49 protein-coding genes and 2 pseudogenes (1 of these 51 cut by a window edge) are annotated in these 56488 nt (G+C 61.6%); 21 read left to right on the forward strand and 30 right to left on the reverse strand.

Annotated elements, in window-relative coordinates:
• The coding region (locus I5S59_RS17530; RefSeq protein WP_197877733.1) for a retention module-containing protein at window positions 1-3373 on the reverse strand (3373 nt) is incomplete at its 3' end.
• Between the two features lie 506 nt (window positions 3374-3879).
• Between I5S59_RS17530 and I5S59_RS17535 the strand changes: the two genes are divergently transcribed.
• Genes I5S59_RS17535 through I5S59_RS17545 form a run of 3 tightly spaced genes read left to right on the forward strand, consistent with a single transcriptional unit; the run spans window position 3880 to window position 8807 of the window.
• On the forward strand, window positions 3880-5253 hold the full coding sequence (locus I5S59_RS17535) for a TolC family outer membrane protein (protein ID WP_197877734.1): 1374 nt from the start codon (window positions 3880-3882) through the stop codon (window positions 5251-5253).
• Window positions 5254-5292: 39 nt separating this feature from the next.
• Window positions 5293-7440, forward strand: a complete 2148-nt coding sequence (locus I5S59_RS17540) for a type I secretion system permease/ATPase (RefSeq protein WP_232239827.1) — start codon at window positions 5293-5295, stop codon at window positions 7438-7440.
• Window positions 7441-7451: 11 nt separating this feature from the next.
• Window positions 7452-8807, forward strand: a complete 1356-nt coding sequence (locus tag I5S59_RS17545; protein ID WP_197877736.1) for an HlyD family type I secretion periplasmic adaptor subunit — start codon at window positions 7452-7454, stop codon at window positions 8805-8807.
• A 9-nt stretch (window positions 8808-8816) separates the two neighbouring features.
• On the opposite strand, the gene I5S59_RS17550 is transcribed toward I5S59_RS17545, so the two are convergent.
• The 4 genes and pseudogenes from I5S59_RS17550 to I5S59_RS17560 all read right to left on the reverse strand — a co-directional run bounded on the left by I5S59_RS17550 (window position 8817) and on the right by I5S59_RS17560 (window position 12091).
• On the reverse strand, window positions 8817-9416 hold the full coding sequence (locus I5S59_RS17550) for a tRNA-uridine aminocarboxypropyltransferase (protein WP_197877737.1): 600 nt from the start codon (window positions 9414-9416) through the stop codon (window positions 8817-8819).
• 79 nt (window positions 9417-9495) lie between these two features.
• Window positions 9496-10470, reverse strand: a pseudogene (locus tag I5S59_RS26760) (methyl-accepting chemotaxis protein); the annotation flags it as partial.
• Between the two features lie 309 nt (window positions 10471-10779).
• A pseudogene (locus I5S59_RS26765) lies at window positions 10780-11100 on the reverse strand (PAS domain-containing protein); the annotation flags it as partial.
• 97 nt (window positions 11101-11197) lie between these two features.
• Complete coding sequence (locus tag I5S59_RS17560) at window positions 11198-12091, reverse strand: LysR family transcriptional regulator (protein ID WP_197877739.1); 894 nt, start codon at window positions 12089-12091, stop codon at window positions 11198-11200.
• Window positions 12092-12314: 223 nt separating this feature from the next.
• Here I5S59_RS17560 and speB point away from each other — a divergent pair, with 223 nt between their 5' ends.
• Both speB and I5S59_RS17570 read left to right on the forward strand, forming a co-directional pair.
• Complete coding sequence (gene speB, locus I5S59_RS17565) at window positions 12315-13265, forward strand: agmatinase (RefSeq protein ID WP_045193392.1); 951 nt, start codon at window positions 12315-12317, stop codon at window positions 13263-13265.
• A 142-nt stretch (window positions 13266-13407) separates the two neighbouring features.
• The gene (locus tag I5S59_RS17570) at window positions 13408-14787 is read left to right on the forward strand and encodes a sodium:solute symporter (RefSeq protein ID WP_197877740.1); all 1380 of its coding nucleotides are present in this window, start codon (window positions 13408-13410) and stop codon (window positions 14785-14787) included.
• A 55-nt stretch (window positions 14788-14842) separates the two neighbouring features.
• Here the strand turns inward: I5S59_RS17570 and I5S59_RS26530 are convergent, their stop codons facing one another.
• Both I5S59_RS26530 and ptrR read right to left on the reverse strand, forming a co-directional pair.
• Complete coding sequence (locus I5S59_RS26530; RefSeq protein WP_256205393.1) at window positions 14843-14968, reverse strand: PA1414 family protein; 126 nt, start codon at window positions 14966-14968, stop codon at window positions 14843-14845.
• A gap of 123 nt (window positions 14969-15091) precedes the next feature.
• Complete coding sequence (gene ptrR / locus I5S59_RS17575; protein ID WP_197877741.1) at window positions 15092-15985, reverse strand: putrescine utilization regulator PtrR; 894 nt, start codon at window positions 15983-15985, stop codon at window positions 15092-15094.
• Window positions 15986-16090: 105 nt separating this feature from the next.
• Between ptrR and I5S59_RS17580 the strand changes: the two genes are divergently transcribed.
• Window positions 16091-17272: a YbfB/YjiJ family MFS transporter gene (locus I5S59_RS17580; RefSeq protein ID WP_197877742.1), complete on the forward strand. Its 1182-nt coding sequence runs from the start codon at window positions 16091-16093 to the stop codon at window positions 17270-17272.
• Here I5S59_RS17580 and I5S59_RS17585 read toward each other — a convergent pair.
• Window positions 17223-18149, reverse strand: coding sequence for a DMT family transporter (locus tag I5S59_RS17585; RefSeq protein WP_197877743.1), 927 nt, complete (start codon window positions 18147-18149; stop codon window positions 17223-17225). The genes I5S59_RS17580 and I5S59_RS17585 overlap by 50 nt on opposite strands.
• A gap of 170 nt (window positions 18150-18319) precedes the next feature.
• Between I5S59_RS17585 and I5S59_RS17590 the strand changes: the two genes are divergently transcribed.
• On the forward strand, window positions 18320-18589 hold the full coding sequence (locus tag I5S59_RS17590; RefSeq protein ID WP_128322159.1) for a hypothetical protein: 270 nt from the start codon (window positions 18320-18322) through the stop codon (window positions 18587-18589).
• A 65-nt stretch (window positions 18590-18654) separates the two neighbouring features.
• Here the strand turns inward: I5S59_RS17590 and I5S59_RS17595 are convergent, their stop codons facing one another.
• Complete coding sequence (locus I5S59_RS17595; protein ID WP_197877744.1) at window positions 18655-19983, reverse strand: DEAD/DEAH box helicase; 1329 nt, start codon at window positions 19981-19983, stop codon at window positions 18655-18657.
• Between the two features lie 144 nt (window positions 19984-20127).
• On the opposite strand from I5S59_RS17595, the gene I5S59_RS17600 reads away from it, so the two are divergent.
• Entirely contained in the window at window positions 20128-21429 is a 1302-nt protein-coding gene (locus I5S59_RS17600; protein WP_197877745.1) for a mechanosensitive ion channel family protein, read from the forward strand.
• Here the strand turns inward: I5S59_RS17600 and I5S59_RS17605 are convergent.
• The 3 genes from I5S59_RS17605 to I5S59_RS17615 form a co-directional block, all read right to left on the reverse strand.
• A complete protein-coding gene (locus I5S59_RS17605) occupies window positions 21370-22248 on the reverse strand; it encodes a carboxylate/amino acid/amine transporter (protein WP_128322247.1) in 879 nt (292 codons plus the stop codon). The genes I5S59_RS17600 and I5S59_RS17605 overlap by 60 nt on opposite strands.
• 192 nt (window positions 22249-22440) lie before the next feature.
• Window positions 22441-23040 (reverse strand): FMN-dependent NADH-azoreductase, encoded by a 600-nt coding sequence (locus I5S59_RS17610; protein ID WP_197877746.1) that lies wholly within the window; start codon window positions 23038-23040, stop codon window positions 22441-22443.
• A 149-nt stretch (window positions 23041-23189) separates the two neighbouring features.
• Entirely contained in the window at window positions 23190-23504 is a 315-nt protein-coding gene (locus I5S59_RS17615) for a 3-phosphoglycerate kinase (RefSeq protein ID WP_197877747.1), read from the reverse strand.
• Between the two features lie 49 nt (window positions 23505-23553).
• Between I5S59_RS17615 and I5S59_RS17620 the strand changes: the two genes are divergently transcribed.
• The 4 genes from I5S59_RS17620 to I5S59_RS17635 all read left to right on the forward strand — a co-directional run bounded on the left by I5S59_RS17620 (window position 23554) and on the right by I5S59_RS17635 (window position 27753).
• Window positions 23554-24477 (forward strand): LysR family transcriptional regulator, encoded by a 924-nt coding sequence (locus I5S59_RS17620; RefSeq protein WP_197877748.1) that lies wholly within the window; start codon window positions 23554-23556, stop codon window positions 24475-24477.
• 14 nt (window positions 24478-24491) lie between these two features.
• Entirely contained in the window at window positions 24492-25304 is an 813-nt protein-coding gene (locus I5S59_RS17625) for an alpha/beta fold hydrolase (protein ID WP_197877749.1), read from the forward strand.
• Window positions 25298-25855, forward strand: a complete 558-nt coding sequence (locus tag I5S59_RS17630; RefSeq protein ID WP_197877750.1) for a peptidylprolyl isomerase — start codon at window positions 25298-25300, stop codon at window positions 25853-25855. The genes I5S59_RS17625 and I5S59_RS17630 overlap by 7 nt, the downstream gene beginning before the upstream one ends.
• A 65-nt stretch (window positions 25856-25920) precedes the next feature.
• Window positions 25921-27753 carry an ABC transporter ATP-binding protein gene (locus tag I5S59_RS17635; RefSeq protein ID WP_197877751.1) on the forward strand — a complete coding sequence of 611 codons (1833 nt, stop codon included), beginning with the start codon at window positions 25921-25923 and terminating at the stop codon, window positions 27751-27753.
• 4 nt (window positions 27754-27757) lie between these two features.
• Here the strand turns inward: I5S59_RS17635 and I5S59_RS17640 are convergent, their stop codons facing one another.
• The 6 genes from I5S59_RS17640 to hrpA all read right to left on the reverse strand — a co-directional run bounded on the left by I5S59_RS17640 (window position 27758) and on the right by hrpA (window position 36630).
• Window positions 27758-28882, reverse strand: coding sequence for a GNAT family N-acetyltransferase (locus I5S59_RS17640; RefSeq protein ID WP_197877752.1), 1125 nt, complete (start codon window positions 28880-28882; stop codon window positions 27758-27760).
• An 84-nt stretch (window positions 28883-28966) separates the two neighbouring features.
• Window positions 28967-30280, reverse strand: a complete 1314-nt coding sequence (locus tag I5S59_RS17645; RefSeq protein ID WP_197877753.1) for an OprO/OprP family phosphate-selective porin — start codon at window positions 30278-30280, stop codon at window positions 28967-28969.
• Window positions 30281-30478: 198 nt separating this feature from the next.
• Entirely contained in the window at window positions 30479-30718 is a 240-nt protein-coding gene (locus I5S59_RS17650) for an anti-sigma factor family protein (RefSeq protein ID WP_197877754.1), read from the reverse strand.
• Window positions 30712-31323 (reverse strand): RNA polymerase sigma factor, encoded by a 612-nt coding sequence (locus I5S59_RS17655; RefSeq protein WP_197877755.1) that lies wholly within the window; start codon window positions 31321-31323, stop codon window positions 30712-30714. The genes I5S59_RS17650 and I5S59_RS17655 overlap by 7 nt, the downstream gene beginning before the upstream one ends.
• A 75-nt stretch (window positions 31324-31398) precedes the next feature.
• The gene (locus I5S59_RS17660; protein WP_197877756.1) at window positions 31399-32520 is read right to left on the reverse strand and encodes a beta-ketoacyl-ACP synthase III; all 1122 of its coding nucleotides are present in this window, start codon (window positions 32518-32520) and stop codon (window positions 31399-31401) included.
• Window positions 32521-32724: 204 nt separating this feature from the next.
• Window positions 32725-36630, reverse strand: coding sequence for an ATP-dependent RNA helicase HrpA (hrpA, locus tag I5S59_RS17665; protein ID WP_197877757.1), 3906 nt, complete (start codon window positions 36628-36630; stop codon window positions 32725-32727).
• 445 nt (window positions 36631-37075) lie between these two features.
• Here hrpA and I5S59_RS17670 point away from each other — a divergent pair, with 445 nt between their 5' ends.
• The gene (locus I5S59_RS17670) at window positions 37076-38440 is read left to right on the forward strand and encodes a glutamine synthetase family protein (protein WP_197877758.1); all 1365 of its coding nucleotides are present in this window, start codon (window positions 37076-37078) and stop codon (window positions 38438-38440) included.
• A 30-nt stretch (window positions 38441-38470) separates the two neighbouring features.
• On the forward strand, window positions 38471-39778 hold the full coding sequence (locus I5S59_RS17675) for an NAD(P)/FAD-dependent oxidoreductase (RefSeq protein WP_197877759.1): 1308 nt from the start codon (window positions 38471-38473) through the stop codon (window positions 39776-39778).
• Window positions 39779-39844: 66 nt separating this feature from the next.
• On the opposite strand, the gene fadD1 is transcribed toward I5S59_RS17675, so the two are convergent.
• Together fadD1 and fadD2 are read right to left on the reverse strand one after the other, a co-directional pair.
• Window positions 39845-41542 (reverse strand): long-chain-fatty-acid--CoA ligase FadD1, encoded by a 1698-nt coding sequence (gene fadD1, locus I5S59_RS17680; RefSeq protein ID WP_197877760.1) that lies wholly within the window; start codon window positions 41540-41542, stop codon window positions 39845-39847.
• A 300-nt stretch (window positions 41543-41842) separates the two neighbouring features.
• Window positions 41843-43531, reverse strand: a complete 1689-nt coding sequence (gene fadD2, locus I5S59_RS17685; protein WP_197877761.1) for a long-chain-fatty-acid--CoA ligase FadD2 — start codon at window positions 43529-43531, stop codon at window positions 41843-41845.
• Between the two features lie 209 nt (window positions 43532-43740).
• Here fadD2 and I5S59_RS17690 point away from each other — a divergent pair, with 209 nt between their 5' ends.
• Both I5S59_RS17690 and I5S59_RS17695 read left to right on the forward strand, forming a co-directional pair.
• A complete protein-coding gene (locus tag I5S59_RS17690; protein ID WP_197877762.1) occupies window positions 43741-44685 on the forward strand; it encodes an alpha/beta hydrolase in 945 nt (314 codons plus the stop codon).
• Window positions 44686-44719: 34 nt separating this feature from the next.
• Entirely contained in the window at window positions 44720-45190 is a 471-nt protein-coding gene (locus tag I5S59_RS17695) for a MaoC family dehydratase (RefSeq protein WP_128322268.1), read from the forward strand.
• A gap of 3 nt (window positions 45191-45193) precedes the next feature.
• Here the strand turns inward: I5S59_RS17695 and I5S59_RS17700 are convergent, their stop codons facing one another.
• From I5S59_RS17700 to I5S59_RS17720, 5 genes are all read right to left on the reverse strand, one after another.
• Window positions 45194-46429, reverse strand: a complete 1236-nt coding sequence (locus I5S59_RS17700; RefSeq protein WP_197877763.1) for an RNA polymerase sigma factor — start codon at window positions 46427-46429, stop codon at window positions 45194-45196.
• Entirely contained in the window at window positions 46429-46914 is a 486-nt protein-coding gene (locus tag I5S59_RS17705; RefSeq protein WP_197877764.1) for an SRPBCC family protein, read from the reverse strand. The genes I5S59_RS17700 and I5S59_RS17705 overlap by 1 nt, the downstream gene beginning before the upstream one ends.
• A gap of 19 nt (window positions 46915-46933) precedes the next feature.
• Window positions 46934-47278 carry a YciI family protein gene (locus I5S59_RS17710; protein WP_197877765.1) on the reverse strand — a complete coding sequence of 115 codons (345 nt, stop codon included), beginning with the start codon at window positions 47276-47278 and terminating at the stop codon, window positions 46934-46936.
• 87 nt (window positions 47279-47365) lie between these two features.
• Window positions 47366-47800: a YybH family protein gene (locus I5S59_RS17715; protein WP_197877766.1), complete on the reverse strand. Its 435-nt coding sequence runs from the start codon at window positions 47798-47800 to the stop codon at window positions 47366-47368.
• 107 nt (window positions 47801-47907) lie between these two features.
• A complete protein-coding gene (locus I5S59_RS17720; protein WP_197877767.1) occupies window positions 47908-48396 on the reverse strand; it encodes a GyrI-like domain-containing protein in 489 nt (162 codons plus the stop codon).
• Between the two features lie 114 nt (window positions 48397-48510).
• Between I5S59_RS17720 and I5S59_RS17725 the strand changes: the two genes are divergently transcribed.
• Window positions 48511-49299, forward strand: coding sequence for a helix-turn-helix domain-containing protein (locus I5S59_RS17725; RefSeq protein ID WP_197877768.1), 789 nt, complete (start codon window positions 48511-48513; stop codon window positions 49297-49299).
• 220 nt (window positions 49300-49519) lie between these two features.
• Here the strand turns inward: I5S59_RS17725 and I5S59_RS17730 are convergent, their stop codons facing one another.
• On the reverse strand, window positions 49520-50176 hold the full coding sequence (locus I5S59_RS17730) for a LysE family translocator (RefSeq protein WP_197877769.1): 657 nt from the start codon (window positions 50174-50176) through the stop codon (window positions 49520-49522).
• A gap of 129 nt (window positions 50177-50305) precedes the next feature.
• Window positions 50306-51262 carry a threonine dehydratase gene (locus tag I5S59_RS17735; protein WP_197877770.1) on the reverse strand — a complete coding sequence of 319 codons (957 nt, stop codon included), beginning with the start codon at window positions 51260-51262 and terminating at the stop codon, window positions 50306-50308.
• A gap of 87 nt (window positions 51263-51349) precedes the next feature.
• Between I5S59_RS17735 and I5S59_RS17740 the strand changes: the two genes are divergently transcribed.
• The 3 genes from I5S59_RS17740 (at window position 51350) to ada (ending at window position 54442) form a co-directional block, all read left to right on the forward strand.
• Window positions 51350-52696: a PLP-dependent aminotransferase family protein gene (locus I5S59_RS17740; protein WP_197877771.1), complete on the forward strand. Its 1347-nt coding sequence runs from the start codon at window positions 51350-51352 to the stop codon at window positions 52694-52696.
• Window positions 52693-53316, forward strand: a complete 624-nt coding sequence (locus I5S59_RS17745) for a DNA-3-methyladenine glycosylase family protein (protein WP_197877772.1) — start codon at window positions 52693-52695, stop codon at window positions 53314-53316. Before I5S59_RS17740 ends, I5S59_RS17745 begins: the two co-directional genes overlap by 4 nt.
• A gap of 76 nt (window positions 53317-53392) precedes the next feature.
• A complete protein-coding gene (ada, locus tag I5S59_RS17750) occupies window positions 53393-54442 on the forward strand; it encodes a bifunctional DNA-binding transcriptional regulator/O6-methylguanine-DNA methyltransferase Ada (protein WP_197877773.1) in 1050 nt (349 codons plus the stop codon).
• 11 nt (window positions 54443-54453) lie between these two features.
• Here ada and I5S59_RS17755 read toward each other — a convergent pair whose 3' ends face one another.
• A complete protein-coding gene (locus I5S59_RS17755) occupies window positions 54454-54711 on the reverse strand; it encodes a DUF2790 domain-containing protein (protein WP_128322280.1) in 258 nt (85 codons plus the stop codon).
• Between the two features lie 287 nt (window positions 54712-54998).
• Here I5S59_RS17755 and I5S59_RS17760 point away from each other — a divergent pair, with 287 nt between their 5' ends.
• Window positions 54999-55451 carry a GNAT family N-acetyltransferase gene (locus tag I5S59_RS17760; RefSeq protein ID WP_197877774.1) on the forward strand — a complete coding sequence of 151 codons (453 nt, stop codon included), beginning with the start codon at window positions 54999-55001 and terminating at the stop codon, window positions 55449-55451.
• Here the strand turns inward: I5S59_RS17760 and def are convergent.
• Together def and I5S59_RS17770 are read right to left on the reverse strand one after the other, a co-directional pair.
• Window positions 55403-55942, reverse strand: coding sequence for a peptide deformylase (gene def, locus I5S59_RS17765; RefSeq protein WP_197877775.1), 540 nt, complete (start codon window positions 55940-55942; stop codon window positions 55403-55405). The genes I5S59_RS17760 and def overlap by 49 nt on opposite strands.
• Window positions 55932-56488 carry the 3' portion of a YihY/virulence factor BrkB family protein gene (locus I5S59_RS17770; protein ID WP_197877776.1) on the reverse strand. It continues 430 nt past the right edge of the window, so 557 of the gene's 987 nt are visible here — the last part of the coding sequence; the start codon falls outside the window, past its right edge; its stop codon occupies window positions 55932-55934. Before I5S59_RS17770 ends, def begins: the two co-directional genes overlap by 11 nt.

The following is a 56488-nucleotide window of genomic DNA, read 5'->3' on the forward strand; positions in this document are numbered from 1 at the left end:
GCGTGTAGGTGTAGGTGCCGTCGGCGGCCAGCACCAGGGTGCCGTAGGTGCCGGTGAAGGTGCCTGCGGTGATCGGGCCGCTGGCGATACGGTCAGCGCCCTGGATGTCGTTGGTCAGCACGTTGCCGGTCAGGATCAGGTGCGCTTCGGTCGCGGTTATCGGGTTGATGTCGTTAACCGCTGTCGGCACATCATCGACAATGTTGATGTCCGCCGATGCCTTGGCCGTACTGCCGTCCTTGTCGACGGCTACCACTTCCAGGCTCTCAACCAAGGTGTTGGTGCCGTTGGCGTTCGGGTGGGTTTCGGTGTTCAGCAAGGTGTAGCTGGCCGTCACCACACCAGTGACCGGGTCGAAACTGTGGATGGTCAGCAGGTTGCCAAATGGCGTTGTCCAGGGGGTCGAGAAGTCGCTGACCACACCATTGCTGACGATGCTCATGCCACCGATGGTCAACGACTGCAGGCCATCCGGCGCTACCACGGTGAATGTGCCGCCCGAGGTCAACGCCCCCTCGTTGGGGCTGCTGCCGTCGCTGAGGTTCTTCTCGTAGAACGTCAGCTCACCGCCGCAAATGTCCAGGCCGCGAATCACCACCGGATCGTTGATATTGCTGACGTTGAATTTCAAGGTGGCGGTACTGGTGTCGCCATCGGCATCGTTGAGGGTATAGGTGAACACTTCGACGCCGTTACCGCCGCCGTGCAGGTTGATGAAGTCCGGATCGCTGGTGTTCAGCGTGTAGGTGTAGGTGCCATCGGCAGCCAGTACCAGGGTGCCGTAGGTGCCGGTGAAGGTGCCTGCGGTGATCGGGCCGCTGGCGATACGGTCAGCGCCCTGGATGTCGTTGGTCAGTACGTTGCCGGTCAGCACCAGGTGCGCTTCGGTGGCGGTAATCGGGTTGACGTCGTTAACCGCCGTCGGCACGTCGTCAACGATGTTGACGTCCAGTGAGGCTGAGGCCGTGCTGCCATCGGTGTCCACCGCAACGACTTCAAGGCTTTCAACCAGGGTGTTGGTGCCATTGGCGTTCGGGTGGGTTTCGGTATGCACCAGGGTGTAGCTGCCAGTCACCACGCCGGTGATCGGATCGTAACTGTGAATCGTCAGGGTATTGCCCATCGGCGTCGTTGCGGTGAGCGGGAAGCCACTCGCGACCCCGTTGCTGACAATACTCAGGCCACCAATGGTCAACGATTGCAGGCCATCCGGGGCCACCACGGTGAAGGTCCCGCCCGAGGTCAGTGCCCCTTGGTTCGGGCTGCTGCCGTCGCTGAGGTTCTTCTCGTAGAACGTCAGCTCACCACCACAAAGGTCCAGGCCGTGGATCACCACCGGATCGTTGATATTGGTGACGTTGAATTTCAAGGTAGCGGTACTGGTATCGCCATCGGCATCGTTGAGGGTGTAAGTGAAAACCTCGATGCCGTTACCACCACCGTGCAGGTTGATGAAGTCCGGATCGCTGGTGTTCAGCGTGTAGGTGTAGGTGCCATCGGCAGCCAGTACCAGGGTGCCGTAGGTGCCGGTGAAGGTACCGGCGGTGATCGGGCCGCTGGCGATACGGTCGGCGCCTTGCACATCGTTGGTCAGCACGTTGCCGGTCAGGGTCAACTGCGCTTCGGTGGCGGTGACCGGGTTGGTGTCGTTAACGGCGGTCGGCAGGTCGTCGACGATGTTGACGTCAATGCTGCCGCTGGCCGTGCTGCCGTCGGTGTCTGTCGCCACCACCGTGAACTGCTCACCCAGGCTGTTGGCGCCTGCGCCGCTGGCATGCGCCTCGTTGTCCACCAGGGTGTAGGTGTAACTCACCACGCCGGTGCTGGCGTTGTAGCCAGTGATGGTCAGGGTGTTGCCGGCCGGGGTGACAACCGACTGCGGGAAGCCCACGGCGCTGCCGCCGCTGACCACGGTGATGCCACCCACGGTCAGGGTCTGCAGGCCATCCGGTGCAGTAACGGTGAAGCTGCCGCCCTGGGTCAGCGCCGAGGCATTCGGGTTGCTGCCGTCGCCGAGGTTTTTCTCGAAGACGGTCAGCGCCCCTCCCTCAACATTCAGGTTGCCGAGGGTTACCGGGTCGTTCAGGTTGTTGACGTTCAGTGTCAGGGTCGCGGTACTGGTATCACCATCAGCATCGTTGAGGGTGTACGTGAAGGTTTCGACGCCACTGCCGCCACCGTGCAGGTTGATGAAATCCGGATCGCTGGTGTTCAGCGTGTAGGTGTAAGTGCCGTCGGCAGCCAGTACCAGGGTGCCGTAGGTGCCGGTGAAGGTGCCGGCGGTGATTGGACCCGTCGGAATACGGTCGGCGCCCTGGATGTCGTTGGTCAGCACATTGCCGGTCAGGGTCAGCTGATTCTCGCTGGCCGTCAGCGGGTTGCTGTCTGCAATCGCCTGGGGCACATCATCGATGACCGTGATGTCCAGTGACCCACTGGCCACATCACCGTCGCTATCACTGACCAGTACGGGGATGCTTTCACTCAACCCGTTGGCACCGCCACCAGCAGGGTGCGTGTCAGCCCCCGTCAGGGTATAGCTGTAGCTGACCACGCCCGTGCTGACATCGTATCCGGTAATGGTCAGCGTATTACCCAGACCGGTGGTGATGGACTGGCCGACACCGGTCACTACCCCCGCCGTCACGATGTTGATACCACCGACGTTGAGGTGGAACACACCATCCGGCGCTACCACGGTAAAGCTGCCGGATTGCGTCAGTGCCGCCGGATCACTGGCTGAGCCTGCCGCCAGATTGGCTTCGTTGAGCGACAGTTCGCCGCCATCCACGGTCAAGCCCGTAAGGCTTACCGGATTGTTCTCCTGCGGCGGCACCAGTGCCACCGGCGGCGCAACGTTGTTATTGAACTCGCCGACATCTATCGAGCGCAGTTCGGCAAAACCGTTGAAACCGGCTGTAGGGAAGCCAATGACCGGATCAACCCGGCCAGCCACTTCGCTAAGCATGACGAATGAATGGCCCCCGCCAACGCCACCTGCAGCACTACTGCCGCCAGGGCCTGCCGCTGTCGGGTCAGCCGCCTGGCTGGGGTCGACACCGGAGGCAATCGCTTGCTGGAGTTTTTCGACGTCGGTCAGTTGCGCTTCACTGGGGGTCAGCGCTTCTGGTGCATCGACATGTGGCGCATGATTGGCGAGCAACTGCGGCGACAGCGCCATGCTGCTGTCACGCCCCAGGGTCAATTCGCCACCGTTTTGCAGGTGAACTGCAACAGCGCCTGCAGCGCCTGTCTGCAGCTGCTCGCCCGCAAACAGCCGGTCACCTTCAACCAGCACCCGACGGGTGCCATCCTCGGCCACCGCGAACACCTGCCCGACGACTTTGCTGACGATACCGATTAATTTGGCCATGAGCGCTGCTCTCCACTGCGGAACGGTTTCGCAGGAAAGCGCGTTGAATCTCGCGTGGTCGCCCGTGATGACTGCTGCGGGCTGACACCTGGATGGCCTAGGTAAATTTCAACGAAATCATAACCTTGGTGAGGCCGATACCCAGTGAACGCGAAGAAGCTAGCTGGCTATTTGGCATGTGCCAAAAAAATGTCGCCAGTTACCACTCCTTCTCCATCCCCTCCGCTACATCCATGCCCTTTGCTGCAACGACTTGTTGAACTTACTCCCAGGCCCGAAAAATGCACCCTAGCGCAGAATCGACGGACCGCCTGATATGAACAATGTCTTGGATTCCTTAGACCGCATAAGTTTTTTTTCGCATAACCGTTATGAAAAAATCTTCTTAGCTCTCCTTATAAATGTTCTTAGCTCTGTTGTTACAAGCCTGAAACGGTTTAGAGGCATAAAACCGTCAAAAATATGGCGACAGCGACACCTAATTAGAAATCAGGGAGAAGTACCCCATGCGCGTTTTGACCCCCATCACCAGTGCAATTCTTTTGGCCATGGCATGTGCCAATGCTCAGGCGATGTCGATTACGGAGGCTGTACAAAGCGCCGTGGACCAACATCCTGAAATCAACGCCAGCCGTAACAGCCGACTCTCGGCAGACGAAGACGTGAACGTTGCCAAGGGCGGTTGGTACCCTCGCGTCGACCTGGTTGCCGGTTACGGCCGGCAGAAATCGGACAACACCAACACCCGCACTTTCGACCCCGATGGCACCCGTAACCACAACAAGGAAACACTGAACTACACCCAGTCGGACTTGCGCCTGCGGCAGATGCTGTTTGATGGTTTCAATACACCTAACGAAGTCGGTCGCACCGAGGCTGTAGTGAACTCGCGCGCATACTTCACTCAGGCAACGGCCCAGACCGTCGCCCTGCGTGCAATCGAGGTTTATCTCGAGGTGCTCAAGCGTCGCGAATTGGTCACCCTGGCGAAAAACAACCTCCAGGCCCACCTGCGCGTCAACGACCAGATCGGCCTGCGTAGCGAACGCGGCGTAGGCAGTACCGCTGACCTTGACCAATCCACCGCCCGCCGCGCGCTGGCAGAGAACAACCTGTACACCGCCGAAGTCGACCTGGCCGATGCCGAAGCCAATTTCTACAGCGTCATCGGCCGCGTACCGGATGAGCTGGAAACCCCGAGCACGATCAAAGGCGAGATGCCGGCCAGCCTGCTCGATGCCCGCCAGGACATGCTCGAACATAACCCCTACCTGAAGTCGGCCCAGGCCGATGTGCAGGCGGCAGAACAGCAGTATGAAGTCGCCAAGTCGCCGTTCTATCCACGCCTGGATGCGGTGCTGGCCACCGGTGCCAACAACAACACAGCAGGCCAGGTCGGTCACGACAACAACGATTGGCAGGCCGGAGTAGAACTGAGCTACAACCTGTTCCGCGGCGGCAGCGACAAAGCCCGCTTGCAGTCGGACGCGCACAAAATCAACCAGGCCATGGATATCCGCAACAACGCCCTGCGTACCCTCAACGAGGACCTCGCATTGTCGTGGAACGCCATGACCAACGCCCGCAAGCAAACGCCTACTGCCCGCGAGTACGCAGACACCACCACCCGTGTGCGCGCGGCTTACCAGGATCAGTTCGGCCTGGGTCAACGTACCCTGCTCGACCTGCTCGACAGCGAAAACGAGCTGTACAACGCCAACCGCCGCTACACCGAAGTGCGGTACGTCGAAGAGTTCTCCATGTACCGGGTGCTGGCGAACATGGGCGAGCTGCTGAACAAACAGCGCATCTCGCTGCCGCCTGAAGCCATCGCGCAAAGTGAAGTGAGGACCGACGCACGCTTGCCCGATATGCGTTAACCCCCCGTCTCGCTGCAGGAGTAGGCCATTGTGACCAGCATGCAACCTGCGAGCTCGGCGGCGGATCCGCGCCTGAGTTTCGATGACCCGTTACTCGATGGCTTGCTGATTCTGTGCAAGCTGCACGGTTGCACCGTCAGCCGTGCCGGCCTGAGCGCCGGACTGCCGCTGGCCCTGCAGCGCCTGAGCCCGGACTTGCTCGCCAGGGCCGCAGCCCGGGCCGGCTTGCAGGCGCGGGTGTTGCGCAGGGACCTGGGCGCGATATCCGCCCTCAACCTGCCGGTGCTGTTGCTGCTCAAGGAAGGCCGCTGCGCCGTGTTGCGCCGCTGGGGCGAAGACGGCCGCGCGCTGATTCTGCCCAGCGAAGCCGAAGGTGGCGAGCAATGGGTCAGCCGCGAAGAACTGGCCGAGGCGTACAGCGGCGAAGCCCTGTTCGCCCGCCCCCGGCATGAACTGGAAGACTTGCGCACGCCGTTGATGCCACGGGTCAATGCCTGGTTTCGCGACACCCTGAAATTGTCCCGATGGCTCTACAGCGATGCGGTGCTGGCCAGCCTGCTGATCAACCTGCTGGGCCTGATGGTGCCGCTGTTCGTCATGCAGACTTATGACCGCGTGGTGCCCAACCAGGCCATCTCGACCCTGTGGGTACTGGTGATCGGCCTGCTGATCGGCACCCTGTTCGAATTGATTTTGCGCGTTGTACGCGCCCACCTGCTGGATCAGGCAGGGAAAAAGACCGACCTGATTCTGTCTGCCACGTTGTTCGAGCGCATTACCGGCATGTCGATGAAAGCCCGGCCGGCGACCATCGGCGGCTTTGCGCAAAGCATCCATGACTTTCAAGGCCTGCGTGAATTCCTCACAGCGGTCACCCTTACCAGCGTCATTGACCTGCCGTTTGTAGTGTTGATGCTGCTGGTGATCGGGTTGCTCGGTGGCTGGCTGGTGGTGATCCCGCTGATCGCCTTCCCGCTCACCATCGTCTTTGCCCTGCTCATCCAGGTACGCCTGCGCGACACCGTGCAGAAAAGCCTGGCCCTGGGCGCTGTGCGCCAGGCCTTGCTGATCGAGACCCTCAGTGGCCTGGAAACCCTCAAGGCCTGCAGCGCCGAGAGCGAACGCCAGTACCAGTGGGAAAGTACCCACGGCGCGCTGACCCGCCTCGACGCCCATGCGCGTAACCTGTCGGCCCTGGCCACCAACGGCACCTTGTTCATCCAGCAGTTCTGCGGCATGGCCACCATCGTCGCCGGTGTCTACAGCATTATCGCCGGCAACCTCAGCGTCGGTGCCCTGGTCGCCAGCTACATGCTCGGCAGTCGCGTGCTTGCGCCGCTGGGGCAGATCGCCGGGCTGATCACCCGCTACCAGCAGGCGCAACTGACCATGCGCAGCACCGACGCCCTGATGGCCCTGCCCCAGGAACGCCAGGCCGGCCAGCAACCGCTGGAGCGCACCCAGTTGCAAGGCGGCCTGGAAGTCAGCCATGTCACGTTCCGCTATGCCGGGCAGAACGCCGCAGCGCTCAACAGCGTGAGCTTCAGCGTCAAGCCCGGCGAACGCATCGGCATCATTGGCCGCAGCGGCTCGGGCAAAAGTACCCTGGCACGTCTGCTGATGGGCTTTTATGCCCCGGATGAAGGACAGATCCTGCTCGACAACCTCGACCTGCGCCAACTCGACATTGCCGACCTGCGCCATCAGATCGGCTATGTCGCCCACGACCTGCCGTTGCTGGCCGGCAGCCTGCGCGACAACCTCACCCTCGGCGCACGTTACGTCAGCGATGCACGCATGCTCGAGGTCGCCGAACTGACCGGCGTCAGCGAGCTGGCGCGCCAGCACCCGCAAGGCTTCGACCGCCCGGTGGGCGAGCGCGGCCAGCTACTCTCCGGCGGCCAGCGGCAAACCGTGCTGCTGGCCCGGGCCATGCTGCTGGAGCCACCGATCATGGTTCTCGACGAACCCACCAGCCACATGGACAACGCCAGCGAAGACCAGCTGCGCCAACGCCTGCATGGCTGGGTGCAGGGCAAGACGCTGTTGCTGGTCACCCACCGCACCTCCATGCTCAGCCTGGTTGATCGCCTGCTGGTGCTGGACAACGGCAAGGTCGTGGCCGACGGGCCCAAGGACGCGGTTATCGATGCGCTACGCAAAGGCCGGGTTGGTTCAGCCATCTAAGGGGTCCATGTATGTCAGTCAGCCAAGGCTTGCGCAGCTACTTCCAGAGTTTCGGCAAAACCGCCGAACGCGACTACATGCCGGACCTGGCCGGTGCGACCCTGCAGGACTCGCCGCGCCTGTCGCGCATCACCGTATGGCTGGCGGCAGCGTTGCTGCTGGTGGCGTTGCTCTGGGCCTGGTTTGCCGTGCTCGATGAAGTGACCATGGGTGAAGGCAAGGCCATTCCCTCGAGCAAGGTGCAAGTGATCCAGAACCTTGAGGGCGGCATTGTCACCGAGATTTTTGTCCGCGAAGGGCAAATGGTGAACAAGGGCGACACGTTGCTGCGCCTGGACGACACCCGCTTCAAGTCCAACAAGGGCGAAAGCGAGGCCGATCGTTATGCCCTCACCGCGCAGGTGGAACGCCTGTCGGCCGAGGCTGAAGGCCGTCCCTTCGAGATGTCGGAAGAAGTCCGCAGCAAGGCACCGCAAGTGGCCGAAGACGAACTGTCCCTCTACCAGTCGCGCCAGCGGCGCCTGACCAGCGAAAAACAGACGCTGAATGAACAACTGCGGCAAAAAACCCAGGAGCTGGCCGAGTTTCGCTCCAAGGCCGAGCAGTACCGCTCAGCCCTTGCCCTGCTCCAACAAGAGCTGAACATGTCGACGCCACTGGTCGGCACCGGTGCGATTTCGCCGGTTGAAATCCTGCGCCTCAAGCGCAGTACGGTGGAGGCACGTGGCTCGCTGAATGCCACCACCCTGGCCATTCCCCGCGCCGAAGCGGCAGTGGCAGAGATCAAGAGCAAGATTGAAGAGTCCGACGCCGGCTTTCGCTCGGAAGCGGCCAAGGAGCTCAACGAGAAACGCACCGACCTGTCGAAGATCACCGCTTCCAGCATTGCCATCGATGACCGGGTGACCCGCACTACGGTGGTCTCGCCGGTGCACGGCATCATCAAGTTGCTCAAGGTCAACACCATCGGTGGCGTGGTGCAGCCCGGCAGCGACCTGGTAGAGATCGTGCCCCTGGAGGACAACCTGCTGATCGAAGCCAAGGTGCGTCCGCAGGACGTTGCCTTCCTGCACCCGGGGCAGGCGGCGATGGTCAAGTTCAGCGCCTACGACTACACCATCTACGGCGGCCTGAAAGCCAAGCTGGAACTGATCAGCGCCGACACAGTGACTGACGACAAAGGCAATGCCTTCTACCTGATCCAGGTGCGTACCGACAAAAACCACCTGGGCGGCGACAACAAGCCATTGCTGATCATCCCCGGCATGACGGCCACGGTGGATATCATCACCGGCCACAAGAGCGTGCTCGATTACCTGCTCAAGCCGGTGCTCAAGGCACGCACCGAAGCGATGCGGGAGCGCTAGGGCAACGAATCAGCGCACATGATTACGCGCATAGGTCTCCTGCCCCATGGCACTGATCTGCCCTTCGATCAGTGCATCGAAAGGCTTTAGCAACGCATTGAAGCAAGTGGGTGCCTCCAGCACATTCAACGCCTGCACCACCGCCTCCAGGGTCGACAGCGCGCCTTCGGCCGGCGCCTTGCGCAAGCGGTAGCGCGAAGCGTGGACCTCGGCCAGAGTAACCCTTGGCAACGCCGCCAGCGCCGGATTCAGGTGCAGCAGCTTGCTTGCCTTGCGCCAGGTGCCATCGGGTACCACCAACTGCCACGGATGCTCATCGCTCTCCTCGGCATAGGGCGTCAACGGCTCTGCGCCCTCACCCGGGAACAGCAAGGCGCTGCGATAGCCCGGCACCACCAGCAGGTCTTCCAGGTCTTCAAACACTTCGCCAACCCGCAACTGGGCGTTGCTCAAGCCGAGGGCGGCCAGTTTTGCGGTATTGAGGGCGTGGCGGACTTCAGAGGGATGCTGCAACAACAATACCCGGGTACGGCTGTTCAACAACGGGATCAGCGGGCATAGGCAATGAGCTTGAGGGCGCAGGCAGCGCTCGCACTGGATTCTGGACATCGGGTTCTCCTGAGCGTGCAAAGTGTGCCACACCCGCCCCGAAAAAAGCCCACTTCCCTGTGGGAGAAGACCAAAGGATTCAACGGTTGAAACGTTCAGCCAGGCTGTACAGGTAGTCGGCCATGCGCTCCAGGTCCTGGCTGATTTCAGCGCCCTGCTTGGCCTGCCCGGCGCTGTGATCGCACAGCTGGGCGATGCGGGTGATCTGCTGGTTGATGTCTTCGGCAACATGACTCTGCTGCTCGGAGGCCGTGGCCATCTGTTGACTCATGCCGGTGATGCGACTGACCGCCTGGGTGATTCCCACCAGTGCCGACTGTACGGCCTCGACCCGTTGCACGCTGTCCCGGGAAATCTGCTCGCCTTTGCTGGCCGTCGATACCGCCCGCTGTGCACCGTCACGTAACGAGGCAATGATCTGGTGAATCTCTTCGGTGGAGGTGCGCGTGCGTTGCGCCAGCGAGCGCACCTCGTCGGCGACCACCGCAAAGCCACGCCCCTGCTCGCCTGCCCGTGCCGCTTCGATCGCAGCATTGAGCGCCAGCAGGTTGGTCTGCTCGGCAATCGAGGTGATCACATCGACCACGCTGCCGATGGACTGAGTCTGCTCCGCCAGGGCATTGACCGCCTGACCTATGTCGTTGACCGCTTCACTCATGCTGCCCATCGCGCGCAGGCTTTGCTGGGCCAGATCACTGCCCTGCTGCGCCAGTTGATCAGCATCGGCCGCCGCCGTGGCGGTGCTTTGCACGTTATGGGTAACTTCCTGAATGGTCGCCGCCATCTGCGCAATCGCCGTGGCCGATTGATCGGTCTCACTGCGCTGGCGGTCGAGCATTTGTGCCTGCGCGCCGGAAAGGTCCGACGATTGCGCCGCGCGCGCCTTCACCCCGACGCCAGCATCCACCAGCCGGGTCAGCGCCGTCTGTAACCGTGCTTCCTCGCTGATGATGGCCAGGTCCAGCTGCCCTTGCAGGCCCTTGTTGGCACTGTAGGTCAGGGCGACCAGCGCACTGGTAAAGGCTTTCGGGTGTTCGGCCAGGGTGCGCTTGATCACCCGGTTCTGCCGCGACTCGATCAGGTACCAGGCACTGAGCAGGCTGGCCATGAGCACGCCAAGCGCCGCGTATTGCGGCAACCACAGGTAAGCGGTTGCCGACAGCAATCCCGCACCGAGCAACGGCCAGCCATGCTCAAGCACTTCGCCCAGGCGTGCCGCCCAGGGCACTGCTGCCCGGCCCTGGCGTAACCGCGCGTACAGCGCCGAGGCGCGGCGGATCTGCTCGCGGGTCGGCACCGAGCGCACCGACTCGTAACCGCTGATCTGGCCGTTTTCATAAATGGCCGTGACATAGGCGCTGACCCAGTAGCAGTCACCGTTCTTCGCCCGGTTCTTGACCACGCCCATCCAGGGTTTACCTTGCTTGATGGTCTCCCACATGTGCGCAAACACCACTGCGGGCATGTCCGGATGACGCACCAGGTTGTGCGGTTGGCCCAGCAGTTCGTCGTAGGTAAAGCCGCTGATCGCCACGAAGGCGTCGTTGCAGTAAGTGATGCGGCTGTTGAGGTCGGTGGTGGAAATCAGGCGCTGTTCGTTGGGAAAGGTTCTTTCGTGCTCAGTGACGGGCAAATTCATGCGCATCTGGGCGTTCCCTGCTTGGAAGATGAGGGGGAATTTCATCAAGGCAAATACAGGTTTAGCAGAGCATTTACGGGGAGGTGACCGGATTTTCAGGAATTTTCAGGGCGTTATGAAAATGTTTCAGGGCACGCCCCGTTCAGGCCGGCGTCAGTTGCGCCTTGAGCAAGTCGCGGAAGGTCTGGATCAAGGGTTCGCGGCTGCGTCCACGGCGAATGATCATCGAGAACGGCGCCTGGTAACCGAAGGTTGCCGGTGACAGCACCCGCAAGTCGCCCTTGTCGGCCCACGCCTGGGCGTAGTGTTCCGGCAGGTAGCCGATGTAGGCACCCGACAACACCAGGATCAGCTGTGCCTCCATACTCTCCACGGTTGCCGCACTGTGCTTGAAGCCATGCCGGGCCAGCTCCGCCTGGCTCCAGTAGCCGCGCCCGACCATGCGCTGCTGAGTGATGACCTGCTCGGGAATGCGCCGCTCGTTGTACAGCGGGTGACGGTTGCTGCAATACAGCCAGTGCTGCTCACGGTACAGCGGCTGATAGACCAGGCCGCTCATGCGCGTCGAGAACGCGCCGATGGCCAGATCCAGACGGTTGTCCTGGACGCCCAGTTGCAACTCATAGGGGCTGGAGACCGACAGGTGCAGGTGCACCGCCGGGTGTTCCTGGCTGTAGGCGCCAATGGCCTCGGCCAGTGGCAACGCCCGGTCGCCGACGGTCGAGTCGATCACACCCAGGTTCAACGTGCCGCGCAATTCCCCCTTGAGGGCGGCGGCGTACTGCTCGAATCCATCCATTTCCGCCAGCAGGCGCAGGGTCTCCTGGTGGAACAGCTCGCCTTTGCTGGTCAGGCTGAACCCGCCCCGGCCACGGTGGCACAGCACGATACCCAGGGCGGCCTCAAGCTGGCTCATGTAGGTACTGATCGCCGAGGTCGACAGGTTCAGTTCGCGCTGGGCGTTGGCAAAGCCCTGGTGGCGCACGACGCTGACGAAGATGCGCAGGAGTTTCAGGTCAGGCAGTGCAGAGGCCATGAAAGTGAGGGTCCGGAAGGCAGCAGATGGGAAAAGTCTAACCAGATTCCACGCATTAGTTTAGAAAAAACTGAACTAAGTATTTGCGTGTAGCGATTCCTCTCCACCACTACCTTTTGCAAACTCTGCCGCAATGCACCTGCTCGCCAGCGTTTCGGGAGTGATCCCCGCCCGGCCAGACAGGTTCAAACAACTAAAACAATCGAATCGATGAGGCCCGACCGTGGACAAGATTCTGCACCAACCACTGGGCGGCAACGAAATGCCGCGTTTCGGCGGCATCGCCACCATGCTTCGCCTGCCTCACCTGCAAAGCGCCGAAGGCCTTGATGCCGCATTCATCGGCATCCCTCTGGACATCGGTACCTCCCTGCGTTCCGGCACCCGTTTCGGCCCGCGCCAGATCCGCGCCGAATCGGTGATGATCCGCCCGTACAACATGGCCACCGGCGCTGCGCCCTTCGATTCGCTGTCGGTCGCCGATATCGGTGACGTGGCGATCAACACCTTCAACCTGCTTGATGCTGTGCGGATCATCGAAGAAGCCTACGACGAAATCCTTGAACACAACGTCATCCCGATGACCATGGGCGGTGACCACACCATCACCCTGCCGATCCTGCGTGCAATCCACAAAAAGCACGGCAAGGTAGGCCTGGTACACATCGACGCCCACGCCGACGTCAACGATCACATGTTCGGCGAGAAAATCGCCCACGGCACGACCTTCCGCCGCGCGGTGGAAGAAGGCCTGCTGGACTGCGACCGCGTGGTACAGATCGGTCTGCGCGCCCAGGGCTACACCGCCGAAGACTTCAACTGGAGCCGCAAGCAGGGCTTCCGTGTGGTCCAGGCCGAAGAGTGCTGGCACAAATCCCTGGAACCGCTGATGGCCGAAGTCCGCGAAAAAGTCGGCGGCGGCCCGGTGTACCTGAGCTTCGACATCGACGGCATCGACCCTGCCTGGGCGCCAGGCACCGGCACCCCGGAAATCGGTGGCCTGACCACCATCCAGGCGATGGAAATCATTCGTGGCTGCCAGGGTCTGGACCTGATCGGCTGCGACCTGGTGGAAGTCTCCCCACCTTACGACACCACCGGCAACACCTCGTTGCTGGGTGCCAACCTGCTTTACGAAATGCTCTGTGCCCTGCCCGGCGTCGTACGCCGCTGACAGGCAACACCAGGAGCTGCAACGGGCAGGAGCCATGACAGCCGGGTCGTACCAGCGACCCGCTTAGTAGACGAATGACCGGCGCCGGGCTTGCCTGGCGTCAGGATCGCTCTCACCATAAAAAAGATAATCGGAGACACCCATGGCCTTAGACTTGTTCGTTGTTCTGATCTATGCGGCCGGCATGCTCGCGCTGGGCTGGTACGGCATGCGCCGGGCGAAAACCCACGAAGATTACCTGGTAGCCGGACGCAACCTGGGCCCAAGCCTGTACATGGGCACCATGGCAGCCACGGTACTGGGCGGCGCTTCGACCGTTGGTACGGTAAAACTGGGCTACGTTCACGGTATCTCGGGCTTCTGGCTGTGCGCGGCCCTGGGCCTGGGCATCATCGCCCTGAACCTGTTCCTGGCCAAACCGCTGCTGCGCCTGAAGATCTTCACCGTGACGCAAGTGCTGGAACAGCGCTACAACCCCATGGCCCGTCAGGCCAGCGCCGTGATCATGCTCGCCTATGCGCTGATGATCGCCGTGACCTCGACCCTGGCGATGGGCACCGTCCTGCAAGTGCTGTTCGAAATCCCGTTCTGGGCTGCGATCCTGCTCGGCGGTGGTGTCGTCGTGGTGTATTCCACCGTCGGCGGCATGTGGTCCCTGACCCTGACCGATATCGTCCAGTTCGTGATCAAGACCGTCGGCCTGATGTTTGTCCTGTTGCCTATCTGCCTGTACCGCGTGGGCGGCTGGGACGAGTTGGTGGCCAAGCTGCCAGCGTCCAGCTTCAGCTTCACCACCATTGGCTGGGACACCATCATCACCTACTTCCTGATCTACTTCTTCGGCATCCTGATTGGTCAGGATATCTGGCAGCGGGTTTTCACCGCGCGGGACGAAAAAGTCGCTCAGCGTGCCGGTACTACTGCCGGTATCTACTGCGTGATCTACGGTCTGGTGTGTGCGGTGATCGGTATGGCAGCCCACGTGCTGCTGCCGGATCTGGGCAACGCCAACAACGCGTTTGCCGCCATCGTCAAATCCGCCCTGCCTGACGGCATCCGCGGTCTGGTGATTGCTGCTGCACTGGCAGCGATGATGTCGACGGCCAGTGCTGGCCTGCTGGCAGCATCCACCGTACTCACCGAAGACCTGCTGCCCAAGCTGCGTGGCGGCAAGCAGTCGAGCCTGGGCATCAACCGCCTGTTCACTCTGCTGACCGGTATTGCCGTACTGGGTATCGCCCTGGTGGTTGAGGATGTGATCAGCGCCCTGACCCTGGCCTACAACCTGTTGGTTGGCGGCATGCTGGTACCGCTGATCGGTGCGATCTACTGGAAGCGTGCGACCACTGCCGGTGCTATCACCAGCATGACCCTGGGCTTTATCACTGCCCTGGCGTTCATGATCAAGGATGGGATGGATGCCAATACGCCGATCTACTACAGCCTGGCGATCGCGCTGGTGAGCTTCGTGGTAGTGAGCTTGATGTCCCGCCGTCAGGCGGCTGCAACAAACCTGGCCTGATTCAAGCCTGTGGTGGCCGTCGCATCAACCTGATGCGGCGGCCCGGGCCGGGCGCCTAGCGACGTGGCTGGCGCTTGCGCTGCTCCTCATCGGTAGGGATTGGCACCGGCTGCAATGGCGGTGGAATCAAGCCCAGGGCCGCAGCCAGGTCGTGAAGCCAGTTGAACAGATTGTTTCTCATAACACCCCCTTACGGGTCAGCCTGCACGGCGATTCAATCCTGCGATGCTTCATACAGATCATAGCCCTATGTCCTGCGTTGCGCATGCTCTAGGACTACAAGTTGGGTCAAGTTTGATCTTAATCAAGCCCTGACCGCCACTTGCGCCGCCTCGGCAACTGTTTCCCCTTGTTGCAGATCGATCCAGGCACTCAGGTTCGCGCCGCGCATGCCTTTGCGCCACATCAGCCAGGTCGTCGCCAGATCGAACGGTGACTGTAAGCGGTGTGCCGCCACCCGCTCTCGTCCGGGCAAGCTGTCGAGCATCGATTGGGCCATCAGGGCCACCCCCGATCCGGCAATCACACAGGCCAGCATGCTTGGATAAGACTCGATCTCCATGACCCGCCCCATCGCGGCATGGTCCTGCGCATACCAGGCTTCCAGGCGCATGCGGTAGGCACACCCCTGACGAAAGGTGAACACCGCACGCCCCGCCACATCCCGGGCGCTGTGTACCGGGGGATGATCGGGCTCGGTAATCAGCACCAGCGTTTCATCGCACAGCGGCACCCCGTCCAGCCCGGCCAATGCCAGCGGACCATCCACCAGGGCGGCGTCCAGACGACCGCTGAGCAGGCCTTCAAGCAGTTCGCCACTGGGTGCCGGCAGTACCTGCAGGTTCACTGCCGGGTAGGTCTTGTGGTAGCGCGCCAGCAGCGCCGGCAGGTGGATCGCCGCCGTGCTGTACATGGTGCCCAGGGCAAAATCGCCCGCCGGTTGCCCGCCTTGCACGGCGGCCACGGCTTCATCGCGCAGCGCCAGCATGCGCCCGGCGTAATCGAGCAGAACCTTGCCCGCCGGTGACAATTGCAAGCGCTGGCGCTCACGGCGAAACAGTTCAACACCCAATTGCTCTTCAAGCTGGCGCAGGCGTGTGGACAGGTTCGAAGGCACCCGGTGCATGCGTTCAGCCGCCCGGGTTATCGACCCTGCCTCGGCGACCGCCTGAAAGATGCGTAATTGGCTGAGCTCCACGAGACATTCTCCAGAACAGAACAAGTTCCTCATAATTATTCAATTTTACTGAAAGTCAATCCTTCGTAGCCTGACGGTCATCGATCCCGCTTGAGGAACCTGAGCATGTCACCGTTCATTCGCCTGCTCGCCTGCGCTGTGGCACTGATGATGGCCATGGGCATCGGCCGCTTCGCCCTCACCCCGCAGCTGCCGCACCTGATCGGCGAAGGCCAGGTCAGCCTGACCGCCGCCGGCCTGATCGCCGCCGCCAACTACCTGGGTTACCTGCTCGGCGCGCTGGACGCCATGCTCGCCCGCCGCCCAGGCCAGGTCAGCGCCCGGCTGCACGGCGGCTTGTGGTTGTGTGTATTGCTTACCCTGGCCTCGGTCTGGGCCAGCGGCTTCTGGAGCCACCTGCTGCTGCGCTTCGGTACCGGCGTGGCCAGCGCCTGGGTGCTGGTCATGCTCACCAGCCTCAGTCAGCACGTGGCGGCGGCGAACAACCTGCCAAAGCCCGGTGCCCTGGTGTTTGCCGGGCCTGGCGTGGGCATCATGCTGACGGGACTGCTGGCGCTGTTCGCCAACCTTTATGGCCTGGGCTCCGCCTCACTGTGGCTGGTCTATGCCGGCACCGCGTTGCTTATGTTGCTGGCGGTGCTGCCCTTTCTACCGCGCCCGCACCCCGCAGCGCCTGCCACGGCCGCACTGCCCGCACAGCCGCCGACCCGGGGAATCGCCCGCCTGGGCCTGATTTATGCGCTGTACGGTATCGGTTACATCATCCCGGCCACGTTCATGTCGCAGATGGCCAGCGCACGCTTCCACGGGCACTGGCTGGCAGACCTGTTCTGGCCGGGGTTTGGCCTGGCCGCAGCACTGGGGTTGGTCGCGGCCAGCTATCGCCGCCCGCACTGGGGTACTACGGCGCGCTGGTTGATGGTGACGTTGTGGTTGCAAGCCGCCGGTGTGTTCGCCTGCCTGTTGGGCGACGGCCCGGGCCTGGTGCTGGGGGTGTTGCTGTGCGGTGCACCGTTCCTGGCGTGCATGCAGTTGGTGATGCAGCGCCTGCGCGAGCTGTCGCCCCACGCCTATCAGCGCAACGCGGGCTTGCTCACCGCGTGCTTTGCCGCTGGTCAGCTCAGCGGCCCGCTGCTGGCCGCGCTGAGCACCCACTTCGCCACCAGCTTGCAACCGGCGCTGGTCATTGCCGGTAGCGGTTTGCTGCTGGCCGGAGCGCTGCTCTGGCGGCCGCAGGTTAGCCCAGCAGGCTGCGCAAACGTCGGCGCACCCACTGCTCAGCGCTGACCAGGGTCACCCCGAGCAACACCATCACCGCGCCGAGGACGAAGTTCAGGCTCAGCGGCTCACCCAGCAGCAACACACCAAACGTCACCCCGAACAACGGGGTGATGAAGGAGAACACCGCCAGGTTAGACGCCAGGTATCGACGCAGCAGCCAGAACCACGTCAGGTAGCTGAAGAACGACACGATCAGCCCCTGGAACAGCAGGCTGCCGATAGACAAGGGGGTGAAGTGGACCTGGGTCAGCTGGCCACTGAGGGCGGCGATGCACAACAAGCCGACAAAGCCGACGGCCAGCTGATAGAACAATGTCAGGGTCGCCGGCGCCTCCGAGAGCCGGGACGTGCGCACCACCACCGTGGTTGCCCCCCAGGCCAGGCCCGCCAACACACCGAAGGCATCGCCCAGCAGCATCCGCCCGTCCATCTCGGACAGCGACACGCCACCGGCAAACGCGTAGGCAATACCAGCAAAGGCCAGGACGATGCCCAGCCATTGCAAGGGGCGCAGGCGTTCGCTTGGCAGCAGCCAGTGCAGGCCCAGGGCGGTGAATACCGGCGCGGTGTAGAGGAACACCGACATGTGCGCCGCCGAGGTCAGCTTCAAGCCTTCGGCGATGAACAGAAACTCCACGCCAAACAGCGCGCCGGCCAGCAAGCCGCCCCGCCAGGTATGCGCTACCTGATCCCAACCACCGCGAAAGCAGATCAACAGGCCGACCAGCACGGCCGCCATGCCCGAACGCAAGGCCTGCTGCATCACCGGGGCGATGTCTGGCGCGGCCATCTTGATCATCACCTGCTGAATGCCCCAGATCAGGCACAGCACCAGCATCACCTGCAGGGCAAAGGCATCGGTATTACGACGGGTGGCGCTCATTGCGGGCACCCGCTATCGGCTAACGGCATGGCAGAGTCTCGGCAGCTGTGGATCCAACGTTGATTATCAGTGGCTGCAGGCGTTGATTGCCAGCCTTGTGTTGCGCTTGGAGTGAACTTTGCGCACGGCTTGCGGCTCAACCGCAAGACCAAACCAAGGGAGTCCTGCCGATGAAAACCCTGTTGAACATTGCTGCTGCCGCCAGCCTGCTGCTGGCCCTGCCCAGCTGGGCATGCACACTTGAAGAAGCCACGGAAAAACGCGAGGAACTGGCCAAGGAGGTCACGCGACTGACGGAACAGAATCCGCAGAAGGCCAAGGAGATCAACGACGAGTTGAAAGGAATGAAGCTTGAAAGTGCCAGCAAGGACCTGCCGGACAAGTGTCAGCTGATCGACAAGCGGTTGCAGGAGCTGAAAACGGCGGAGAAGAAAGTCTGAAGCGTCGTGGAGCGAAACCCACGCCTACAACGGGTCGACCGTGTAGACGTGGGTTGGCCTAAGCCTTACTCGGCAGCAGGCGCTGGCTTTCGACGCTTGAGCGGCGCCCGGCCGTCGGCACTGGCCAGCGGAGCATTAGGCTTTGGCTTGGCGGTTGGCTTGCGCTTGGCCGCTACTTTCTTGTCGCCCTTCTTCGGGTCGGCGTTTTTCTTTTTAACCCCGGCGGCCTTGCCCGAAGCCTTGACCTTCTTCGGACCGCTGTAGGTGCCTTTGACTTCCTTGATGACGCGGCGCTCGAAGCTTTGCTTCAGGTAGCGCTCGATGCTCGACATCAGGTTCCAGTCGCCGTGGCAGATCAGCGAAACAGCCAGGCCTTCGTTACCGGCGCGGCCGGTACGACCGATACGGTGAACATACTCGTCGCCGCTGCGCGGCATGTCGAAGTTGATCACCAGGTCCAGGCCGTCGACGTCCAGGCCACGGGCCGCGACATCGGTCGCCACCAGCACCTTGGCGCCGCCCTGCTTCAGGCGCTCGATGGCCAGCTTGCGGTCTTTCTGGTCCTTGTCGCCGTGCAGGACGAAGGCTTTGAAGTCTTTGGCAACCAGGTGGCCGTAGATACGGTCGGCCATGACCCGGGTGTTGGTGAAGATGATCGCCTTCTGGTAGGTCTCGTTGGCCAGCAGCCACTGCACAATCTGCTCTTTGTGCTGATTGTGGTCCGCAGTGATGATCTGCTGACGGGTACCGTCGTTGAGCTGGCTGACGGTGTTGAGCATCAGGTGCTCAGGGTCTTTCAGCACCTTGGCGATCATGTCGCGCAAGCCGGCACCACCGGTGGTGGCGGAGAACAGCAGGGTCTGCTCGCGGTTCGGGCACTCGCCACACAGGCGCTCGACGTCTTCGGAGAAGCCCATGTCGAGCATGCGGTCGGCTTCGTCAAGGACGATGACCTGCACGTGCTCGAGCTTGAGGTTGCCGGCGTTGAGGTGCTCGAGCATGCGACCCGGGGTACCGACGAGGATGTCCGGCACCTTGCGCAGCATGGCCGCCTGTTCCTTGAAGTCTTCACCGCCGGTGATGATGCCCGACTTGATGAAGGTGAACTGAGCGAAACGCTCGATTTCCTTCAGGGTTTGCTGGGCCAGTTCACGGGTCGGCAGCAGTACCAGCGCACGGATCTCTACGCGCTTCTGCTTCAGGTCAACCAGGCGGTTGAGCACCGGCAGCATGAACGCGGCGGTTTTGCCGCTGCCGGTTTTTGCCGTCACCCGCAGGTCCCGCCCTTGCAACGCCAGCGGAATGGCCGCTGCCTGCACCGGCGTCGGCTCGACAAAGTTCAGCTCGGCCACGGCTTTGAGCAGGCGTTCGTGCAGGGCGAATTGGGAAAACACGGGTGTACCTCGGGCATGTGCAAAAAATTCAGTTGCATAGGGTAACGTTTTCCGGCGTCGGCGCCGAATTCTTTTGCCAACTTGTCGTCAATACACGCTCTAATACCCCTCCTTTTCACTTATCGGAAGATCTTCAGCACGGCAATGGATATTCAATCGATGTGGCAAAACTCCCTGGACCTCTGGGGCACGCTGGACGAACACCCCTTACTGCACGCCAGTCTTGGCCTGGCTGTGCTTCTACTGATCGCCCTGGTGCTGGGCCGCGTTGCACGTTTTCTGATCCTGCACGCCGCTCGTCTGCTCGGTCGCCAACCGGCCCTGCACTGGGTCAACGACCTGCGCGAAAACAAGGTCTTTCACCGCCTGGCGCAAAGCACCCCTTCGTTGTTTGTGCAGTTCGGCCTGAAACTGGTACCGGAACTGAACGCCGCCAGCCAGCATTTCCTCGGCAACGTGGCCCTGGCCTTCACCATCCTGTTCCTGACCCTGGCGATCTCCGCCCTGCTCGATGCCCTGCTGGACATCTACGCCCGCACCGAGCATGCGCGTACCCGTTCGATCAAAGGCTACGTCCAGCTGGCCAAGATGGTCCTGTTCGTGTTCGCCGCGATTGTCATCGTCGCCACCCTGATCGACCGCTCGCCGTTGCTGCTGCTGTCGGGCCTGGGTGCCATGTCGGCGGTCATTCTGCTGGTGTACAAAGATACCCTGCTGTCGTTCGTGGCCAGTGTGCAGCTGACCAGCAACGACATGCTGCGCGTGGGCGACTGGATCGAAATGCCGCAGGTCGGTGCCGATGGCGATGTGGTCGATATCACCTTGCATACGGTCAAGGTGCAGAACTTCGACAAGACCATCGTCTCCATCCCCACCTGGCGCCTCATGTCCGAGTCGTTCAAGAACTGGCGCGGCATGCAGCAGTCGGGCGGCCGACGCATCAAACGCAGCCTGTTCATTGATGCCGGTGGTGTGCGCTTTTTGACCAGCGAAGAAGAACAGCGCCTGAGCCAGGTGCGCCTACTGACCGACTACATGACGCGCAAGCGCAACGAGCTCGACGCCTGGAACGAAGCCCAGGGCAACGTTGCCGAGCTGTCCGCCAACCGTCGGCGCATGACCAACATCGGCACCTTCCGTGCCTATGCCCTGGCCTACCTGCAGAGCCACCCGCAGATCCAGCCGAACATGACCTGCATGGTCCGCCAGATGCAAACCACGGCGCAGGGCGTACCGCTGGAAATCTACTGCTTCACGCGCACCACGGCCTGGGCCGACTATGAGCGCATTCAGGGCGACATTTTCGACTACCTGCTGGCGGTCATGCCGGAGTTCGGCCTGGGCCTGTACCAGCAGCCCAGCGGCAACGACCTGCGGGCCGGCCTGCTACCGGCGAGCCTGCCCAAACTGCAGCGAACGCTGAGCGCCGAGACGACCGAGCCATAGCGAGGCCAGAATCACCGCCCCGCCGATGAACAACCTGCCCAGCGGTTCGTGCTGATTCCAGATCAGCAAGTTGAGCAGTAGCCCGACCGGCACGTGCAGGTTGTTCATCACCGCCAGGGTCGCGCCAGAGACCAGGCACGCGCCCTTGTTCCACCAGTACAGCCCCAGCGCCGTCGGGCACAACCCCAAAAACAGCAGCACCAGCCACTGTACTTCGGTGCTGGGCAGGTGCTGGCTGTTGCCGAACGCCAGGAAAGCGGGCAACACCACCAGCAACGCGCCCAGGTAGAAATAGCCGAAACGCCGGTAATGCGGCAGGTCGCTGGGGTTGCGGGCGATCAGGTGCCGGTACAGCACTTGCCCGGCAGCGTAGGTGAAGTTGGCCAGTTGCAGCAGCAGGAAGCCCATGAAGAAGTCCGGGCTGATGCTGTCAAAGCGGATCACCGCCGCGCCGGCCACCGCCACCAGGGCGGCCAGCAGCGCCCAGGGGTTGAAGCGCCGGTTCAGGGCATCCTCGATCAAGGTCACATGCAGGGGCGTGAGAATGGTGAACAGCAACACCTCGGGCACCGTCAGCACCCTGAAGCTCAGGTACAGGCACACGTAGGTGATGCCGTATTGCAGCGCACCGATCAGCAGCATCGAGCGCATGAAGCGTGGCTCGACCTGACGCCAGCGGGTCAGCGGCAAAAACACCAGGCCGGCCAGCAGCACCCGCGCCAGCACGGCAAAGTAGCTGTCGACATGACCGGCCAGGTATTCGCCGATCAGGCTGAAGGAAAACGCCTGGATCAGCGCGACGATGAATAGATAGCCCATGATTGCCCCTTGCTGTGGAGGCCGCGACCTTAGCGGTTCATGGTATGTCCGGCAACTGCTTCACGCCCCCCCTCCTTCATCAGCTCCTACGCGATTATGCGCCACGCATAAAAAAGCCCGGTCATGCACAAGGCAGTGACCGGGCAGCTACACCCAAAGGAGCACAGGTGTCAGGCGGGAAAATCCAGGGGTTCAAGCCACCGCAGCGAGCTGGGCCTTGGCCTGGTTCAGGCCCTTCTCGTGGAAGTCGCCACCCATGTTCAGGCCTTCGGCGTGGATGAAGGTCACATCGTGGATACCGATGAACGCCATCACCTGACGCAGGTAGGGTTCCTGGTGATCGCTCGATGCACCGGCATGAATGCCGCCACGCGCCGTCAGGATGTAGGCACGCTTGCCGGTCAGCAGGCCTTGCGGGCCGGTTTCGGTGTACTTGAAGGTGATGCCGGCACGCAGCACATGGTCGAGCCAGGCTTTGAGGGTGCTGGGAATGGCGAAGTTGTACATCGGCGCTGCCAGCACCAGCACATCGGCGGCCAGTACTTCGTCGGTCAATTCGTTGGAGCGGGCCAGTGCCTGCAGCTCGTCGCTATTGCGCTGGGCTTCGGGCTTCATCCAGCCACCGAGCAGGTTGGCATCCAGGTGCGGCACCGGGTTGACGGCCAGGTCGCGCAGTGTGACCTGGTCTGCAGGATGGGCAGACAACCACTGGCTGACGAAGTCACGGGTCAGTTGCCGGGAGATCGAATCCTGCTGGCGGGCGCTGCTTTCGATAACGAGTACACGGGACATGGGGGTTGCCTCCATCGGCGAAGTGCTAAGTCGATGGAGACAAGAGTAATCAGCGAACGATCGATTAAAAAGCGTAAATTCTAGGTGCAATCTATCAGTTAATTTGTTTTATTTGACACATGCCCTAGCCTTATAGCCATGAGCCCCGGTCACTTCGGCTTGCACTCCAGGGTGATACGCAACTTGATGATTTCGCGATTGAACTTGGCCGTGCTATCCACGCTTTGCTTGGCCGGGATGCTCACACGACGCACCCGTGGCGATTCCGGGCCGTTGCGGAAGGTCACCTTGCACTGGGCGGCGACCTCGCCATAGTTGTTCAGGGTGATCGAGCCGATATCGCGGTCGGTGTCGTAGGTGGTGTAGTCGACTTTGACGCCCTCGATGTTCTTTTCCACATCGATGGGATAGGCCAGGGCCGTGAGCGGAATCAGGGCCAGCAATACAGCACAACATTTCTTCATACGACGCGCTCCATGAAAGAGCGCCAGCTTAGGACAACAGGAGCCGAAGATGAAAGCGCCGCGCGTTACCCTGGATCAGTGGCGGACCTTACAGGCGGTGGTCGATCACGGCGGCTTTGCGCAAGCCGCCGAAGCGCTGCACCGCTCGCAATCCTCGGTAAGCTATACCGTCGCGCGCATGCAGGACCAGCTGGGCGTACCATTGCTGCGCATCGATGGGCGCAAGGCCGTCCTGACCGAAGCCGGCAACGTGCTGCTGCGCCGCTCGCGGCAACTGGTCAAGCAGGCCAGCCAGCTGGAAGACCTGGCCCACCACATGGAACAGGGCTGGGAAGCCGAAGTCCGCGTGGTGGTCGATGCCGCCTACCCCAGCGCCCGCCTGGTCCGCGCCCTGAGTGCGTTCATGCCGCAGAGCCGTGGTTGCCGGGTGCGTCTGCGTGAAGAGGTGTTGTCGGGCGTCGAGGAGGTGCTGCACGAAGGGATCGCCGACCTTGCCATCAGCGGCTTCAACATTTCCGGCTACCTGGGTACCGAGCTGAGCGCGGTGGAATTCGTCGCCGTCGCCCACCCGGAGCACAGCCTGCACCGCCTGGGCCGCGAGTTGAGCTTTCAGGACCTGGAAAGCCAGCTGCAGGTGGTGATCCGTGACTCGGGCCGCTCACAGCCCAAGGATGTCGGCTGGCGCGGCGCCGAGCAGCGCTGGACGGTCGGCAGCCTGGCCACCGCCGCCACGTTCGTCAGCAGCGGCCTGGGCTTTGCCTGGCTGCCGCGCCACCTGATCGAGCGGGAGCTGCGCGAAGGCGTGCTCAAGCCTTTGCCGCTGGATCAGGGTGGCAGTCGCCATCCACTGTTCTACCTTTATTCCAACAAGGACAAACCCTTGGGCCCGGCCACGCAGATTCTCATCGAGTTGCTGCGCAATTTCGATACCGCGCCACTGGACGTCCCCTTCGCCGCACCCGCCCAAGCCTGACAGGAATCGAGCCCATGGCCTATTTCGAACACGAAGGTTGCTCACTGCACTACGAGGAATATGGCCAGGGCGATCCGCTGGTGCTGTTGCACGGCCTGGGCTCCAGCACCCGCGACTGGGAAAAACAGGTGCCAGAGCTTGCCCGCCACTACCGGGTAATCGTCATGGACATCCGGGGCCACGGGCGCTCCGACAAACCCCGCGAGCGCTACAGCATCCCGGGTTTCAGCGCCGACCTGCTGGCCTTGCTGGAAAAACTGCAGACTGGCCCGGTGCACCTGGTCGGTCTGTCGATGGGCGGCATGGTCGGCTTTCAGTTCGCGGTCGATCACCCCGAATGGCTGCGCAGCCTGTGCATCGTCAACAGCGCCCCGGAGGTCAAGCGCCGTACTCGCCAGGACTGGGTCTGGTGGGCCAAGCGCTGGGCCATGGCCCGCGCCTTGAGCCTGGAAACCATTGGCAAAGGCCTGGCCGCACGGCTGTTCCCGAAACCGGAACAGGCCGAGCTGCGCTGCACAATGGCCCAGCGCTGGGCCGAAAATGACAAGCGCGCCTACCTCGCCAGTTTCGATGCCATTGTCGGCTGGGGCGTGAGCGAACGCCTGGGGCAGATACGTTGTCCTACGCTGGTCATCAGCGCCGACCAGGATTACACCCCGATACAACTCAAAGAGCGCTATGTCCGCCTGATTCCCCAGGCACGGCTGGCGGTCATCGACGATTCGCGGCACGCTACGCCGCTTGATCAACCCCAGGTTTTCAATCAGACGCTGCTGCAATTTCTGGCGGCGTCCACTACCCCTCAAGGAACATTGAGCCCATGCTGAAAAAACTCCTGCTTGCCACCTGCTCGGTCGTCTTCGCCACCAGCCTGATGGCCGCCGACAAGGCGCCTCACGTCCTGCTCGACACCAGCTTCGGTCAGATCGAAGTCGAACTGGACCCGGTCAAGGCGCCGATCAGCAGCAAGAACTTTCTCGAGTACGTCGACAGCGGCTTCTACAACAACACCATCTTTCACCGCGTGATCCCGGGTTTCATGGCACAGGGCGGTGGCTTCACCGAACAGATGACGCAGAAAGAAACCCGTGACCCGATCCGCAACGAAGCCAGCAACGGCCTGCACAACACCCGTGGCACCCTGTCGATGGCGCGTACCTCGAACCCCAACTCGGCCACCAGCCAGTTCTTCATCAACGTCGCAGACAACGCCTTCCTCGATCCGGGCCGCGATGCCGGTTATGCGGTATTTGCCAAAGTGGTCAAAGGTATGGACGTGGTTGATCAGATCGTAAATTCGCCGACCACCGTCAAGCGCGGCATGCGCGATGTGCCAGTAGACCCGGTGTTCATCAAGTCGGCCACACGCATCGACTGAACTGAGGCCTCACAAGGACGTGAGCTTTGGACCTGAGGGTCGAGCCAGACAGGAGTTCCCTTTTCATGGTGTTTCGCCGCTTCGAAAGACTCATCGATATTTTCCGTGAGGCGCCCACCGCGGCACCACCCAGCACGGTATGGCCGTTCTACCTGTACTACCTGCGTCAGGTCTGGCCGAGTTTTGCCGCGCTGCTGGTGATCGGGTTTATCGGCGCGCTGATCGAAGTGGCACTGTTCAGTTACCTGAGCCGGATCATCGACCTGGCTCAGGGCACGCCGTCTGCCAGTTTCTTTAGCGACCATGCCGGCGAACTGCTGTGGATGCTGGTGGTGGCGCTGATTTTGCGGCCGGTGTTTCTTGGCCTGCACGACCTGCTGGTACACCAGACCATCAGCCCGGGAATGACCAGCATGATTCGCTGGCAGAACCACACCTTTGTGCTCAAGCAGAGCCTGAACTTCTTCCAGAGCGATTTTGCCGGACGCATTGCCCAGCGCATCATGCAGACCGGCAACTCGCTGCGCGACTCGGCCGTGCAGGCAGTGGATGCGCTGTGGCACGTGCTGATCTATGCCATCAGTTCGCTGGTGCTGTTCTTTGAGGCCGACTGGCGCCTGATGCTGCCACTGATCACCTGGATCGCCTGTTACATCGGGGCGCTCTATTACTTCGTGCCGCGGGTCAAGGAACGCTCGGTGGTCTCCTCCGACGCCCGCTCCAAACTCATGGGGCGGATTGTCGACGGCTACACCAACATTGCCACCCTGAAACTGTTCGCCCACACCGACTTCGAACAGCAATACGCCCGCGAAGCCATCCGCGAGCAAACGGAAAAAACCCAGCTGGCCTCCCGCGTCGTCACCAGCATGGACGTGGTCATCACCAGCCTCAACGGCCTGTTGATCGTCACCACCACGGGCCTGGCCCTGTGGCTGTGGACCCAGTCATTGATCAGCGTGGGCGCCATCGCCCTGGCCACCGGCCTGGTAATCCGCATCGTCAACATGTCGGGCTGGATCATGTGGGTGGTCAACGGCATCTTTGAAAATATCGGCATGGTGCAGGACGGCCTGCAGACCATCGCCCAGCCGGTGACCGTCACCGACGTCGACAATGCACCTGAGCTCAAGGTCGATCGCGGCGCGGTGAAATTCGAGAATGTCGGCTTCCGCTACGGCAAAGGCAGCCGGATCATCGACGACCTCAACCTGGATATTCGCCCCGGCGAGAAAATCGGCCTGATCGGCCCGTCGGGCGCAGGCAAGTCGACCCTGGTGAATTTGCTGCTGCGCCTGTACGACATCGAAAGTGGACGCATCCTGATCGACGGCCAGGACATTGCCCTGGTGTCCCAGGCCAGCCTGCGCGCGCAAATCGGCATGATCACTCAGGACACCTCCCTGCTGCATCGCTCGATCCGCGAAAACCTGCTGTACGGTCGCCCGCAAGCCAGCGAAGCCGAGCTGTGGGAGGCGGTACGCCGGGCACGCGCCGACGAGTTCATCCCGCAGCTGTCGGATGCGCAGGGGCGCACCGGTTTCGATGCCCATGTGGGCGAGCGTGGCGTGAAGCTTTCCGGTGGCCAGCGTCAGCGTATCGCCATCGCCCGGGTGCTGCTCAAGAACGCGCCGATCCTGATCATGGACGAAGCCACTTCGGCGCTGGACTCGGAAGTCGAAGCCGCGATCCAGGAAAGCCTCGAGACGCTGATGCAGGGCAAGACAGTGATTGCCATCGCCCACCGGCTTTCGACCATTGCCCGCATGGACCGCCTGGTGGTGCTGGAAAAAGGCCGGATTGCCGAGATGGGCAGCCATGCCGAATTGCTCGCGCATCAAGGGCTGTATGCCCGGCTGTGGCATCACCAGACCGGTGGGTTTGTCGGGATCGACTGAGTCATCAGCCCTGCCGATAAGGCAATGCCGTGCGCGCCTCGTCGGCATAGGCCAGTACCCCGGCTCGCTCTTGCTGCAAGAAGTCCTCCACGGCGCGGCGCAACCCCGGATGCAGCAAATAGTGCCACGACCGGGTAATCACCGGTTCGAAGCCACGAATCAGTTTGTGCTCACCCTGGGCACCGGCATCAAAGCGCTGAAAGCCCTCGGCGATGACAACGTCCATGCCCTGGTAGAAACAGGTCTCGAAATGCAGCCGGTCGAATTCATCCAGGCAACCCCAGTAACGGCCATACAGGCTGTCACCGCCGACCAGACTGAAGGCCATGGCCACGTCACGCCCTCCCTGGCGCGCCATGACCACGCGAATGGCATTGGGCATACGCTCGGCCAGCAAACTGAAAAACGACCGGGTCAGATACGGCGCACGACGCCGCACCGCATAGGTGTTGGCGTAGCAGGCAAAGACAAAATCCCACTGTGCCTCGCTCAACTCGCCACCCCGGTACCAGCGAAATTCGATGCCCTGCCCCGCCACCTGCTCACGTTCCTTGCGCATCTGTTTGCGCTTGCGCGAGCTGAGGCTGTCGAGAAAATCCTGAAAATCGCGATAGCCACGGTTTTGCCAATGAAACTGGCAGCCCAGGCGCTCCATCCAGCCTTCACGGCCGCGCATGATCGAATCCGCGTCGGCGTCGGTGAAATTGATGTGGGCGCCCGACAAGCCTTGCTCTGACAGCTCGTCCGTCAGCTGATCAACCAATGCACCAGCAGCCACAGGATCGCCAAGCAACCGAGGACCGGTCACCGGCGAAAACGGCACTGCACACAGCAGCTTCGGGTAATAGGCGATGCCCGCCCGCTCGCAGGCATCGGCCCAGCCGTGGTCGAACACGTACTCGCCAAAGGAGTGCTGCTTCACATAGGCGGGCAAGGCCGCACGCAACCTGCCGTAAGCATCGGTCAGCAGTCGATGCGCTGGCGCCCAGCCAGTGCGCACACTGACGCTGCCGCTGTCTTCAAGACTGCTCAGGAAGGCATGGCAAGCAAAGGGCTGTTGCGGCGGCACCAGGGCATCCCAGGCGGCGGCATCGAGGTCGGCGAGTTGTTGCAGGATCAGGTTCGGCATGGGCGCAGTCTGCCCCGTCGCGCGGACAAAAAAAAGCCCCGCAACGCGGGGCTGAAGATCTAACGGATGAAGGAGCAGCGTTGCTTAGAACACGTACTGGGCGCGCATTACGAAGCCGTCGCCATCGTCGTCGCCATTGGCGTTCTGTGCGTTGTCGACTTTGGTTTTCACGTACACGCCGCTGATCTTGATCGATTCGTTGGCGTACCAGTTCAGACCCACGTTGTGCACCTTGCCTTCGACATCGTCGATGTTGGCGAATGCGCCGTTGTCATCGTCAGTGCTCAGGTGGTCATAGCGATAGAACACTTCCCAGGCGCCGATCTGCTTGTTCGAAGGCTTGATGCCATCAAACTTGCCGAGTTTGTAGCCACGGGCTTCGCCGGTCAGGGTGTAGGCCAGTTGACCGTAGTAACCTTCAGACTTGATGTCGGAGAAGGCGGCGTCGTCAGCCTGGGTCTTGCGCTTGATGTATTCACCCTGTGCCGAGAACGGGCCCATGGCCCAGGCCGCTTCCAGACCCCAGGCGGAGTCGGTGTCGAATGCGCCGGCCGGGGTGTTGTTGGCACCACCCAGGGTCAGACGGTTACCGTTGGTACCGGCATCCTGACCACCATCGGTGCTCACACCGCGCATGCCCAGGCGGCTGCGGATACGGCCGTCGAAAGCGGTGTCGGAGAGGTCACGCTGAGCGTAGTTGACGCCGAAGTGCAGAACGTTGCCTGCGTCGTGCATCGGGGCAAACACGCCGCGCAGGTTGAACTGCTTGGTGCTGTCGCCATCTTTGTCCTGGTTGGTCGCGTCCTTGGCAAAGGCACCGACCGAGCCGTACAGCGAGTCACCCGCGTTGCCCGAAACCTGGATCCCCATGCCACCGTTGTGAGCGTTGGTCCAGTCGACCAGGTCATAAGCGGCGGTACGCTCTTGAGCGGTAACCCATTTGGAGCTGGTGGCTTTCTCCAGACCGAATTCAGGGTCGAAACGACCGACTTTGATCTGCACCGGCTTGAAGCCGTTGTAGGCCAGGGACGCTTCGTCGAAGTAGCCGTCTTCGGAGCGGTTGTCACCGCCGGAGTTGTGCGAGAAGTCGTAGTTGATCTGGTAAGCCCAATCGGTGTACATCACACCGCCCAGTTCCAGGTAAGCACGGCGGAAGTAACCGGCGTCGGCGTTGTTGCCATTGACGGTGTAGAAACCGTCGAAGGTGCTGTAGTCAGCCTGAACACGACCGCCCAGCTTGAAGCTGAATTCCTTGTCGGTGGTAGCGACCTCGAGGCCACCTTTGGTCTTGACTACGATATCGGCGCCGTCGGTAGTCACGGTACCCGCGAAAGCCTGGGCGGTAACGGCCATTGCCAAGGCGCTGGCTGCGAAACCTGCGAAGTGCTTACGGATCATCGAAGAAGCTCCCCTACTTTATGGTCTTGATAATGTTGGAAAAACACGCGGCTTTGGCCACTTGTGCTGGGGAGCGATCTTGGCGGGGGGGTATTTCAGATCAGTGGCTTTTATATAAATCTTTTATGACAGGGGAACTTTTTACTTCGAACACGCATAAGCAGAAAAGCCCCGTTGCAGGGCCTTTCCAGGGCGTTTTCAGGGGGTGTCGTCGCTGCGCTGGGCGGCCGTCATGCGCTGGACGATTTTCTCAACATCGTCTACCGGGGCTTCCGGTAACGCCTTGATCGTCGCCTGGGTCAGGCGCATCTGTTTGATGAAGCGTCGGCAGTTTTTGCAAAACAGCAGGTGCTGACGTGCCAGCAGGTTTTCCCCGAGGGTGAGCTGTCCGTCCAGGTAATCGCTGGAACGGGCGACCAGTTCCTTGCAACTCAGCATTGGCCTGTTTCCTCAAAGTGTTCCAGGGTGGCAAAAACCTTCAGGCGCGCCCGGTGCAACAGCACGCGAACATTGGAGAGCGAGATGCCCAGAAGATTACAGATCTCCTCCAGCTCCAGGCCCTGGCGCTCACGCAGCACCAGCACACTGCTTTGCAATTGCGACAGGCTCAGCAAGGTATGTTCCAGGCACTCGCGCAGTTCGTCCTGGCTGAGCAAGGCCTCCGGCGAGTCTTCATGCCAGGCCGATGGTGCCACCAGCCAATGGCCGTCACCGGCAAAGCGCTCATCACCGACCGTGCCATGCGGCGACGGCAGGTCATCGAGCAGCACCTCGCGGCGGTTTTGCTTGTAGCGGGTTTTCGCCGCATTGGCGGTAATGGTCAGCAGCCAGGTCTTGAGGCTGGAACGCCTCTGGAATCCCGGCAGGCCGCGTACCACGGCCAACCAGGCATCCTGTACCGCTTCGTCAGCCTGACGGCTGCCGAGGATCGCGTACGCCACGGCGCGCATGGCGCCCTGGTACGTGGTTACCAGCTCGCTGAAAGCCTGTTGATCGCTGCGCAACAGGCGTTCGAGCAAGTGTGTTTCATCATCGACCGACATTGCCACCTCATCCTGAACGTATTCAATGGACGCCGAGGCATGCGTGTTGTTACAGGCCGATCAGCTATGGCCGGATCAGCGCTTGCGCAAGATCACGCTGCCAATCGAATAGCCGGCGCCAAACGAGCTGAGCACACCCAGCGACCCCGAAGCCAGGTCATCCTGATGCTTGTGCAGGGCGATCACCGAGCCTGCCGAACTGGTGTTGGCGTAGCTGTCGAGAATCACCGGTGCTTCGTCTTCAAGCGCATCGCGCCCCAGCAGCTTCTTGACGATCAGGTGGTTCATGCTCAGGTTGGCCTGGTGCAGCCAGAAGCGCTTCACATCGCTGACACTGATGTTGTTCTCGGCCAGGTGCTGGCCGATCAGCTCGGCGACCATCGGGCAGACTTCACGGAATACCTTGCGGCCTTCCTGCACGAACAGTTTGTCGGGGGCGCCGATGCCCTCCTCGGCGGCACGGTTGAGGAAGCCGAAATTGTTGCGGATGTTGTTCGAGAACTGGGTCAGCAGCTTGGTGCTGACAATGTCGAACTGATGGGCCGACGTCGCCAGGTCAGCGCGCTCGACCAGTACGGCAGTGGCGGCGTCACCAAAAATGAAGTGGCTGTCGCGGTCACGGAAGTTCAGGTGGCCGGTGCAGACCTCAGGGCTGATCACCAGCACCGCGCGGGCCTGGCCCAGTTGCACGCTGTTGCAGGCGGTCTGGATACCGAAGGTGGCCGAGGAACAGGCCACGTTCATGTCGAAACCAAAGCCGTTGATGCCAAGGGCCTGTTGCACTTCGATGGCAATCGCCGGATAGGCGCGCTGCAGGTTGGAGCAGGCGACGATCACAGCGTCGACATCGGCAGCCGTACGACCGGCGCGTTGCAGCGCCTGTTCGGCAGCCGCCACGGCCATCTGGCAGAGGATCGACGGTTCGTCGTTGCTGCGCTCCGGCAGACGTGGGGCCATGCGCTGCGGATCGAGGATGCCTGCCTTGTCCATGACAAAGCGGCTTTTGATCCCCGAGGCCTTCTCGATGAACGCCGCGCTGGATTCGGCCAGGGCCTGCACTTCGCCGCGCTCGATGGCCTGGGCATTGTCAGCGTTGAACTGCTGCACATAAGCGTTGAAGGATTCCACCAGCTCTTCGTTGGAGATGCTGTTGGCCGGGGTGTACAGGCCGGTGCCGCTGATGACGACGTTGTGCACGGTCGTTCCTCTGTTCGGGGCCACTGCCCGTTCGGCAATGGCCTGTCTGATCACGTTATTGGCACCAAAGTACCAAGTTGACCTGGCAATGCCCCCTGCTGAACAGGCTCACTGCACAGTGCTGCATTCTGGCGCTGCGCCCGCCGGGTGAAAAAATCGGCGAACGCAGCGAATATCGGCCAAGTGTGCCACAACTACAGGGGTTTAGGCTTCCACCAGACTCCATTGCTTGCTCAGTCGTTTGTCGGAAACCGGCACCTTGGTGCCCAGTTGCTGTGCGAACAGTGACACCCGATATTCTTCCAGCCACCAGCGGTAGAGTGTCAGTTGCTCATCGCGCTTGCCTTCCTGGGCGTGCTTGTCGGCGCGGACCTTGTACTGGCTCCACAAATTGCCCAGCTCACTGCTCCAGACCCGGTCTTTCTGCACCTGGGAACCGAGCTTCTCCAGGCGCAATTCAACGGCCTTCAGGTAGCGTGGCAACTCCTTGAGCCACAGCCCCGGCGTTTCGCGGACAAAGCCCGGGTACACCAGGTTGCTCAGTTGCAGCTTGATGTCGTTGAGGGCTACGGCCTGGGCCAGGTCGATCTTGCCCTTGAAGCGCTTTTGCAGGCCGTGCCAGAGCTTGAGAATCTCCAGGGTCAGGCGTGCCAGACGCTCGGCGTGCTCGGCCCAGCTGCCGCGTTTACGCTCAGCCAGCGAAGCCAGCCCCGCGCCATCACGCGGCAAGGTGCTTTCGCCCTCGAGGATGCAGCTGTCGAGACTGGCCAGCAGGATGTCTTCCACCAGCGCTTCAATGCGCCCCAGCTCGCGATACAACAGGCCCAGTTCGGTCAATCCCGGCAGTTTGCCGCGCAGGAACTTCGCAGGCTCGGCCAATTGCTGCAACAGCAGGCGCTGCAAGGCGCGGCGGTGCTGGAACTCGGCTTCGGCCTGGGTCGAGAAGCGCCCTTCCTTGACCGTACCGTTGTCTTCGACCAGTGCCGGGTACACCGTCATCGACAGCCCGGCAATCTTCTGCTGGGCCGTCTGTGCCACCTGGGCAAAGGCCTTGGCTTGTACCGGCTGCTGGCTCTTTTCAGTCTGCGGCACCGCCAGTGCGGCCTGGCTGGCGGCAACAAAGCGCGCGGTCAATTCGGTCAGGTCACGGCCTTCGCCAAGGAACTTGCCCTCGCCGTCGACAACTTCCAGGTTCATCTTCAGGTGGTTGTCCACCTGCGCCGCGGCTTCGGCCCAGGCTTCGTCGCTGACCCGCGCGCCGGTCATGCGCAACAGCTCACGCCCCAGCGCCTGGGGCAACGAGCCCTCGGCAAAGGTCATGCGTTGCAGGGCAGCCTTGACGAAGTCCGGCACCGGTACGAAGTTCTTGCGCAGCGCCTTGGGCAGGTTGCGCACCAGGGCAATGCACTTGGCTTCCAGCAGCCCCGGCACCAGCCACTCCAGGCGTTCACCCGGCAGGCTCGGCAGCAACGGCGCAGGTACCCGCACGGTTACACCGTCGCGCGGGTGGTTGGGCTCGAAGTGGTAGCTCAGCGCCAGGCTCAGATCGCCCAGGCGCAGGGTGTCAGGGTACTGCGCGGCGGTGACTTCGCTGGCTTCGCGCGCCAGCACATCCTCCTCGCGCATGATCAGCAGTTGCGGGTCCTTCTGGCTATTGACCCGGTACCAGCTGTCGAAGGTGGCGGTCTGATGGATTTCCGCCGGCAAACGCGCTTCATAGAAACCGTAAAGGGTCTCTTCATCGGCGAGAATATCGCGGCGTCGCGCCTTGGCTTCGAGCTCGTCCAGCTGTTCGAGCAGGCGCCGGTTGGCAGCCAGGCATTTGGCTCTGGACTGGATCTCACCGCCCACCAGCGCTTCGCGAATGAACAGCTCCCGCGACATCACCGGATCGATAGGCCCGAAGTGCACCGGGCGGCGACCCACCACAATCATGCCGTACAGGGTGACCTGTTCGAACGCCACCACCTGGCCGCGCTTCTTCTCCCAGTGCGGTTCAAAGTGGTTTTTCTTGATCAGGTGCGTCGCCAGCGGCTCGATCCAGTCCGGCTCGATCTTGGCCACCATGCGCGCGTACAGCTTGGTGGTTTCCACCAGTTCGGCGCTCATGATCCATTGCGGCCGTTTCTTGCCCAGTCCCGAAGACGGGTGTACCCAGAAGCGGCGCTGACGGGCACCCAGGTAGTCGCCATCTTCGGTTTTCTGACCGATCTGGCTGAGCAAGCCGGAGAGGATTGCCTTGTGCAGTTTCGGATAGTCCGCCGGCTCTTTGTTGATGCTCAACTGCAGGTCGCGGCAGATCAGGCTCAACTGGCGATGGGCATCACGCCATTCACGCAGGCGCAGGTAGTTGAGGAAGTTCTTGCGGCACCAGTTGCGCAGCGGGCTGGCGGTCAGGGCCTGACGTTGCTCTTCAAAACCGCGCCATACATTGACCAGCGCGGCGAAGTCCGAGTCGGCATCTTTCCACTGCGCGTGCGCCTGGTCGGCCGCCTGCTGACGCTCGGGCGGCCGCTCGCGCGGGTCTTGTACCGACAAGGCGCTGGCCACGATCAGCAGTTCGCTGAGGCTGCCCTGCTTGGCCCCTTCAAGCAGCATGCGCCCCAGGCGTGGGTCGACCGGCAAGCGGGCCAGTTGGCGACCGAGCGGGGTGAGCTGGTTTTCGCGGTTGACCGCCGAGAGCTCTTGCAGCAGGTTGAAACCGTCGCTGATGGCCTTGCCGTCCGGTGGCTCGATGAACGGGAAGGCATCGATCTCGCCCAGGCGCAGGTGCAGCATCTGCAGGATGACCGCCGCGAGGTTGGTACGGAGGATTTCCGGATCGGTAAAGGCCGGCCGCGCATTGAAGTCTTCTTCGCTGTACAGGCGCACGCAAATGCCCGGTTCGACCCGGCCACAGCGACCTTTACGCTGGTTGGCACTGGCCTGCGACACCGCCTCGATGGGCAGGCGCTGCACCTTGGCGCGGTAGCTGTAGCGACTGATCCGCGCGGTACCGCTGTCGATCACGTAGCGAATGCCCGGTACGGTCAACGAGGTTTCCGCAACGTTGGTCGCCAACACCACGCGACGCCCCGGATGGGACTGGAAAATCTTCTGTTGCTCGGCCGGTGACAGCCGCGCATACAGCGGCAAAATTTCGGTATGGCGCAGCTGGGCCTTGCGCAGCATTTCAGCGGCGTCACGAATCTCGCGCTCGCCCGGCAGGAACACCAGCACATCGCCCGGCCCCTTGCCCAGGCTGCGCTCGTGCGCGGCAATTTCATCGAGGGTGGCCAGAATCGCCTGATCCACGGTCAGGTCATCCTCGATGCGGTTCCCCTCTTCGTCTTGCTCGCTGGTCAACGGCCGGTACCAGGTTTCCACCGGGTAGGTGCGGCCGGACACCTCGATGATCGGCGCATCGTTGAAGTGTCTGGAGAAGCGCTCCAGGTCGATGGTCGCCGAGGTAATGATGACTTTCAGGTCCGGTCGACGGGGCAGCAGGGTCTTCAGGTAGCCGAGAAGGAAATCGATGTTCAGGCTGCGTTCATGGGCTTCGTCGACAATGATGGTGTCGTAGCGCTCAAGAAAGCGGTCATGCTGGGTTTCGGCCAGGAGAATACCGTCGGTCATCAGCTTGACCAGGGTATTGGCATCGCTCTGGTCTTCGAACCGCACCTGGTAGCCCACCAGCGCCCCCAGCGGTGTACCCAGCTCTTCGGCGACGCGGGTGGCGACGCTGCGTGCAGCAATACGGCGCGGCTGGGTATGCGCGATCAGGCCATGCTGACCGCGCCCCAGTTCCAGGCAGATCTTCGGCAACTGGGTGGTTTTGCCCGAACCGGTTTCACCGGCGATGATCAGCACCTGGTGCGCGGCCAGCACCTTCTTGATCTCGTCACGCTTGGCCGCAATCGGCAGGCTGTCGTCGTAACGAATGCTCGGCACGCTGTCCTTGCGCGCAGTGACCTGAGCACAGGACGCCTGCACCTTCTCGACCCACTGAGCAAGCTTGGCCTCATCCGGGCGCTTGCGCAGTTCATGCAGTTGCCGGCGCAAGCGATGGCGCTCGGCGATCATGGCGTGGTCGAGGTTTTTCAGCAGTTGATCAATAGCGTGGTCAGTCATGGGGGCTTATTAGTCGTGCAGGTGAGCCTGCTTTTTCATGATCGGCATAGGAAGGGCTGCGATTGTCGCAGATTTGCCCCCGCTCGGCACGGCCAAGGGTAAGCCGCTGATTGTTTAGCCGCGAACAACCTGAAGGTATACAAAGGCTGATTTAATGAACCTTCACCGGCGTGGGAGTATCCAGCCATGACTTCGCCCTTGCGTATGCCCCGCCCGCTGTTGCGCCCTTCGTTCCCGAAGGTACGGGCTCGCTCTGGCGAAAACCCGCTGGTTCATATCATTCTCGCCTTCTGGGCCTTGTGGCACTGCCGCCATGCCCGCCCACCAGACGCACCGCTCGCTCTGCACTGATACGTGCGGCCCACCTGGCCGACCCTCATTGTCGATGACTGTCACCTCAAGGTGAACGCAGTCCTGTGCGCCTGATGGCGCGAGCGAGTACAGCATGCAATTTGCCCCCATTGAGCAGGCCCGAACGTTCCTGACCAACAACCCCGATATCGAGATGATCGAGCTGTTCATTCTCGACGCCAACGGCGTGCCGCGCGGCAAGCTGTTGCACCGCGAAGAACTGCTGGCGGTGTATGAAAGCGGTCGGCCATTGCCCAGTACCATCCTCGGCCTGACCCTCAATGGCGACGACGTGGAAAACTCGGGCCTGGTCTGGGACGTCGGCGACATCGACTGCCGCGCCTACCCACTGGAAAACAGCCTGGTGCGCTTGCCCTGGCGGCAAATCCCGACTGCTGCGGTGCAGGTCAGCATGCACCCCAGCGAAGGCATGCCGGCGACCATCGCCGATCCACGCCACTTGCTGGTCAACGTGATCGATGCGCTCAAGGCCGAGGGTTACCACCCGGTGATGGCGTGCGAGCTGGAGTTCTACCTGCTGGACCAGAAGCGCGACAGCCACGGCCAGCCGCAACCGGCGCTGGACCGTGACGGCGGCCGCCCGCGTGGCACCCAGGTGTACGGCTTGCGCGAGCTGGAACAGATCGAACCCTTCCTCGCTGACCTTTACGCCGCCTGCAAGGCGCAGGGCATTCCGGCACGCACGGCCATCTCTGAATACGCCCCAGGCCAGGTGGAGATCACCCTGGAGCACGGCGACGCCCTGCTGGCCATGGACCAGGCGGTGCGTTACAAACGCCTGGTCAAAGGCGTCGCGCACAAGCACGGCATGCAGGCCTGCTTCATGGCCAAGCCGTTCGATCACCTGGCCGGTACCGGCATGCACATGCATGTCAGCCTGGCCGATGCCGACGGCAACAACCTCTATGCCAGTGAAGACAAAGCCGGCACGCCGCTGCTGCGCCAGTCCGTGGCCGGCATGCTCAAGCACCTGCTCGATTCGTTGCTGCTGTTCTGCCCGAACGCCAACTCCTACCGGCGCTTCCAGGCCAACAGCTATGCCCCGCTGGCACCGACCTGGGGGGTCGACAACCGCACGGTAAGCCTGCGTGTGCCTGGCGGCCCGGCCAACAGCCGGCATATCGAACACCGTATCTGTGGCGCCGACGCCAACCCGTACCTGGCGGCCGCGGCCATCCTCGCCAGCCTGCACCACGGTATTCGCCAGCAGCTTGATCCCGGCGCCCCGGTCGAAGGCAACGGCTATGCCCAGGCCAAGGAACTGCTGCCCACCGACTGGCTGACCTCGCTCAAGGCTCTGGAAACTTCAGAGTGGGCACGCGAAGCGTTCGGTGATGCCTTTCTCGGCGTCTACCTGGCGGTCAAGCGTGCCGAGTACCGACAGTTCATGGCCGAAGTCGGCGAACAGGACTGGCGCTGGTACCTGACCCAGGCCTGATCCCTTTTATTTTTGCGCCAAGGATTTTTTATGAACGCAGCCGTCACCACCGGCACTGCCCAGCGCAGTGCCTCCTACTACACCGCCAGCCTCAACGACACCACTCAGTACCCGACCCTCAAAGGTACGGTGAAAGTGGATGTGGCCATTATCGGCGGAGGCTTTACTGGCGTAGCCAGTGCCGTCGAACTGGCCGAGCGCGGCCTCAAGGTCGCCATTGTCGAGACCAACCGCATTGGCTGGGGCGCCAGTGGCCGCAACGGTGGCCAGGTCACCGGCAGCCTCTCGGGCGACGAAGCCATGCGCAAGCAGATGCGCGAAAAGCTCGGCGAGGACGTCGACGACTTTATCTGGCACCTGCGCTGGCGCGGGCACCAGATCATCGAGCAACGCGTTGAGCGCTACGGCATCGATTGCGACCTCAAGCGCGGTCACCTGCATGCCGCGATGAAGCCGTCGCACATCAAGGAACTACAGGCCTTCGAAGCAGAAGCGCAGCGCCGCGGCATGGGCGATCAGGTGCAGATGCTCGACCAGAAAGCCATTGCCGAACACCTGCAAAGCCCACTGTACCTGGGCGCCCTGAAGAACCGCCGCAACCTGCACCTGCACCCGCTCAACCTGTGCCTGGGCGAAGCCCGCGCGGCCCACAGCCTGGGGGCATTGATCTTCGAAAATTCCGAGGTGCTGGAGATTGTCCATGGCGATAATCCCGCCATCGTTACCGCCCAGGGCCGGGTCGAAGCCAAGCAGATCATGCTGGCCGGCGACGTGTACCACAAGCTCGAAAAGCGCCAGCTCAAGGGCAAGATCTTCCCGGCCATGGGCGGCATCGTCACCACCGCTCCGCTGGGCGATCTGGCAGCGCAGATCAACCCGCAAGACCTGGCGGTGTATGACTGCCGTTTTGTGCTCGACTATTACCGCCTGACCGCCGACGGCCGCCTGCTGTTCGGCGGTGGCGCCAACTATTCAGGGCGTGATTCGCGGGACATCGCCGGTGAGCTGCGGCCCTGCATCGAGCGCACCTTTCCGGCGCTCAAGGGCGTGCCGATCGAGTTCCAGTGGAGTTGCGCGATGGGTATCGTGGTCAACCGCATTCCGCAGCTGGGCAAGCTCTCGGACAATGTCTGGTACTGCCAGGGCTACTCCGGGCACGGCATCGCCACCAGCCACATCATGGGCGAAATCATGGCCGAGGCACTGACCGGTACCTTGCAGAAGTTCGATACGTTTGCAGGCTGCAAGCACATCAAGGTGCCCATGGGCGATGTGCTGGGCAACCCGTTGCTGGCGGCGGGGATGTGGTACTACCAGATGCTTGAGAAACTGCGCTAACGCAATCGCCGGCAAGCCGGCTCCTACTCACATCGGTAGGAGCCGGCTTGCCGGCGATTTTGCAGGTCAGGCGATCTTTTTCAGGCCGAGCTTTTTCAGCTCTTCATCACGCAGTTCACGACGCAGGATCTTGCCCACGTTGGTGGTCGGCAGGGCATCGCGGAACTCGACGTAGCGTGGCACCTTGTAGCCGGTCACGTTGGCACGCATGTGCTCCATTACCTGCTCTTTGGTCAGGGTCACGCCTGGCTTGGCGACGATGAACACCTTGATCACTTCACCGGACTTCTCGTCCGGCACACCAATGGCCGCGCATTGCAGCACGCCCGGCAGGGTGACCAGCACATCCTCGAGTTCGTTCGGATAGACGTTGAAACCGGAAACCAGAATCATGTCTTTCTTGCGGTCGACGATGCGCATGTAGCCGTCAGGCTGGATCAGGGCGATGTCACCGGTCTTCAACCAGCCTTCGCTGTCGAGGATTTCGGTGGTGGCTTCCTGGCGCTGCCAGTAGCCCTTCATCACCTGTGGACCTTTTACGCACAACTCACCGACTTCGCCCAATGGCAGTTCGACACCGGCGTCATCAATGATCTTGCACAGGGTCGACGGCACGGGAATGCCGATGGTGCCGACCTGATTCTGCTCTGCGGGGTTGACGGTCGCTACCGGGCTGGTTTCGGTCATGCCATAACCTTCACAGATGGCACAGCCGGTTACCGCTTTCCAGCGTTCGGCCACACTCATCTGCAGGGCCATTCCCCCCGACAAGGTGATCTTCAGTGCCGAGAAGTCCAGGTTGCGGAACGCTTCGTTATTGCACAGGGCCACAAACAGGGTGTTCAAACCGACAAAGCCACTGAACTTCCACTTCGACAGTTCCTTGACCATCGCCGGCAAGTCGCGCGGGTTGCTGATCAGGATGTTGTGGTTGCCGATCAGCATCATTGCCATGCAATGAAAGGTGAAGGCATAGATATGGTAAAGCGGCAGCGGGGTGATCAGGATCTCGCAACCTTCGTTGAGGTTGGCGCCCATCAACGCCCGGCATTGCAGCATGTTGGCCACCAGGTTGCGGTGGGTCAGCATGGCGCCCTTGGCGACACCCGTGGTGCCACCGGTGTACTGCAGCACGGCAACATCGTTGCGGTCAGGACTCGCCTCTTTCACCGGCTTGCCTGCACCTTTGCTCAATACATCATTGAACTTGAGCGCGTTGGGCAGGTGATAGTCAGGGACCATCTTCTTCACGTACTTGATCACGCTGTTGATCAACAGGCGTTTGACCGGTGGCAGCATATCGGCCACTTCGGTGACAATGACGTGCTTGATCTGGGTCTTGGGCACTACCTTCTCGGCCAGGTGCGCCATGTTGGCCAGGCACACCAGCGCCTTGGCACCGGCGTCGTTGAACTGGTGCTCCATTTCCCGCGCGGTATACAGCGGGTTGGTGTTCACCACGATCAGGCCCGCGCGCAAGGCCCCAAAAACTGCAACTGGATATTGCAGGACATTCGGCAGTTGCACCGCAATGCGATCACCCGGCTGCAGGTCGGTATGCTGCTGCAGGTAGGCGGCAAACGCCCCCGACAGTTCATACAGCTCGCCGTAGGTAATGGTTTTGCCCAGGTTGCTAAAGGCTGGTTTGTCAGCAAAGCGTTGGCAGGACTGTTTCAATACTGCCTGGATATTCGGGTACTCGTCAGGATTGATTTGTGCCGCAATCCCGGCTGGGTACTTATCCTTCCAAAAATTTTCGATCATGGAAGCCCACTCCTTCAGCAACAGCGAATTCTTCACCGCAGTCGATGCGATTATTATTGATATAAGATTACGGTTTATTGCAAACCAGAAAATCAGAAGCGGGCCGAGAGTAGCAGCTTTACCCAGGGTCGCCTAGAGCTAAAGCAGCCCAAACAGTCACAAAAATGACTCTTGATCATGTCGTAGTCATTTTTAGAGTAAATAGACTAAAGCGGCTGGTTTCAAGCCACAAGCTACAAGCTGAACACCCTTCCAGGCGTTCGTTTCCTGCAGCTTGCAGCGAGTTGCTTGCGCTAGCCGTCAGGCTATATCCCTGAGCTCCCGGCGCAAGATCTTGCCCACGGCGGTCATCGGCAGCGACTCGCGCAGCACGATGTGCTTGGGCACCTTGTAGCCGGTGAAGTTGGCCTTGCAGTAAGACTTCAGCTCTTCAAGGCTGACCCCGCCTTCGCGCGGCACGACGAACAGTTTCACGGCTTCGCCGGAGCGCTCGTCGGGGATGCCGATGACGGCACAGTTGGCCACTTGCGGATGGCTCATCACCACTTCTTCAATCTCGTTCGGGTACACGTTGAAGCCCGAGACAATGATCATGTCTTTCTTGCGATCGACAATCCGGGTAAAGCCATCCGGATCGATCACCGCGATATCCCCGGTCTTGAACCAGCCTTCACTGTCCAGCGACTCGGCCGTTGCCTGCGGGTGCTGCCAATAGCCTTTCATCACCTGCGGGCCCTTGATGCACAACTCGCCCCGCTCGCCCATGGGCAGTTCGTTGCCGTCATCGTCGATCACCTTGAACGCCGTTCCCGGCACCGGGATGCCGACAGTGCCCAGGCGCGCCAGCTGGCCGTAGGGGTTGGTACTGGCTACCGGCGAGGTTTCGGTGAGGCCGTAGCCTTCGACAATCCGGCAGCCGGTCAGGCTCTCCCAACGCTCTGCGGTGGCCGTGACCAACGCTGTCCCGCCGGAGTTGGTGACCTTCAAGGCAGAGAAATCAAGCTGCTTGAATTCCGGGTGGTTCATCAGTGCCACGAACAAGGTATTGAGCCCGAGCAGCGCGGAAAATTTCCACTTCTTCAGCTCTTTGATGAAGCCTGGAATATCCCGCGGGTTGGTGATCAGCACGTTGTGGTTGCCGGTCACCATCATGCACATACAATTCGCGGTAAATGCATAGATATGGTAGAGCGGCAGCGGCGCAATCATCACCTCCTGGCCCTCCTTGATCAGCCGCTGGCCATCGGCGCCATGCTGGGAGAAACAGGCCAGCACCTGGAGCATGTTGGCAACCAGGTTGCCGTGGGTCAGCATCGCGCCCTTGGCCAGGCCCGTGGTGCCACCGGTGTATTGCAGCACGGCGATGGTGTCGAGGTTCAGCGCAACCGGCTTGGGCACCTGGCCGCGACCCTGGCCCAGCGCGCTTTTGAACGGCACCGCCTGGGGCAAGTGGTAATCAGGCACCATTTTCTTGACCTTGGCGACGATGGTGTTGACCAGCCAGCCCTTGGCTGCCGGCAACATGTCGCCCATCTTTGCCTCGATAAGAAACTCGATGTCGGTATCGGGCAGTACCTCCTGCACCAGCTTGCCGAACATGTTCAGGTAGACCAGCGCCCGGGCACCGGAATCCTTGAACTGATGGCGCATTTCACGCGCGGTGTACAACGGGTTGGTGTTGACCACGATCAGGCCGGCGCGCAACGCACCAAACACGGCGATCGGATACTGCAGTACGTTGGGCATCTGCACCGCGATGCGGTCGCCCGGCACCAGGTCGGTGTGTTGCTGCAGGTAGGCGGCAAAGGCTGCCGAGTGACGGTCCAGTTCGGCATAGGTCAGAGTCACGCCCAGGTTGCTGAAGGCCGGTCGGTCAGCGAACTTTTTGCAGGAGCGTTCGAACACTTCGACCACTGACTTGTAAGCATTCATGTCAATGTGCGAAGGAACACCTGCGGGGCGTTTGTCATTCCAGAAATCAGCTTGCATTTATTCTTGTCCTCTTACCTGAGCCGTTCCTGCCCTCTTGCCGATGTGGCGAAAAAGGGTGCTGTGCCGACGTTAGCAGGTATGTCGCAGGTGGCAAATACGCCAAGCGCTGTCATTAACATTGTGAATCTTGTTTGTCGCTGCCCTTCAATTACACGCTTGAGTTATACACTGAGCTGACTCATCAACCGTGCGCACAAGGACCTGCCATGCAACACGACGCGTTCTGGCTTGCCGCCAGCGATCACTGCAGCCTGTATGTCTATCAATGGCTGCCAAGTACGCCGATCAAGGCGGTAGTGCTCCTGGCCCACGGCATGGCCGAACATGCCGGCCGCTACCAGCGCCTGGGCGAGGCTTTGAGCGCGGCCGGGTACGCCCTGTTCGCCCATGACCAGCGTGGCCATGGGCGTACCGCCGAACTGGGTACCTTGGGATTGTTTGCGCGGCACAATGGCTGGAGTGCGGTGGTCAACGACCTGGGCCTGCTCAGCCAACACATCGGCCAGCAGTTTCCCGGCACCCCTGTGTTTCTCTTCGGCCACAGCATGGGCAGCTACATCGCCCAGGCGTACCTGATCCATCACGGCGCCAGCCTGCAAGGCGCGATTTTGAGCGGCTCGAACTTCCAGCCACCGGCGCTGTACCGCGCCGCCTGCGTGATTGCCCGACTCGAAGCCTGGCGTCAGGGCCCGCTCGGCCACAGTGCGCTGATCGAGTGGCTGTCGTTCGGCTCGTACAACAAGGCATTCAAACCCACGCGCACGGCTTTCGACTGGCTCAGCCGTGACGCCGCCGAGGTCGATCGCTATGTCGCCGACCCGCTGTGCGGCTTTCGTTGCACCAACCGGTTGTGGATCGACCTGTTGATGGGCCTTGAGCACATCAGCCTGCCAGCCAACCTCAAGCAGATCGATCCGAACCTGCCGATCCTGGTGATGGGCGGTGAATGTGATCCGGTCAGTACCGGCAAGCGTCTCAAGGATCTGGCCGGTGCTTTGCGCCTGGCCGGCAACCAGCGTGTGCAGTTGCAGCTGTACCCGAAAGCGCGGCATGAACTGCTAAATGAAACCAACCGTGACGAGGTCACGGCCGCGATCATCGACTGGCTGGAGCAGACGTTGGCCCTGTGCCGACCTGCCCGTAGCGAATGACGGCCGACCCCGTGCCCCTTGCAGGAATGAATCAATGACCCAGGTCACCAACACGCCTTACGAAGCCCTTGAAGTCGGCCAGACCGCCAGTTTCAGCAAGACCGTCGAAGAACGTGACATCCAGCTGTTCGCAGCAATGTCCGGTGACCACAACCCGGTGCACCTGGATGCCGAGTTTGCCGCCAAGAGCATGTTCAAGGAGCGTATCGCCCACGGCATGTTCAGCGGTGCGCTGATCAGCGCCGCTGTCGCCTGCGAGCTGCCTGGCCCGGGCACCATCTACCTGGGGCAGACCATGAGCTTCCAGAAGCCGGTGAAGTTCGGCGACACCCTGACCGTGCGCCTGGAAATCCTCGAGAAGCTGCCAAAATTCAAGGTGCGCATCGCTACCCGCGTGTTCAACCAGAACGACGAGCTGGTCGTCGATGGCGTAGCTGAAATCCTCGCACCGCGCAAACAGCAGACTGTCGACCTGGTCAGCCCGCCACCGATCACCATTGGCTGAGGTTCACAACTCGCTCAGGCGGCGCTCGATAAAGCGCCGCTCCGCGCCTTGCGCGGTCAGGCCCAGCGCGGTCTGGTAGGCATCGCGGGCCTGGTCCAGGCGTCCCAGCTGCCGGCACAGCTCGGCGCGGGCGCTGTGGGCCAGGTGGTAATCCTGTAGTTGCCCGCGTGCCAATATCGCCTCCACCGCCAGCAGGCCTGCCTGCGGACCATCACGACGGGCCAAAGCTGCGGCGCGATTGAGCTCGACTACCGGCGACGGCCAGCCGCGCAGCAACACATCGTACAAGCCGACGATTTCTTCCCAGTCGGTCTGTTCGGCACTGTCCGCTTCGGCATGCACTGCGGCGATTGCCGCCTGCAAGCTGTACACCCCGAATTGTTGGGTGCGCAGCGCCTGCTGCACCAACTGGCTACCCTCGGCAATCAACGCGCGATTCCACAAGCTGCGGTCCTGTTCGTCCAGCAGGATCAGATCGCCATGCTCATCGCTGCGCGCCGCCTGTCGTGACGCCTGCAGCAACATCAACGCCAGCAGACCGAGTACTTCCGGGTCAGGCAGCAACTGCTGCAACAATCGCCCCAGGCGGATCGCTTCGTCACTGAGGTCATTGCGCATCAACTGGTCACCCGATGACGCCGAATAGCCTTCGTTGAATACCAGGTAAATCACGCGCAGCACGCTGTCCAGGCGCTCGGGCAGTTCCGCCAGCGACGGCACCTGATAGGGAATCTGTGCATCGCGGATCTTGGCCTTGGCCCGCACGATCCGTTGGGCAATGGTTGCCGGGCTCTGCAGGAAGGCCCGGGCGATTTCCTCGGTGGTCAGGTCACAGACTTCCCGCAGGGTCAGCGGCACCTGGGCATCGGCCGCCAGCGCCGGGTGACAGCAGGTGAAGATCAGGCGCAGACGATCATCTTCCAGCTCCTCATCGTTCACGTCATCCTCCTGCCGGGCTTCCAGCGCCAGGATCAATTGCGCCTGAGAACGGTCGAAGCGGGCACGACGACGCAGCCCGTCAATGGCCTTGAAGCGACCGGTAGACACCAGCCAGGCCCGTGGATTGGCTGGTATGCCGTCGCGTTGCCAGCGCTCAACGGCAACGAAAAAAGCTTCATGCATGGCTTCTTCAGCCAGGTCGAAATCGCCCAGCAAGCGAATCAGCGTCGCCAGAATCCGTCGCGACTCGATTTGATAAACCGACTCGACCTCGGCTCGTACCTGCTGTGGCGTGACCATCAGCCCGGCATCTGGGTGGTCACCAACGCCACCAGTCGATCCAGGCTTTCACCCCAGCCACGGTGAAAACCCATTTCTTCGTGCGCCAGACAATCGGCTGCGCTCCAGTGCCAGGCGCGAGCGGTGTACTGCGTCTTGCCTTGAACATCCTCGAACGTCACCACTGCGGTCATGAACGCTTTGCTCGACGGCACCCACCCCGGGCCAAAGGCATCGGTGAAGACTATCCGCTCTGGTACGACAATCTCCAGAAATACGCCTTGGTTCGGGTACTCGGCGCCATCGGGCGCCTGCATCACCGTGCGAAACAACCCGCCTACCCACAACTGCATTTCACACAAGGGCGTGGTCATGCCGTTCGGACCCCACCACTGCGCGAGCAACTCAGGTTCGGTCCAGGCCCGGAATACCTTGGTCCGTGGCGCGTCGATCAGCCGGGAGAGGGACAGCTCATAAGGTGCAGCTGCCGGGGGATGAAGGCTCATATTGTTGTTCTCCTTCGCTTCAGGTCTGTAGCTCGCGGATCGGCCGCACTTCAACGCTGCCGACCCTGGCGGCAGGTATGCCCTTGGCTATGTTCAGCGCCTCATTGAGGTCGCGGGCATCGACCAGGTAGAAGCCGGCCAGTTGCTCTTTGGTTTCGGCAAACGGCCCATCGGTGAGGCTCATGTGCCCACCGCGCATGCGCACGGTGGTTGCCGTCTGCACCGGTTTGAGTGCCTCGGCGGCAAGCATCCGCCCGCTGCCCGCAATCGACTCGAAGTACGCCATGCACTCGGCATCGGCGGGGCTGTCGGGCTGGCTGTGCAACAGCCCTTCCTCACAATAGACCAGGCATAGGTATTTCATGGTTATCTCCAGCGCAGATGCTCACTATGACTGCAGATTGCGCGACCAGCGAAAGCGCAATTCGGCATAAACCCGGGCGCTTTCAGCTCAAGGCCTGAGCGAGAACAGGGCGGCACCCGACTCCATGTCGAACGGTGCCGACCAGTGTTCATGAATGACCTTCCATTGCCCGTCGATGCGCCGATAACCGACGCTCGCGCGCATGTAACAGGTTTTATCCTCCGCCCCTTCCCCTTCGGCCGGACCACAGCGATTGAGCCAGTGAGCAAGCGCCAGCTCTGGCGTGGCATGGATCTGCAGTTGCTCCACTTCGAACACCATTTCACCGGGGCAATGCTCCATGCAGGCCTGCCAGTGGGCACGGTAGGCAGCTTTGCCCTTGAACTGCAGGGCCTGAACGGCATCGAAGGCAAGAATGTCATCGGCATAGATCGCCGTGATGGCGTCCACATCGCGAGCACGCACAGCGGGAATCCAGCGCTCGATCAACTGGCGGATTTCGTTTTCGGCGGTACTGGTCATGGTCTTGTCCCCTCAGGTTCGACAACCGTCAGTGCACCGAACAAATCGGTGCGTTCATACATGGTCGAATGGCGGCGCGGGGAATCGACAGGGCGTGGAGAAATTATTCAGCGCCACTCCAGGGGTAACCAGATCTCCATCACGCAGCGCTTGTCGAAGGGATCGAAGCCCTTGCCATAACGCTCGAACTCGGGCGCCTGCGCCGGTCGCTCGCCAGAGCCGGGCAGCCACTCGCGCCAGATCGCCTGAAAGGTGTCTTTAAGGTTGTCGAGACTGCCGTGGTGCTCGAACACCGCATAACGCTGGGGTTTGAGTTCGACGTGGCTGAACCCGGCCGGCAGAATCTCGACGCTATCCACCTGCACTCCGGCGAGGTAGTCGAAGTTGCCCTTGCCATCTCCCTGGTAGCACACGCCATAGGTGAAATCCCCCACTTGCCCCGGCAGCGTGCCGATATACGGTCCGAAGCGTTGCCAGAGCGCAGGAATCCCGGCGATGCTGGACTGATTGAAGCGCCCGCCCAGGCCGGCGATGATGAGCGCCTGCGCCTGCTCGAAGCGTACAGGCTGAACGACAACAGATTTCGCGGTAGACATGTCCTTTGCCTCCTTGAAGGGAGTGGTGAGTTTATCGTGCCGGGCACAACGCCATTGCAGGGTAGTAGACGAGTCCGCTAGCGTAGTCGCAATTATTGCCTGGCGAACGTCTCCATGCCCCTGATCGCTGAACCCCTGCACGCCTGCGGCCTGGTCGAATCGTCCTGGGTGCGTGCCTGTGCGGCGAGTTTTCCCAGGCACACGCATGACGAGCTGGTGCTGGGGGCCAACCTGTCCGGTTGCGAGCACATCTGGCTCGATGGCGCCACGCTTGAAGTACCGGCAGGCGCGGTGACCTTGTACAACCCGCTGGCCATCCAGGGTTCGACATTCGGCCCAGGCGGCGTTGAATACATCAGCCTGCATCTGGATATCGAAGCCTTGCAGCAGTTGATGCGCGACAACAATCTGGGCCGTGGGCACGGTTGCCCGACCTTCGAACAGGGCGTGCTGAAGCGCCCGGCACTGTACCGTTCAATCCTCGATTTTGCCGCAGCGCCAACAGCGCTCGAGCAGGAGCCTGCCCTGCTGCTGGTATTGACCGAATTGTTCGAGCAGACCCAGGTGCGCAGCGGCGAACAGGCTCCGGCAATCGAACGCAGTGTGGGTTTGATGCGCGCGCATCTGCACGAGCGCCTGACACTCGATCAATTGGCGCAGGCGGCACAGCTGAGCAAATTCCATTTCGTGCGCTGTTTCAAAAAGGCCATCGGCGTGGGACCTTTGCAATACCACATGCAATTGCGCCTGATCGAGGCACGCAGGCGGCTGCGCGCCGGCATGCACGCCAATGACGTAGCCCTGGGCCTGGGCTTTTATGACCAGAGCCATTTCATCAATGCCTTTGGCCGGGTAATGGGTGTTACGCCTCAGGCGTACTCGACCACTTCGCGGCGGCGTTAGCCGCTAAAAGAAAGAGCCCCTGACGGGGCTCTTGTTCAATGCCACGGCAGTCGATGTCATGGCAGAAAACCACTGGCGGCCGAACGTTTGGCGCGTTTGGCGGCACGTTTTTCATCCGCGGTTTTCAGTGGCTTTTTCTTGGTCATTTTCTTCGCTTCAAGACCTTTCATTTCGAATGATCCTCCAGCCGACGGCACCTGCGTACGGGCGCCCGGATTGATTATAGACCCGCTGCGGGCGCCGGTACGGCCAGGATGAATTCACGGTAGCCGGAGACAATCACGTAGACCGCGAAGTAGCAGAAGATCGCTGCCGAAAGCAGGTAGGACCAGGTCAACAAACGGTTGCCCAACAGTCGCCCGCCATGGCTGGCAATAAAACACAGCGACAGGCACCAGAGCAGCCCGGCTGCAAAAAAGCCCGAGAGGAACAACCCGGCTTCCACCAGGCCACCACCGCCGGAGCGGGAAATAAGCACGCCGCCTACTGCTGCAAACCAGAGGATGGCGCTGGGTGACGACATGGCCAGGAAGATGCCGCGGACAAACTCGCGCCAGGCCGACTCGACGACAACCGTTGCCGCCTGCACCTGCCCATCACCGCGCCAGGCTGCCAACAGCATCTTCAGCGCAAACCACACCAGCAACAGCGAACCGCCCAGCCACAGCACCCAGCGCACGGTTTCAAACTGCAGCAGCACGGTCATCCCGGCCAGGGCCGCTACTGCATAGACAAGGTCACCGACACAGGTGCCCAGCCCCAACCACATGCCCTGCAGGAAACCCCGCTGCATGGCCAGGGTGATCATGGCGATATTGGCAATGCCAATATCCAGGCACAGGGAGAGGCTCAGGAGAAATCCATTGGAGAACGGCATCGGGCATTCCATCGACAGCATTGAAGGCAGGCGCTATTAAAGCGGGAATTGCCCTGACTGTATTGGAAGAAATTGCCCTGCGCGTGGCGCGCCGTGTCAGGACAGGGCGCGCCACGCGCTAATGACCTTTCACCCCTCCCCCAACACCCGCGCATACCGCTCACGGTCAATGTTCGCGCCACTGAGAATCACCGCCACTTTGCGCCCTTGCTGGCGCTCACGTTCTTGCAGCAGTGCGGCCAGCCCGGCGGCGCCTGCGCCTTCGGCGGTGTTGTGGGTGTCTTCGTGATAGATGCGCATGGCCTGGGCGATTTCAGCATCGGTGACCCGAACGATCCGTGCCGCATGCTGGTGAATGATGTCGAACGCCTGCGGGACGGGCATGCGGCAGGCCATGCCATCGGCAAAGGTGTCGGCCGTCTCGGTGGTGACAATGCGGCCTTGCTCGACACTCAAGGCAAAGGCATCCGCAGCGCTGGACACCACGCCAACAATCTCGGTCCGCAGCCCCAGCAGGTTGCGGGCCTGGATCAGGCCACAGATACCCGAGCCCATGCCGATCGGGACGTAGACACAATCCAGGTCCTCGACCGCGTCAAACAGTTCCAGGGCGTAGGTCGCGACACCGCGCACCAATTGCGCATGAAAGGACGGCACACTGTCATAACCATGCAATTCGGCCTGACGTGCCGCTTCCTCGCGGGCCTGGTCGAAGTCAGCGCCGAATTCGATCAGTTGCGCGCCCAGCGCGCGCATCGCTGCGTTTTTCTCCCGGGAATTGCCCAGCGGCACCACGATGATGATCGGCAGACCGGCGTTGCGGGCCGCCAGGGCCATGCTCTGCCCATGATTGCCACGGGTGGCGGTGACCAGCCCGCGCACCTGTGGCTTCTGCGCCAACAGCCATTGCACGTAGAGTAAACCTCCACGCACTTTGAAGGCGCCGGTCGGCGCGTGATTCTCATGCTTGACCCAGACCTCGCACCCCAGCCGCTCGGCCAGTCGCGGCCAGGCGTACTGGGCAGTGGCAGGCACGCTGGCATGCACCAGGTGCGCCGCTTCTCGTAATTCGCTCAGGGTAAACATGCAACACCTCGGCAGCAGTGGGTTTGACCTGATCCTAGCGCCGGGGCATTGTATGGGTGAAACCTTATATTGCATGGCCAACAATAAATGTGGACCCCCACTCTCCCAATCAGCGAACAACCGCGCTACCTGGCGCTGGTCGATGCCATTGCCGCCGCCATCGAATGCGGCGAGCTGCAGGTCGGCGAGCGCCTGCCCCCGCAGCGTCGACTGGCCTGGGCCCTCGGGCTCAACCCCAGCACCACGCAACAGGCCTACCGGGAAGCCGCCGCGCGTCACCTGGTCAGCGGTGAAGTGGGGCGCGGCACCTATGTGCTGGCCGGGAGCAAGGAGGCCACGCTGTTCCACCTGAAGCAGAAAAGCCTGCAGCCCAGCCTGATCGACCTGTCGACCAATGTGCCGGTGATCGATCCCGACAGCCACGACGTCGAAAACACCCTGCAGGCCCTGATGCAGGAAGACCAGGTACGCAGCCTCGAACACTACCTCAATGCCGATGCGTTGCTGCGCGCCCGGGTTCACGGCGCAACCTGGTTCAGCCACCGTGGCCTGCACCTGAGCGCCAGCCAGCTGATGCTGTGCGGTGGCGCCCAACAGGGCCTCTTCATTCTGTTGTTATCACTGTGCCAGGCGGGTGAGCCGGTGCTGGTCGAAGCACTGACCGCACCGGGCGTCAAAGCCGCGTGCCGGCAGTTACGCCTGCCGCTGCACGGCATCGCCCAGGACCGCCAAGGCATCCTGCCCGACGACCTCGACCGCGTGGCGCGTGCCACCGGTGCGCGCGTGGTGGTGCTCACGCCGACCCTGCAGAACCCCACGGGCGCCTGTATGAGCCGGGAGCGCCAGCAGGCTGTAGCCGAGGTGGTGCACCGTCATGGTCTGCTCGTGATCGAAGATGACGTATACGGCGCATTGACCGACCAGCCGCCCTTGTGGCCTTTACTGGGCCAACAGGGAGTTCTGGTCAGCAGCTTGTCGAAAACCGTTGGCGCCGGCTTGCGCCTGGGCTGGATCGTTGCCGATCCGGCGCTGCTGGCCAAGGTCGACCCCCATGCCCAGGCCACACATTGGCAGGTATCGCCGCTCAACCTGCAGATCGCCTGCCGCTGGATTGCCGACGGCACCGCCGCACGGCGCCTGGCCTGGCAACGCCAGGAGGTTGAACAACGCTGGCGCCTGGCACGCAAGGTGTTTGATGATCAACAGGTGTACAGCCCGCATCCGTCGCCGCATATCTGGGTCAGTTGCCCCGGCCCTGCACAAGCGCTGGTGCAGCGCTGTCGCGCCAATGCAGTCGAGGTCGTGCCGGCCGAAGTCTTTGCGGTAAAACAAAGCGATCTGGCTGCCGTACGCATCAGCCTCTCGGCGGCCGGTAGTCGCGCGCAACTGAAACAGGCCCTGGAGCGGGTTGCCCAGGCCATGGAGGCGTCATGAGTACGTTTTACCAGCAGGCCGAAGCCTTTCTCGCCGCCCTTGATCCACGTTGGGCTGCGCATATCCAGGCCATAGGTCCCTGCCAGCACCAACCCCGCCCCGAGCGTGATCCGTATCAGGCCCTAGTGCGGGCGATTGCCTACCAGCAGCTGCATGTAAAAGCCGGCGATGCCATTCTTGGACGGTTTCTCGCACTGTACCCGGGCTGTACCTTCCCAAGCCCCGAGCAGGTGCTTGCGACAACGCCCGAGCAACTGCGGGCATGCGGCTTCTCGGCGAACAAGCTGGCAACCATTCAGGGCATTGCCCAGGCGCGCGTGGAAGGGGTGGTACCGGACCACGAGCAGGCCATGACCCTGGACGATGAACAGTTGATCGAGCGCCTGGTCAGTTTGCGCGGTGTGGGCCGCTGGACCGTGGAAATGCTGCTGATCTATACCCTGGAACGCATGGACATCCTGCCCGCCGATGACTTCGGCGTACGCGAGGGGTACCGTCGGTTACAAGGGCTGGAAGCGCCACTGACACGTCGGCAAATGAGCGAATGCGGGCAAGCCTGGCAACCCTACCGGACCATAGCCGCCTGGTACCTCTGGCGCGTACCGACTGGTCGAGTTTGAACGCAAGAGCCGGAGTTTTTTGCAGCGTTGATCGTCCTAACCTGAGCCTCTCGACACTTTTCCGGAGATTCCCGGCATGAGCCGCATCAACGAGAACGACCCGCGCTGGCAAGCCGTACTGGCACGCGATCCCGCAGCAGACCAGGCCTTTGTCTACGCCGTACGCACCACCGGGATTTACTGCCGCCCGAGCAGTACCTCGCGCCTGCCACGGATTGAAAACATCGAGTTTTTCGACACGCCGGCACAAGCTGAAGCGGCTGGCTATCGCCCGAGCAAGCGCCGCGGCGCCGATCAGACGCTGATGGCCGAACAGCATCGCGCACAGGTGACGCGCGCCTGCCAGCTGATCGAAAACGCTGAATCGGCGCCCAGCCTCAATCAACTGGCCGCACAGCTGAACATGAGCCCGTTCCACTTTCACCGGGTGTTCAAAGCCATCACTGGCGTCACCCCCAAAGCCTATGCCTCGGCTCACCGGGCCAGCAAAGTGCGCAACCAGTTGCAGCACGCACCGAGCATTACCGACGCGTTGTATGAGGCCGGCTTCAATTCCAACAGCCGCTTTTACGAGTCGAGCAATGCACGGCTGGGCATGACACCCGGCGCCTACCGCGACGGCGGCGCCAACACGGCCATCCGCTTTGCCATCGGCCAGTGTTCATTGGGTGCCATTCTGGTGGCGCAAAGCGATCGCGGGATCTGCGCGATTTTACTTGGCGACGACCCGCAAGCCCTGCTGCACGACTTGCAGGACAAATTCCCCAAAGCCGACCTGCTCGGGGGCGATGCTCAATTCGAAACGCTGGTGGCCAGAGTGGTGGGACTGATCGAGGTGCCGGGAACCGGTCTGGATTTGCCCCTGGACCTGCGTGGCACGGCGTTTCAGGAGCGAGTCTGGCAAGCGTTGCGCACGATACCGGCAGGCTCCACCGCCAGTTACAGTGAAATCGCTCAGCGCATCGGCGCTCCCCGTGCGGTACGCGCCGTCGCCCAGGCCTGTGCGGCCAACGCCCTGGCGGTTGCCATTCCCTGTCACCGGGTGGTGCGCAGCGACGGTAACCTCTCGGGCTACCGTTGGGGCGTCGAGCGCAAACGACAACTACTGGAGCGGGAACAGCAGTAACTCAGGTGCGATCAACCGTTGGTGCAACCGTTACCCATGGCACGGTACTCAAGGGTGTGGCGTTGCCCTTGGTGATCTTCGTAGACCATGGTGGCCGGCACCACTTCACACACGTTTGGAAGCGTCGACAAACTGATAACTTTGGCGATATCCAGGTTGGTGGAGTAATCGTATTGCTCAACAGCCGGTTGTGCGCTGGCGGTTGTAACTTCGTCGGCCAAGGCAAACGTAGACACACCAACAAGGGCAAGTACAAGTAAACTTTTCATGATAATAAGCCTGCAAAGCAATCAAACTAATCGATTGACTTCATTGGGCCGAACGAGGCGCGGAGAAGTTGTTATATCAGTGATGTAAGACATAACACGAAGTACCGGTCCCACTGTTTCTTTTCTGTTGGGACACACCTAGTTTACAAGTTGCCCCAAACGGTTAAATCCCTGCCCCGGACATTCACTGTTACCAAAACTGCAACAATGCATCCGCCTTCACCCCCTCGACAGCCCTGCCCCATGCGTGTAAAAGCCCGGAGCAGAGCCTCTGCAGGACTACACCGATGACTCTCCTACGCTACGGGCCACTCACCGCCCTTGAGCAACCCTTGCTGAATAAATTTTATAAAAGCCAGGGGTCACCCATGCGCGCACCGGCCCAAGGGCAACTCTGGGTGGCGCGGGCAGAGGAAATAGTGGCGGGATTGAGCCTGAGCCCGGTACCGGGAGGCTATTGGCTGACCGGGTTATGGGTGGCAAAAAACCGCAGGGGACAAAAGATTGCGGGCGCGTTGATCGAAACAGCGCTGCAATCCGCCGAAGGCACAACCTGGCTGTTTTGCCACCCCGACTTACAGGTGTTCTATCAACAGCAGGGTTTCAGTACCTGCACGCGGTTACCGGCTGTTTTGGCCGAACGGCTGGCCCGCTACCAACACAGTAAACCGCTGCTGGCGATGGCCAGGGTTCAGTCGTCGTTACCGGCCTCAAGCCCGGGAAACAACACATCGGTGTAACCGAACTTGTTGAAGTCATGAATACGCGAAGGGTAGAGCCGGCCAATCAGGTGATCGCATTCATGCTGCACCACACGGGCATGAAAGCCTTCGGCAAGGCGGTCAATTACCCGCCCCTGCGGATCGACGCCCTCGTAGCGAATACTGCGGTAACGCGGCACCACGCCGCGCAGGCCCGGCACCGACAGGCAACCTTCCCACCCGTCTTCCACTTCCGTGCCCAACGGCGTAATCAGTGGATTGAGGAGAATCGTCTGCGGCACAGGTTCGGCATCCGGGTAGCGCTCGCTGCGTTCAAAACCGAAAATCACCAGTTGCAGGTCTACGCCGATCTGTGGCGCCGCAAGGCCAACGCCGCCGACATGGCGCATGGTCTCGAACATGTCGGCGATCAGCTGCTCCAGCTCGTCGCTGCCAATCAGGTGCTGCGGCACTGGCGGGGCGATTCGCAGCAAGCGCTCATCGCCCATCTTCAGAATGTCACGAATCATGTGAGGTTCGACTCAAGGGTTCGCCTTCGGGCGTTTCCGGGTGATCGAGCGAATGATCGCGACCCAATCCGGAAACATGCTGTTTTTCATGCTCGTGGGCCAGCTCACCGACTTCTTTTTCACCGGGATTCTTACCTTCGGCAGACATATGCTCGATGACGGCATTCATTTCCGCCCCCAACAACAATACGGCGGCAGAAATATAGAAGTACAACAGCAAAATGATGATCGCACCGATACTGCCGTACATTGCATTATAGTTTGAGAACGTCTTGACGTAATAACCAAACCCCAACGAAGCAATAATCCAGACCACCACCGCCAGCACCGAACCCGGGGTAATAAAGCGAAACTCCTGCTTTACATCCGGCATCACGTAATAGATCAAGGCCACCGCGACCATCATCAAGACAATGATCGACGGCCAGCGCAGCACCGTCCACACCGTGACAATGAACTCCTGCATGCCGATCTGCGCGGCAATCCATTCCATCACCTGCGGCCCCAGCACCATCAATGCGGCGGCGGCCAGGAGCATCCCGGCAA

Origin of the sequence: Pseudomonas alkylphenolica (assembly GCF_016009175.1) — a bacterium.
Lineage (GTDB): Bacteria > Pseudomonadota > Gammaproteobacteria > Pseudomonadales > Pseudomonadaceae > Aquipseudomonas > Aquipseudomonas alkylphenolica_B.

What these genes read in the sequence shown, in the direction of transcription:
- I5S59_RS17535 (WP_197877734.1), top strand. Translation starts at nt 3,880, where the DNA reads ATGCGCGTTTTGACCCCCATCACCAGTGCAATTCTTTTGGCCATGGCA.
- I5S59_RS17540 (WP_232239827.1), top strand. Translation starts at nt 5,293, where the DNA reads ATGCAACCTGCGAGCTCGGCGGCGGATCCGCGCCTGAGTTTCGATGAC.
- I5S59_RS17545 (WP_197877736.1), top strand. Translation starts at nt 7,452, where the DNA reads ATGTCAGTCAGCCAAGGCTTGCGCAGCTACTTCCAGAGTTTCGGCAAA.
- I5S59_RS17550 (WP_197877737.1), bottom strand. Translation starts at nt 9,416, where the DNA reads ATGTCCAGAATCCAGTGCGAGCGCTGCCTGCGCCCTCAAGCTCATTGC.
- I5S59_RS17560 (WP_197877739.1), bottom strand. Translation starts at nt 12,091, where the DNA reads ATGGCCTCTGCACTGCCTGACCTGAAACTCCTGCGCATCTTCGTCAGC.
- I5S59_RS17570 (WP_197877740.1), top strand. Translation starts at nt 13,408, where the DNA reads ATGGCCTTAGACTTGTTCGTTGTTCTGATCTATGCGGCCGGCATGCTC.
- I5S59_RS26530 (WP_256205393.1), bottom strand. Translation starts at nt 14,968, where the DNA reads ATGAGAAACAATCTGTTCAACTGGCTTCACGACCTGGCTGCGGCCCTG.
- I5S59_RS17580 (WP_197877742.1), top strand. Translation starts at nt 16,091, where the DNA reads ATGTCACCGTTCATTCGCCTGCTCGCCTGCGCTGTGGCACTGATGATG.
- I5S59_RS17585 (WP_197877743.1), bottom strand. Translation starts at nt 18,149, where the DNA reads ATGAGCGCCACCCGTCGTAATACCGATGCCTTTGCCCTGCAGGTGATG.
- I5S59_RS17590 (WP_128322159.1), top strand. Translation starts at nt 18,320, where the DNA reads ATGAAAACCCTGTTGAACATTGCTGCTGCCGCCAGCCTGCTGCTGGCC.
- I5S59_RS17600 (WP_197877745.1), top strand. Translation starts at nt 20,128, where the DNA reads ATGGATATTCAATCGATGTGGCAAAACTCCCTGGACCTCTGGGGCACG.
- I5S59_RS17605 (WP_128322247.1), bottom strand. Translation starts at nt 22,248, where the DNA reads ATGGGCTATCTATTCATCGTCGCGCTGATCCAGGCGTTTTCCTTCAGC.
- I5S59_RS17610 (WP_197877746.1), bottom strand. Translation starts at nt 23,040, where the DNA reads ATGTCCCGTGTACTCGTTATCGAAAGCAGCGCCCGCCAGCAGGATTCG.
- I5S59_RS17615 (WP_197877747.1), bottom strand. Translation starts at nt 23,504, where the DNA reads ATGAAGAAATGTTGTGCTGTATTGCTGGCCCTGATTCCGCTCACGGCC.
- I5S59_RS17620 (WP_197877748.1), top strand. Translation starts at nt 23,554, where the DNA reads ATGAAAGCGCCGCGCGTTACCCTGGATCAGTGGCGGACCTTACAGGCG.
- I5S59_RS17625 (WP_197877749.1), top strand. Translation starts at nt 24,492, where the DNA reads ATGGCCTATTTCGAACACGAAGGTTGCTCACTGCACTACGAGGAATAT.
- I5S59_RS17630 (WP_197877750.1), top strand. Translation starts at nt 25,298, where the DNA reads ATGCTGAAAAAACTCCTGCTTGCCACCTGCTCGGTCGTCTTCGCCACC.
- I5S59_RS17635 (WP_197877751.1), top strand. Translation starts at nt 25,921, where the DNA reads ATGGTGTTTCGCCGCTTCGAAAGACTCATCGATATTTTCCGTGAGGCG.
- I5S59_RS17640 (WP_197877752.1), bottom strand. Translation starts at nt 28,882, where the DNA reads ATGCCGAACCTGATCCTGCAACAACTCGCCGACCTCGATGCCGCCGCC.
- I5S59_RS17645 (WP_197877753.1), bottom strand. Translation starts at nt 30,280, where the DNA reads ATGATCCGTAAGCACTTCGCAGGTTTCGCAGCCAGCGCCTTGGCAATG.
- I5S59_RS17650 (WP_197877754.1), bottom strand. Translation starts at nt 30,718, where the DNA reads ATGCTGAGTTGCAAGGAACTGGTCGCCCGTTCCAGCGATTACCTGGAC.
- I5S59_RS17655 (WP_197877755.1), bottom strand. Translation starts at nt 31,323, where the DNA reads ATGTCGGTCGATGATGAAACACACTTGCTCGAACGCCTGTTGCGCAGC.
- hrpA (WP_197877757.1), bottom strand. Translation starts at nt 36,630, where the DNA reads ATGACTGACCACGCTATTGATCAACTGCTGAAAAACCTCGACCACGCC.
- I5S59_RS17670 (WP_197877758.1), top strand. Translation starts at nt 37,076, where the DNA reads ATGCAATTTGCCCCCATTGAGCAGGCCCGAACGTTCCTGACCAACAAC.
- I5S59_RS17675 (WP_197877759.1), top strand. Translation starts at nt 38,471, where the DNA reads ATGAACGCAGCCGTCACCACCGGCACTGCCCAGCGCAGTGCCTCCTAC.
- fadD1 (WP_197877760.1), bottom strand. Translation starts at nt 41,542, where the DNA reads ATGATCGAAAATTTTTGGAAGGATAAGTACCCAGCCGGGATTGCGGCA.
- fadD2 (WP_197877761.1), bottom strand. Translation starts at nt 43,531, where the DNA reads ATGCAAGCTGATTTCTGGAATGACAAACGCCCCGCAGGTGTTCCTTCG.
- I5S59_RS17690 (WP_197877762.1), top strand. Translation starts at nt 43,741, where the DNA reads ATGCAACACGACGCGTTCTGGCTTGCCGCCAGCGATCACTGCAGCCTG.
- I5S59_RS17695 (WP_128322268.1), top strand. Translation starts at nt 44,720, where the DNA reads ATGACCCAGGTCACCAACACGCCTTACGAAGCCCTTGAAGTCGGCCAG.
- I5S59_RS17700 (WP_197877763.1), bottom strand. Translation starts at nt 46,429, where the DNA reads ATGGTCACGCCACAGCAGGTACGAGCCGAGGTCGAGTCGGTTTATCAA.
- I5S59_RS17705 (WP_197877764.1), bottom strand. Translation starts at nt 46,914, where the DNA reads ATGAGCCTTCATCCCCCGGCAGCTGCACCTTATGAGCTGTCCCTCTCC.
- I5S59_RS17710 (WP_197877765.1), bottom strand. Translation starts at nt 47,278, where the DNA reads ATGAAATACCTATGCCTGGTCTATTGTGAGGAAGGGCTGTTGCACAGC.
- I5S59_RS17715 (WP_197877766.1), bottom strand. Translation starts at nt 47,800, where the DNA reads ATGACCAGTACCGCCGAAAACGAAATCCGCCAGTTGATCGAGCGCTGG.
- I5S59_RS17720 (WP_197877767.1), bottom strand. Translation starts at nt 48,396, where the DNA reads ATGTCTACCGCGAAATCTGTTGTCGTTCAGCCTGTACGCTTCGAGCAG.
- I5S59_RS17725 (WP_197877768.1), top strand. Translation starts at nt 48,511, where the DNA reads ATGCCCCTGATCGCTGAACCCCTGCACGCCTGCGGCCTGGTCGAATCG.
- I5S59_RS17730 (WP_197877769.1), bottom strand. Translation starts at nt 50,176, where the DNA reads ATGCCGTTCTCCAATGGATTTCTCCTGAGCCTCTCCCTGTGCCTGGAT.
- I5S59_RS17735 (WP_197877770.1), bottom strand. Translation starts at nt 51,262, where the DNA reads ATGTTTACCCTGAGCGAATTACGAGAAGCGGCGCACCTGGTGCATGCC.
- I5S59_RS17740 (WP_197877771.1), top strand. Translation starts at nt 51,350, where the DNA reads ATGTGGACCCCCACTCTCCCAATCAGCGAACAACCGCGCTACCTGGCG.
- I5S59_RS17745 (WP_197877772.1), top strand. Translation starts at nt 52,693, where the DNA reads ATGAGTACGTTTTACCAGCAGGCCGAAGCCTTTCTCGCCGCCCTTGAT.
- ada (WP_197877773.1), top strand. Translation starts at nt 53,393, where the DNA reads ATGAGCCGCATCAACGAGAACGACCCGCGCTGGCAAGCCGTACTGGCA.
- I5S59_RS17755 (WP_128322280.1), bottom strand. Translation starts at nt 54,711, where the DNA reads ATGAAAAGTTTACTTGTACTTGCCCTTGTTGGTGTGTCTACGTTTGCC.
- I5S59_RS17760 (WP_197877774.1), top strand. Translation starts at nt 54,999, where the DNA reads ATGACTCTCCTACGCTACGGGCCACTCACCGCCCTTGAGCAACCCTTG.
- def (WP_197877775.1), bottom strand. Translation starts at nt 55,942, where the DNA reads ATGATTCGTGACATTCTGAAGATGGGCGATGAGCGCTTGCTGCGAATC.